This window comes from Collinsella aerofaciens (genome assembly GCF_015548375.1).
GTDB classification, from domain to species: Bacteria; Actinomycetota; Coriobacteriia; order Coriobacteriales; family Coriobacteriaceae; genus Collinsella; species Collinsella aerofaciens_AB.
Window position 1 is genome coordinate 223,951 of the sequence record NZ_JADMWW010000001.1, and the last position, 48,179, is coordinate 272,129.

Here is a 48,179-nt window from a genome sequence, read left to right on the forward strand (position 1 = left end):
GGAGCGGACAACGGGGCTCGAACCCGCGACCCCAACCTTGGCAAGGTTGTGCTCTACCAACTGAGCCATGTCCGCTTGCGGGTTATTAATTTACGCGAGTTATCCAAAAGACGCAAGTACTTTTTTCAAAAAAGTTGCCGGCCGCGTGTTCTTGGTGGCTAAACGCGCTAAAGCGATTGGCTAGGCACGCGATTCCAGTGCTCCGCTAAATAGCTTCACCATCTGCACGCGCGTGCCGGTGCCGTCTGTGCGACGAGCAACCTCCACGTTATCGACGAGCATACGCATAAGCTTGATACCACGGCCGCGTTCCTCAGATGCGACCGGTTCGCTCGCTCCATCGATAGAATAGCCGGCACCCCGATCAAGCACCTCAACCACGACGCGATCGCCATAGGCCTGAACCGTCAGGACGCACCCGATACCGCCCGCATGGTCATAGGCATTACCCAGCGCCTCCCCCGACGCCAACGCGACATCGTAGCGCTCGTCGCGGCGCAACGGAAGCGATTCAAGGAGTTCGGCGATGCGATGTCGATAGTATGGAAGATTCTCGATACCCTGTCGGACCTCGACGCTCTTGCTCCATCGTGGCAACTCTCCCACCGGAATAGCGGGAATCGACTCACGCGCCGGACCCGCAACATGAAGGATGTCGACAAGTCGGGCAATCTCCAAAAAGCGAACGACCTCATCGGAGGCGTTAACGAGCGAAAGCAGGCCCTCTCGCCTCATGAGCTCTCTGGCACGTGTAAGCAAAAACGCCAAACCCGTCGAGTCGATAAAGCCCACGGCCTGGCAATTGATGACAACGCGACGCACGCCCCGGTCGATCAGATTATCCAACCGTGGACGCAGCACGGACACCGAGGCGATGTCGACATCACCCGGTGGCGTCAAAACCGCTATGTCATTCCACTCATTCATACGACCATGGTTCCCCAAAAGAGCTCGCTCGATGCATACATATCTGCAGCTGCGCAGATTTTGCCCGTCAAGTATCGCGGTCTACGATCGACCCCGTAAAAACTCAAGGGAAACCAGCGCAATGTCATCGTCCAGCGCCGACTCGGTAAAGCGGTCAAGCTCTCCCAAGACCTTGCCGCAGATTCCCGATACGCCCTCACCCGAGACAGAGAGCAGAAGGTCACGAAGGCGCTGCTCACCAAAGAACGCTCCGGTGCGGTCGCGGGCCTCAATCGTTCCGTCCGTATACATGAAGAGCATGTCGCCGGGAGCGAACGTAAACACGCCTGTCTCGTACACCATGCTCTCAAAGGCACCGATTACGCCCGATTGGCATCCAAGCAGCTCGACCTCTCCCCCACGGGCCTCGCCGCCACCCAGCGGCATCGACTCTGGCCTAATGACCATGGTCGGAGGATGGCCCGCCGAACAATACGTTGCGCGTCCGGCTTTAAGGTCAATCTTGGCGATAAAGGCCGTCACGAACGTCTCGACCCTCGAAAAGCCCATGAGCATGCTGTTAAGGGAGCGTGCCATGCGGGCCGGGCCAGCGCCCTCCCAGGCATATGCCGTCAGGGCCGTCTTGACGAGCGCGGACATCGATGCGGCCTCAATGCCTTTGCCAGACACATCACCCAAAATCATGACGGCGCAGTCGTCGGGAAGTCGGATGAGCGTATAGAAATCGCCGCCGACCAACGCCGAGTTCGTGGCCGACAGGTACACCGAATCGGTTGCGATACCCGGAACATCCCCCAGGGAATTTCTCATGCCGATCTGGAGGGTCTGAGCGATATGGCGCTCCTCGCGCTTTTGAGATTCGCCTTCGTAGATCAGTTCAAAGTCATGCGCCAAGTGCACCAAGTAGTCATATTCAAGGTCATCAATCGGCTCTTGGCTACCATCACGAAGCAGCAGCGCGCGCGTCGTCGGGCTCTTCGCAACAGAAGCAGGAACAATCGCGTCGTTACTGTGCTTGCCATCACCCTCAGAGCGCGGGCGCCCCGCCTCGATGCCGGAGTCGACGTAGAGACCTTGACAAGGCAGACCATGCGCCCTAAGCCAGCCTCCCATAGGCATCGATTCGTCAACGCGAGTTATACGAACGTGTTTAAGGTCCTCGGCACTCGTACCGCCCAAAACAGATGCCTCAAAGCCATCAGGGCCAGCCCCCAGACGTGCCGCTGGCGCCGTCGTGGAAAAGAAAAGCTTCTCAGGGTCGTCCGGCAAGGCAACGCGACTGCCGCCTTCAAAATCTATGACGTAGGAATCCAGACTGGCGTCATACTCAACAGGGCAAAAATGGCAGTTAAGCATATTGCAGATCTCGGACGATACCGCCTGGGTAGCCGCGGCAGAATCGTCTAGAAAGGTAAACAACTCATCACGCAAGACATTGAGCGAGCGGCCAAGCTCGGCCGTACGACGAGAGCGAAGGCTCGATGCCATGCCAACCAGCTGGATAGACAGGTAATCGCAAATGACCTCGAGTACATTAACGTCATAGGCGAGCGGTGCCTGGGGGCGTTTCCAACCAACTTCAAGCACGCCAAGGATCTGCGTACCGTAAAAAACGGGAAGACAAATCTCGCTGCGGTACGGAGGCATATCCTGCACGCGCAACAGGTGCTTAGAACGATTGTCCAAGTCCATGAACATACCGGAGGCGGCCCTATCGCCCTCAAGGTCCTGTTGAATCGACAAGCGACAGGCACGCGACTCGCGAAGAACATACGTCGGAATGCCAGCGCCATACGGCAAAAACTCAGGCAGGTAGCTGTCATACAGCTCCTTGGAAACACCGCGAAGCTTAAAACCGCCGCTCTCAGAAAAATAGATAGCGGCACCCGAAGCATCGAGCGTTCCTACAAGCTGGTTCAAAACGATATCTAACAAACTGGGCAGCTCATCGGAGCCCACCGTGCTCATAATGACCGACAATGTACCCGAGAGACGCTTATTCGCCACTCTAAGCTCCGAAAGCGCACGCTTGAGCTGACGGTCGTGCGAATACTGTTCTTCGATGCTATGGAGTGCCACCAGAACGCGCGGCGCACGGCGGCCAAAGATTCGAGGCGGCGTAACCGAGCCGGCACAAACCAGGACGGGAATAAACGATCCGTCACTTAACTTGAGCATCAACTCGCTCTTTGTTCCATTGGTCTCAAAAGGAAGCCGATGCTCTGTCGCGCGTTCAAAAGCCGACGAGTACAAGAGGTCTTTAACGTCCCCGTTGATCACATCGGAACGCTCCTCGCACATCAAGTCGAGCAAGCGATTATTTACATGCAAAATGGTTCCGTCGAGCTCGCAGATAATGACAGCATCGCTCGTGATCTCGACCAATTGGGCAACGTCCGCCCACTCATTGCGCTCAAGCGTTTCCATCGTGAACCTCACCGTCTATCGGTAACAAAAAAGCCTCCGAAGAGGCTTCTCAAATGCGATGGTGTCGGAGGCGGGACTTGAACCCGCATGACCAAAAAGCGGTCACTAGCACCTCAAGCTAGCGCGTCTGCCAATTCCGCCACTCCGACATGCTATGTTGTTGATTCGCGGTTCGCTTTGTTGAACCCGCGCGTTCAACGAGGAAGATAATAACCTATGATTCGAGAACTGTGCAAGCACTTTTTTGAAAAAAGTTTACGAATTTGTAAATGCGCAGGTAAACTGACCTGTTCGGGCAGGAATGAGGTTGCTTTCCAACGCGTCCTCGGGCATGCGGCATTATTTTGATCCGCGCTTCGCGCTACAAAATAATGCCGCCCCCTGCGGAATGCGTTGGAAAGCAGCCTCATTCCTGCCCTAGGGGCACGTACTCCAGGCACGGTTCTCAAACATGTTCTGGGGACTGATATAAATTTAGTGGCTCGGCCTTGCCGAGCCCTTATATGAGGAGGCCGGAGCTAAGGCTCCGGCCTCACACAATTCCCTATCAGATTAAGCGAGCGATCAGGGAATCGCACTCCCCCTGCCGAGTTAACGTAGGGCCCGCCCTGGTGTTACTTTTCAGAACACTCCGCACTGATATTTTCTGTATTGAAGACGTCGATGATGCACCCGTATACCATTGACGTCGACACCATCAGATGCGGACCGCGCGGTGACCCCACATTCCGCTGGCGCCCACAGGGCTGCCCTCGTTTCCTGACATGTCCCGCGCGGGCCGCGGCGAGCCGAGACCGCCGCATGACCTAATAGGAGCATGGAGCGATACCGCGGACCCGAACAACCGCATTCTATCGCGCCCCGTCAGTGTGCCGTCTGCCCGGTCCAGGCGAGCACGGAAAGAACGGAGCGAGACATGAGAGCCGAATCGACGCCCGGCGCCCGCGGGCCGGTCTTCTGCGGGGTCGACACCCACGCCGACTCGCACTGGCTGTGCGTCCTGGACTGGAGGGGCCGCAAGGTCCTGTCCCGCCAGTTCCCCGCCGACGCGGCGGGCTACGAGGCGCTCGCCGGGGCGATCGCCGCGGTCGGGGAGCCGGCCTGCGTCGCGATGGAGGGGACGTCGTCCTACGGGGCGGGCCTCACCAGGCACCTCGCGTCTGTTAGCGTCAATCTATTTTTCACCAGTTTCGCTAAACAGGCGCACCGTTCGCGCAAAGGCGGTTTCACCGGTTGCGCTAACGTATTTTCACCGATTCCGGTCACGGCTTGACGGGCCCGTCCCTCGGCAGGTCCTTCAGCCTGTAGGACCTGCCGGTTATCTTGACCAGGTGGCAGTGGTGGCACACCCTGTCCGCGATCGCGCTCGCCGCCACGTCGTCCCCGAACACCCTGCCCCAGCCGCTGATCCCCACGTTGGTGGTGATGATCGTCGAGCGCTGCTCGTAGCGCGTCGATATCAGCTGGAACAGCAGGTCCGCGCCAGCGCTGCCGACGTCGAGGTAGCCGAGCTCGTCGATGATCAGCAGCCTCGAGTGGGCGTAGTACTTGAGCCTCTTCTTGAGGATGCCGCGCGACGAGGCGTCCTCCAGGTCCTCGACGAGCCGGGCGCAGTCCACGAACCTGACCTCGCGCCCCGCCCTGACCGCCTCGATGCCAAGCGCGACGGCGAGGTGCGTCTTGCCCACACCGGGGCTCCCCACGAACAGGACGTTCTCGGCCCGCTCGACGAACCTCAGGGTCGCGAGCTCCTCGATCTCGGCGCGCGGGACCGACGGCTGGAAGTCCCAGTCGAAGTCCGCCAGCCCCTTGACGTAGGGGAACCCCGACGACCGTATGCGCTGGTTGGTGATCCTGACCTCCCGGGCGGCGACCTCGACGCGCGTCATCTCCTCGAGGGCGGAGGTACGTGGCCAGGGAGGCGTACCGGGCGCTGATGCACCCGCACGAGATCAGGAGGCCGGCGGACGCGTCGGCCCTCGTGGCGGCCAGGCGCGCGGCGAGGGTCAGCCAGGTGAGGGCGGCGTCCATACTGGGCACCAGCGAGAAGTACATCTCGATGCTGGAGAGGGGCCAAAGGGAGCTCAAGCCCATAAGGAGGGCCTACGAGGCATGGGTCGAGGCCGGACTTCCGCTCGATTGGGACAGGCAGGCCTTCGAGGCCGAGCGCAAATTTGATTCTAAAAAACACCTTGCCAAATAGGAGCGTCAGGACGCAAGAAACCCCCGCCGCACGAAGTGCGCAGCGGGGGTTTCTTGCATGTCCGAGGACGTTCTGAAAAGTAACAACAGGGCGGGCCCGGACGAGAACAAACAACTACAGGTCGATGTGCGATTCCTTGATCGGGAACGGCTCCGCGAAGTGACAGGCGCAGCAGTGGCCCGGGGCAACTTCCTTAAACTCAGGAAGCTTCTCGGAACAGATGCCCTGCGCGATCGGGCAGCGCGTGTGGAAACGGCAACCGGTCGGCGGATCCAGCGGTGACGGCGGATCACCGGCAAGGATGATGCGCTTACGGGTCTTCTGGATATCCGGATCGGGAACCGGCACGGCAGACAGCAGCGACTGCGTGTACGGATGGTGAGGCTCGCTATAGAGCGTCTTCCAGTCCGAAACCTCGACCATCTTACCCAGATACATAACGGCAACGCGATCGGAGATGTGCTGTACGACGGACAGGTCGTGTGCGATAAACAGATACGCGGTACCGAACTTGTCCTGCAGTTCCTTGAGCAGGTTCAGAACCTGGGCCTGAATGGACACATCCAGAGCGGATACCGGCTCGTCACAGATAATCAGCTTGGGCTTCAGCGCAAAAGCGCGGGCAATACCGACACGCTGACGCTGGCCGCCCGAGAACTCATGCGGATAGCGGTTGATGTGCTCGGGGTTCAGTCCAACGACGTCGAGAAGCTCACGGACGCGCCCAATGCGCTCCTCCTTGGTGCCCACGCCGTGAATGGTCATGGGCTCGGAGACAATCTCACCGATGGTCATACGAGGGTTGAGCGAAGCATAAGGATCCTGGAAGATAAACTGCATCTCACGACGCATGTCCTTGATCTCATGCTTGCTCATCTCGGCAACATCTTTGCCCTGGAAGAACACCTTGCCGGCGGTCGGCTTGGTCAGACGCATGATGGTGCGGCCCGTGGTGGATTTACCGCAACCAGACTCGCCAACCAGACCAAAGGTCTCGCCAGGATAAATCTCAAAAGAGATGTCGTTTACAGCAGAGACGACGCGCTTGGAAAAACGCTTGGCGAACATGCCGGACTCTGCGGGAAACTCCTTGGAGAGGTGCTCGACCTTCAGCAGTGGAGTGCGCTCGTTATTGTCTGCCATTTACGCCTCGCCTCCCTTCTTGGAATCCTTGCGCGTACGGGACGTCTCAGGAGCGTTCTTGAGGAACTCGGGGTCACTGGAATAGTGGCACGCAGAATAGTGACCGGACTCGGTGACAACGCGCTCAGGGCGCTGCTTGCGGCACTTGTCCGTCGCGTAGGGGCAACGAGGAGAGAAGACGCAGCCCTCAGGCAGGTTCATGAGCGAAGGCGGGTTGCCGTGAATCGGCGTCAGCGGCTTCTTCTCTTCGATTGCCTGCTCCGGGATGGAGCGGATAAGACCCCAGGTGTAGGGGTGGCGGCTCTCGTAGAAGATTTCCTCAGCAGTACCGAACTCAACGGGGCGGCCGGCGTACATAACCATGATCTTATCGGCCATATCGGCGACAACACCCAGGTCATGGGTAATCATGATGATGGCGTTGCCGTTCTTCTCCTGCATCTCCTGCATGAGCTCGATAATCTGAGCCTGGATGGTAACGTCCAGGGCAGTCGTGGGCTCGTCGGCAATCAGAATATCGGGATCGCAGGCAAGGGCCATGGCAATCATGACTCGCTGACGCATACCGCCAGAGAACTGGTGCGGATACTCATTGACGCGCTTCTCGGGCTCGGGGATACCCACGAGGTCCAAAAGCTCGGTGGCACGCTTGAGCGCCTCCTGCTTGGAGTAGCCACGGTGCAGACGAAGACCCTCGCCCACCTGCCTGCCGATCTTATAGACCGGGTTCAAGGAGGTCATAGGATCCTGGAAGATCATCGCGATATCGTTGCCGCGAATGTGCTGCATCTCTTCCTCGGTCATTTCGAGGATGGAGCGGCCGCGATAGCGAACGTCACCGCCCTCGATCTTTCCCGGAGGCATCGAGATGAGGCCCATGATGGTCATGGCGGTCACGGACTTACCGGAGCCGGACTCACCGACGACGCCCAGGGTTTCGCCGCGATCGAGCGTGTAGGAGACACCGTCGACAGCGCGAACAACGCCATCCTCGGTGTGGAAATACATCTTAAGGTCATCGACCTCGAGCAGATGCTGGCCCTCAGGAACCGGCTGGTCCTTCAGGTCCACATAGTTCTTGTTCTTCTTCATCCTTATGCGTCCTTCATCTTGACGTCGAGGGCGTCGCGCAGACCGTCACCCAGCAGGGTGAAGGCGAGCACCGTCGAGAGAATTGCCAGACCGGGCATGATCATCATCCAGGGAGCGGTCAGAAGATACTGCTGACCGTCCTGAATCATGGAGCCCCACGAAGGCGTAGGCGGAATAACGCCCATGCCGAGGAAGGACAGAGCGGACTCGGTCAGAATGGCGCCACCAATGTTCATGGTAGCGTAGACCACGATGGAGGCGACGGAGTTCGGGAAGATGTGACGCACGACGATACGAGCATCAGATGCACCCATCGCGCGCGCTGCATCAACATAGTCGTTTTCCTTGACCGTCAAGATTGCAGAGCGGAAGACGCGCGCAATCGAAGGCCAGCCAAGAATGCCGATGGCGATAAAGACGTTCTGAAGACCACGGCCGATAACGGCGATCATGGCGACAACGAACAGCACGTACGGGAACGCCAGGAAGATGTCCGCACAGCGCATGATGATCGTATCCCAAATGCCGCCGTAGAAACCGGCCAGGGCGCCCATGACCAGACCGATCAATGTGGAGATGGCGGTGGCCATGATACCGACAGAAAGCGAAACGCGTGCACCGTAGATAACGCGGACGAGAATGTCGCGACCGAGGGCATCGGTGCCAAACGGGTGCTCGGCACACGGAGCCAGTAGCGATGTCTCGGCCATGGTGGTCGAATCGGAAGCCGTCGGCGAACCGAGCCAGGGCTTAGCCCACAGATCTGCGGTCAGGGCAACCACAACGACGATGATGATCCAGCAGACACCGATAACGGCGAGCTTGTTCTTACGAAGACGCTTAAAAGCGTCGCCCCACAGCGTGCGGGACTTGGCGGGAGCAGATGCGACCTTGGTGGCGGTAGCCTGCTCCTGAGACTGAGAATCAGTTTCCTGCATGAGACGTACCTCCCTTAGGCCTTATCCGACGGACCGCCAAGGCGGATGCGCGGGTCGAGGAATGCATAGCTAATGTCGACGAGCAGGTTGATCACCATGACGACGACAACGATGAGCGTAACGCCGCCCATAACGATGGGCCAGTCACGCATGCTAATGGCGCGATAGACCTCATAGCCGATACCGGGCCAGTTGAAGACCGTCTCGGTCAGGATGGCGCCCGAAAGCATGCCGCCAAAGTCGACACCAATATAGGTAACGACGGGGATGAGTGCATTCTTAAGCGCATGCTTGACGATGATCGCACGATTGGAGAGACCCTTGGCCTTTGCCGTACGGATGTAATCCTGGTTCATGACGTCAAGCAGCTGCGAGCGCATAATGCGCGCAGCATAAGCGGTCGAAACCGAAGCCAGCGTAATGGTCGGAAGCACATAGTGCATCCAATCCTGATACTGAGAGCTGGAACCGCCGGCACCCGAGATCGGCATGGAGATTGCACCGCCCGTGGCGTCCTTGAGGATGACGCCAAAGAACAGCTGCAGCAACATACCGAGCCAGAAGGCCGGGACCGCCACGAGGATCGACGTGGTGAGCGTTACCAAAATATCCCAGAAGGAATAACGCTTTACCGCCGAAATGATACCCGCACCGATACCCATAATTGCCTCGAGCACGATGGCGCACGCGGCAAGTTTGACCGTATACGGATACTTCTGGGCAAAGATTTCCGTAACCGGCAGCTTGCGCTGATACGAATTGCCCAGATCGCCATGAAGCAGGCCGTTCATGTAATACAAGTAACGGTCCACGAGCGACGTTTGAACGGGGTCGCCGTTCTCGTCAAGGATCGCGTTGCCGTCCTCGTCCGTCTGGACCAGGTGATAGCGAACGCGAAGCTGAAGCTCCACCTCGGGGGACAGAGCCTTGTCTCCACCGATCAGCTTGATCGGATCTCCCGGCACGATATTCTGGAGGGCGAACAGAATCAGCGTAACGCCCAAAAACACCGGGATGAACTGAAGCACACGTTTAACGATGTACTTACCCATACCACTCCCCTATCTAGGGATTAACCTAAATGGGATGCCGATCGCCAGACCGGCATCCCAAAATTACCATCAGCCAGTTTACCCCAGGTTAGGGAGAACTGTATGTTTCCCATGAGGTCTACGTAAATACTTGACCCTCACGGAAGCTGCAAACTCTTAGGCGAGCTCAGCGGTACCCAGATCGGCGTGCTTCTGCGGATCGACATAGAGGTGCTTGATGCGATCGGAGCCGGCGACAGTGTGCGTGTAGAACATAATCGGGATGACCGGGCAGTCGGCAGCGACCATTGCGTCGGCCTCCTGCATCTTGGCGACGCGCTCCTCATCGTCAACAATAGTACGAGCCTCGTCGACCTTGGCGTCGAACTCGGGGTTGCTGTAACCAGAGCGGTTGTCGCCACCGAGGGAGTCGGAGTGGAACAGCGGATACAGGAAGTTGTCCATGATCGGGTAGTCGGCAATCCAACCCAGACGACCGAACTGATAGTTAAAGTTCTGATACTGCTCGAGCAGGGCAGACCACTCGGGGGTATCGGAGACAGCGGTAACACCAACCTTGGCGAGGTCGCCGATGATGGACTCCATGATCTCCTTGTGACCGCCGTCCTGGTTGTAGGAAAGGGTCACGCTAATGCCACGATCGCCGTTAGCGCCAGCGGGAGCAACCTTGTCGAGGTACTCGTTAGCCTTGTCGACATCGTAGGCGCAGAACTCCCATGCGCCCTCCTTGTAGCCATCGATGCCCGGAGGAACAATGCCGTCGGCAGGGGTACGGGTACCCTTGAAGATGGTCTTGCAGATGGCCTCACGGTTGATGGCCAGGGAGATACCCCTACGCAGGTCGGCGTTGTTGAACGGCTCGGCCGTGGTGTTGCAGGTCAGATAGTACGTGGAAGGCTCGGCGCCGAGCAGCATGCGCTCGCCGTCACCCATGGTGTAGCCGTCCTTGGACACGCCGCGATCCTTCTTGGCGGCATCGATCTGAGCGACGGGAACGTCGCAGACATCGAGGTTACCGGCCTGGAACTCCTTGTAAGCGGTCTCCATGTCCTTGATGACCTGGAAGTGGATGCCATCGATCTTGGCCTTGTCGCCATAGTAATCGTCGAACTTCTTGACGTTGATCTCCTGGCCATCCTCCCACTTGCCGTCCATCATGAACGGGCCGTTACCGACCGGGGCAAGGTAGAAGCTCTTGACATCGGACTCGGCGCACTCGGGAACCGGCGCCAGAGCCGGGTGAGAGGCGACGAAGGGGAAGTCGGCGTAAGCGGAAGACAGCTTGACGACGAGGGTCTCATCGTCGGGGCACGTAACACCGCTGAGCTCGGTAGCGTTACCGGCAAGCAGGTCGTCATAGCCCTCGACCATGGAAAGGTGATAGGAGACCTCGGAAGGGCCGTACTCGGTAGCGATGGCCGACTTGGTGTTGACCAGACGCTCCCAACCGAGCTTGAAGGACTTGGAGGTAACGTCGTCACCGTTGTGGAACTTGGCCTTCTTGATCTTGAAGGTAAACTCGGTGGCGTCGTCGTTGGACTCAAAGGACTCGCAAGCCAGCGGAACGATCTCGCCCTTCTCGGCGTCGTAAGAGGTCAGAGCGTCAAAGAGCTGATACTCGACCTGAGTGCCCTGGTCCTCCTGGACGTTGTAGGGGTCGATGCAGACCGGGTTGTTGATGTAGAAGTTCAGCGTCGAACCGGACTCAGAACCGGAAGCGTCGCCGCCCTTCTTGCCGCATGCAGCAAGAAAAGCCATGGAGCTCGCAGCAAGGGTACCGCCAACGAAGGCGCGACGACCCATAACGGGCTGGTGGAACATAGAATCAGCCATGCCATCCTCCTTATGAGATAGGACAAAGAAATGTTCAGTCGGACACATGTCGAGACAATCCGATCCGAACCATCAAAACGCCGCCCGTTGCTATGGCTGGTTATGCACAACGGACCAACGTTTCGCAATATAGTAGCGCATTTTATGCACGATTTGGGGCTAATTCCGGTCAACGGTCAAGAATTTCTTTAGTTGGGCGAAGTATGTGGGGATATTTTGACTCTGTTACAAATATGTAAACAAAAAGGGTCCCGCACTTGCGGAACCCTTTTCAATTATTTTATGCGGCTCGTGTTTAGTAGCCCACGATGCCTTGCGGGAAGAAGAACATGCACAACACGACGCACACGGCAAAAACGACGGCCATAATTACCGTCAGGCGATCGAGGTTCTGCTCCATGACGCCTGTGGCAGAGCTGGAGTTATACAGCGAGCTAGCGATCATATCCGAAACGCCGGTGCCCTTACCGGAATGCATCAGGACGAGAATCGTCAACGCCACGGCAGAGACAGCCCAAACGACAAACAGCAGAATCTGGAACGGACCCATAGATAAGCTCCTTAATAGAACAATTCAAACTCCAGTACTGTACCACAATCCCCCGCTCTCCCCTACCTGCCACTCGGGGACGGGGCAGATATGGCAGAAATAGCTCTTGATTTTCATCTATTAAAGTGATTTGAGGGCATTTCGAACGACATAGCGTCCAAGCCCCGTAAGACGGCCAATCTGTCGTTCACTAAAGCCAGCCTCATACAGCCTGCGAACAGCTTCGGCACGTTCAAATGGACCGGGAAGCCCCATAACATCATGGGGATCCATGCCGTCTAGGACTCCCCTAGCCTTGTGCTCCTGCTCAAATACCGTCATCGAACGGCCAGAATTCAATACATAGGTATCCTTGCGGCCCGATTTGCTAAAGGATTCAAAATTTCCCCGTCCGCCGATTAGACTAAATAGGATGCTCCGATCCAGGTGGCCGCCTTCACCAAGGTAGGCTTGATAGCTGCTCCATTGGTAGGCCTCCGGGCGGCAACCAAGCTCAATCGGATTATCGTGAATGTAGCGAATTGCCTGCATAAAATAGTCATTAGACTCAATAGGCTTACTTTTATAGCGATCCTGAAATACGGGGCCGCAGCGTCCGGTCACCCTGTTGAAAAACTGACCATAGAGGGTTCCTATGTAATGGACGACCTCCCACATATGGTCCTCGCGATCAGAAAGCAGCATATGCACATGGTTGTCCATGAGGCACCAGGCGCATAACGAAGCCTTGTACTGCGTGCATGCTTCACCCGCTACGGACATGAAAAACCTGCGTTGATAATCCTCTTCGAATAGGTACTGCTTGCCACAGCCTCTCATCATCACATGGTAATAGCCGTAGGGGGACTTTACTCTGGCCTGCCTTGTCATTGCTGGACCTCACAATCCGCATGCATGTTTGCATCAAACTCTACCCAGATAGGCATTAATACAAGGTTGGCAACGAAAGAAAACTAGTCAGCGGCAAACCATCACAGGCAAACGGGAAGTCAAGCTTTAGAGGAAAAATATTTCTACCATTTCTACCCCGTCCCCAAATGGCAGAAAAAAGGGGTTGCCCGAATATGGACAACCCCCTTACTAGAAAACGGTATTTGTTTTCTCTTAGGCCTCGGTGGCGAGCACGCGACCCGTCATCTCGGCGGAAGGCTCAATACCAGCCATGGTGAGCATGGTCGGAGCGATATCGGAGAGACGACCGTCCTCGATACCGGTGAGCTGTGCCTTCTCATCAACGATGATAAACGGCACGCGGTTAGTGGTGTGAGCCGTAAACGGATGCTTGGAACCGTCGGAAGCAACGTCAAACATGTGATCGGCGTTGCCGTGGTCGGCGGTGATCAGCGCAAAGCCGCCCTTGGCGAGAATCGCCGGGACGACCTTGGACAGGGCATCGTCAACAGCCTCGACGGCCTTAACGGCGGCGTCGAAGACACCGGTGTGACCAACCATGTCGCAGTTCGCGAAGTTCACAATGTAGAAATCAGCGCGATCCTCGTTGATGGCGGCAACAAGCTTCTCGGTAACCTCGGGAGCGCTCATCTCGGGCTGCAGATCGTAGGTAGCGACCTTGGGGGAAGCGACGAGCACGCGCTCCTCGCCCTCCTTGGGCTCCTCGATGCCGCCGTTGAGGAAGAACGTCACGTGGGCGTACTTCTCGGTCTCGGCGGTGTGCAGCTGCTTCAGGCCATTGGCGGCGATAACGTCGGCCAGGACGTTCTCGGGGAACGTCTTGGGGAAGGCGACCTCGACGTCAAACGTCGGATCGTACTCGGTCATCGTCACAAAGTGAGAAAGCTTAATCTGCTCGCGCTCAAAGCCGTCGAACTCCTTGTCCGTGAACACGCGGGTCATCTGACGGGCGCGGTCGGGACGGAAGTTGAAGAAGATGGCCGCATCGCCCTCGTGGATGCCCTCGTTGTGGGCAGCGAAGGGCTCGACGAACTCGTCGCCGCGCGGATCCTTCTCGTAGTAGGCCTTGATACCGGCAACGGGGTCGACATCGGCATCGGACGCATTGACCATGACGTCGTAGGCGCGCTGGATGCGCTCCCAACGGTTATCGCGGTCCATGGCCCAATAACGGCCCGACACGGTGGCAACGCGAGCGTCGCAACCGGTCTCCTCGGAGATCTTCGCCAGGAAGGCGCAGAACTCGCTCATGTAGCCGGCACCGGACTGCGGGTCAACGTCGCGGCCGTCCATAAAGGCGTGGACGCGAACGGTCTTGACACCGTGCTCGGCAGCCATCTTGACCAGAGCCTCGACGTGGTTCATGTGAGAATGAACACCGCCAGGACTCATAAGGCCCATGAGATGGAGAGTCTTGCCGTCAGCCTTAACGTCGTCCATAGCCTTGACGAAGACCTCGTTCTTGGCGATGGAGCCGTCCTTGATGGCGTTGTTGATGCGCGAAAGCTCCTGGAACACGATGCGGCCGGCACCGATGTTGAGGTGGCCCACCTCGGAGTTGCCCATCTGACCGTCGGGAAGGCCCACGTCCTCGCCCGAAGCACCGAGCGTGGTGTGAGGATACTTCTCGTACAGGCTATCAAGGAAGGGCGTCTTGGCAGCGGCGACGGCGTTCTCGCCATCGGCCGGAGCAAGGCCGCAGCCATCCATGATGATCAGGAGTGCAGGAAGATGACGCTGTGCCATATGTCCTACTCGCCTGCCTTGACGACCATAGAGGCAAAGTCGGCAGCCTTAAGCGAAGCGCCACCCACGAGGGCGCCGTCAACGTCGGGCTTGGCGACGAGCTCGGCAATGTTGCCGGGCTTAGCGGAACCACCGTACAGGACGCGGATGCCGTTAGCGAGCTCCTCGCCGAACATCTCCTTGAGGGTCTCACGGATAGCGCCGCAGACCTCCTGAGCATCCTCGGCGGTAGCGGTCTTGCCGGTGCCGATGGCCCAGATGGGCTCATAGGCGACGACGACCTGCTTGGGGCAGGTGATCTCAAGACCAGCAAGGCCAGCCTTGACCTGGTTCACGACGTGCTCGACATAGGTGCCGGCCTCGCGGACCTCGAGGGACTCGCCGCAGCAGAAGACGGGAACAAGGCCGGCGGCAACGAGAGCCTTGGCCTTCTTGTTCTGGTCCTCGTCGGTCTCGTGGAAGTAGTCACGACGCTCGGAGTGGCCGATGATGCAGTAGGTGCAGCCAGCGGACTTGAGCATGTCGCAAGAGGACTCACCGGTAAAGGCACCCTTGGCCTCCCAGTACACGTTCTGTGCACCGAGGGCGATGGGAGCAGCCTGAATACGGTCATGAACCGTGGTGATGTCGATGGTCGGAGGGCAGACGAGCACCTCGACGCCGGCCGGAACCTCGGGCAGAGCCTGAGCCAGCTCGTCGGCGAGCTTGGCGGCCTCGGCGACGTCGTTGTTCATCTTCCAGTTACCAGCGATAAGAAGGGTGCGATTAGGCATCGAGAAGCGCCTCCACTCCGGGCAGGGCCTTACCCTCGACGAGCTCCATGGAAGCGCCACCACCGGTGGAGATCCAGCTCATCTTGTCGGCCAGGTTGAACTTGTTGACAGCTGCGACAGAGTCGCCACCGCCGATGATCGAGGTGCAGTCGGCCTCGGCGACAGCCTCGGCGATAGCCTGGGTGCCGTGAGCGAAGTTGTCGAACTCGAAGACGCCCATGGGACCATTCCAGAACACAGTCTTGGCGCCCTTGACGGCCTCGGCGTAAAGCTCCTCGGTCTTGGGGCCGATGTCCATACCCTCACGATCGTCGGGGATAGCGTCGGAAGCGACAACCTCGGGGACAGCGTCCTCGCCAAAGTGATCGGCAACGCGGTTGTCGATGGGGAGCAGAATCTTGACGCCCTTCTCCTCGGCCTTCTTGAGCATCTCGCCGGCGCGCTCGACCCAGTCCTCTTCCTTGAGGGACTGACCGACGGACAGGCCCTGAGCCAGGAAGAAGGTGTAGGCCATACCGCCACCGATGATCAGGGTGTCAGCAGAGTCGATGAGGTGATCGAGAACGCCGATCTTGGAGGAAACCTTGGAACCGCCGACGATGGCAACGAAGGGGCGCTCGGGCTCGGCGAAGATGCCGGTCAGCGTGTCGACCTCCTTCTCGAGCAGGAAGCCGGCGACGGCAGGCAGGTAAGCGGCGGGGCCCACGACGGAACCCTGGGCGCGGTGAGCGGTGCCGAAGGCATCGAGAACGAAGACGTCACCATAGGAAGCGAGCTTCTTGGCGATCTCGGGATCGTTCTTCTTCTCACGCTTATCGAAGCGGACGTTCTCGAGAACGAGAACCTTGCCCGGCTCGACGGCAGCGACAGCCTCGGCAGCCTTCTCGCCGTAAGTGTCGGCGACAAAGGCGACGTCGAGACCAGAGAGCTCGGCGAGCTTCTTGGCGACGGGCTCGAGGGACAGCTCGGGCTGGAAGCCGGTGCCATCGGGACGGCCGAGGTGGCTCATGAGGATGACGCGAGCATTGTGCTCAACGAGATAGTTGATGGTGGGCAGGGCAGCCTTGATACGGGTGGTGTCGCCAACGACGCCATCCTTGATAGGCACGTTAAAGTCAACGCGGACGAGAACGCGCTTGCCGTCGACATCGATGTCGCGGACGGTCTTCTTGGTAAAGGCCATGTTTGCTTCTACCTTTCGTACGTGTCTGCCTCCCATTACGGCAGACGATTTCTTATAAAAAGGGCGCGACCCTAGGGTGTAAGCCCTATAAGGCCGCGCCCTTCTTTAGACGCTCAACGAGCTATTCGCTAAAAGCTAAATTAAGCAACGAACTTCTCGAAGTACTTGATGGTGCGGACCATCTGAGAGGTGTAGGAGTTCTCGTTGTCGTACCAAGAGGTGACCTGAACGAGGGTCTGGCCGTTGCCGAGGTCAGAGCACATGGTCTGAGTGGCGTCGAAGATGGAGCCGTGGGTCTCGCCGATGATGTCGGTGGAGACGATGTCGTCCTCGTTGTAACCGAAGGTCTCGGAGATGGTGGCAGCGTAGGCCTTCATAGCAGCGTTGACCTCGTCGACGGTGACCTTCTTGTCAACGACAGCGTAGAGGTTGGTGATGGAGCCGGTCGGCGTCGGGACGCGCTGGGCGGCACCGATGAGTTTACCGTTGAGCTCGGGGAGAACCAGGCCGATAGCCTTGGCAGCACCGGTGGTGTTGGGGACGATGTTGACGGCGCAGGCGCGGCTACGACGCTTGTTGCCCTTGCGCTGCGGGCCGTCGAGCGGCATCTGGTCGCCAGTCCAGGCGTGAATGGTGGTCATGATGCCGGACACGATGGGAGCGAAGTCGTTCAGACCCTTGGCCATCGGGGCGAGGCAGTTGGTGGTGCATGAAGCAGCGGAGATGATGTTGTCCTCAGCGGTCAGCGTCTCATGGTTGACGTTGTACACGATGGTGGGCAGATCGCTGCCGGCCGGAGCGGAGATGACGACCTTCTTGGCGCCAGCGTTGATGTGGGCCTGAGCCTTAGCCTTGCTGGTGTAGAAGCCGGTGCACTCGAGAACGACGTCGACGTCGAGGTCGCCCCAAGGCAGGTTGTTGGCGTCGGCCTCCTTGTAGATCTTGATCTCCTTGCCGTCAACGGTGATGGAATCCTCGCCAGCAACGACCTCGTGATCGCGAGCGTAGTTGCCCTGCGTGGAGTCGTACTTCAGCAGGTAAGCGAGCATATCGGGAGAGGTGAGGTCGTTGATAGCGACGATCTCGGAGCCCTCATGACCGAACATCTGACGGAAGGCCAGACGACCGATGCGACCGAAGCCGTTAATAGCAACCTTTACTGCCATTGTGTCTCCTTTCGTAAGGCCCCCGCAAGCTACAGCGCCTGCCGTTGAGGCCCACAAACTAACCACTCGCCTAATATACCTTTTTTTTGACTTGAATTTCACGAGAATGCTCGAAATTGAAAATCAAATTTGCGTTAAAACGCTTTAAAGAATAAAATAGCAGCTAAATCCGTATATAAGTCGATACTTTAACCTACCTGTTTGCTTCAATGAGCTTTTCAAGCCGTAAAACACGATGGTAGAGGGCCGACTTCGACAAGGGAGGGTCAGCCATCTCCCCTAAATCACGCAGCGAAAGATCGGGATAGCGCTCGCGCAGGTCGCAAAAGACCGCCAAGGCATCCGGAAGCGCATCGCGAAGGCCTCGCTGCTCGAGCTCATCGATAAGCGCAAGCTGATGCTGGGCGGCACCCGCACTTCTGGTCTGGTTGGCGAGCTCGGCGTTCACGCGACGGTTCACATCGTTCTTAACCAACTTGACCGCGCGCGCCTCCTCAATCTCGGCAACGCTGCGCTTGGCGCCAATCAGCTTTAATAGATGCTCGATTTCCTCGGCGCTCTTAATGTACACGGCATATGACCCCCGCCGTGCATTAACACGAGCATGGACCCCAATCTGCTCCAACAGATCGCAAAGCCCCTTGGCATATTGCTCGCCCTGCACAGCGATCTCCAAATGAAAATCGCCGCGTGGATCGGCCACGAAGCCGCCCGCGATGAGCGCGCCGCGGATATAGGCAAGTCTACAGCAAGGACGGGCAACGATATGTCGGGGTACGCCGGCGACAAGTCCTCCCCTACGGTCGAGGATACCCAGCAGAACCAAGGCCTTATCCAGGTCTGGCTGATCAGGCAAGGTGATGAGGTAGTTTCGAACCTTATGCAAGACAGATTTACGGACGGTGAACTCCGTTTTGAGCTTAAGGATACGATGCGTCAGCGTGATCATCGTGCGCGCGACGGCTCCCGTCTCAGTCGCAACCGTCAAACGATACCGCCCAGAGCCGGTAAGCGAGAGCGTACCGCTCACGCGCGTGAGGGCGGCAAGCGTCGACAAGTCGCAGTATTCACATTCGGGTTCGCAGCGCGCGAGCTCGTCACGCACCTCGGCGGTAAACGACATGCAGGCCTATGCCTTCGTGTTAGCGCGCGACAGGTCGCGGTGGGAGATGCTCACATGATACTGAGCGCCTTCCAGGTAACGGGCCGTGGCCTCGGCAATGGCAACGCTGCGGTGCTGGCCGCCCGTGCAGCCGATGGCGATAGAAAGCTGTGGCTTGCCCTCCGCGATATAGCCCGGCATCACCGTATCGAGCAGCTGTGTCCAAGCCTTCCAAAACTCCTGCGTCTTGGGATGGTCCAGAACAAAATCGGAGACCTTTTTATCGAGACCGGTCATCGTGCGCATCTCGGGATCGTAGAACGGATTAGGCAGGAAGCGGACGTCGATCATAATGTCCGCCTCGACGGGCATGCCGTGCTTAAAGCCAAACGAGAACACGTGGACGTCCATGAGCTGCTGGTCGGACAGCTCGGAAAATGCCATACGTAGCTTGTTGCGCAGCGCAGAGGTGCGCAGACGGCTCGTGTCGATAATCATATCGGCTCGGTCGCGCACGCCCTGAAGCTGAAGGCGCTCGCGCTGAATGGCATCGGCCGTAGTCTCCCCCGGCTTGGCAATGGGATGACGGCGGCGATTTTCGCTGTAGCGACGAATCAGCACCTCGTCAGAAGCCTCCAGGAACACGATGTCGCAGCTCATCTCGCGCTCTTCGAGCGCGGCGACCGCATCGAGCAACTCGTCAAACAGTCCCTGGCTACGCAAATCGCAGGTGACAGCGAGATGCCTGCCCACGCCCGTATTGATGCCGACGAGCTCGGCAAGCTGGGCGATGAGACGCGGAGGCAGGTTATCGATGCAAAAATAGCCCATGTCCTCGAACACGTGCATGGCCTGTGTGCGGCCCGATCCGGACATTCCGGTGATGATGACGATATCGGGGATGCGCTCCGAGCGCTCCGCCGCATCCATGGCATCTCCCTTTTGCATGTGCTGCCTCCCGAAAACAAGCGCGGGACCCAGCAACCCGGATCCCGCGCGGTCAATTGCCTAAATTGAGTATACCGCCCCGAGCGGATACGAGGCCTGTCTTACGCCTCAAGCGCAGCCTTGAACCAACTTGTAATACTCGTGGGGTGCGTGATGGCGGTGCCGACGACAACGGCCCAGGCGCCCGCATCAATCGCGGCGCGGGCCTCCTCGGGCGTGTGCACGCGGCCCTCGCAGATGATGGGAAGACCGGGGAATTCCTCGGTCGCCTGACGCAGAAGCGGCAGATCGGGGCCATCGGCCATGGTGCAGTCGATAGCGGCAACACCATGAGAAAGCGTGGTGGACACCAGGTCGAAGCCCATGTCGACAGCACGACGAACATCCTCGATGGTGGCACAGTCGGCCATCAGGAGCACGCCCTCCTCGTGCAGCGGACGGAAGGTGTCCTCGACCGACTTGCCATCGGGACGCGGGCGATCGGTGGCGTCAATCGCCACGATATCGGCACCCGCGGCAACGCAGGCGCGAGCGTGGCGCAGCGTCGGCGTGATGTAGACGCCCTCGTGCCCATCCTTCCACAGGCCGATAACAGGAACCTCACAGCGGCCCTTAATGGCGGCGATGTCGGCAAGGCCCTGGCAGCGAATGGCGGCGGCGCCGCCGAGCTCGCAAGCGCGAGACATTTGAGCCATGGTCTCGGGCGTACGAAGCGGCTCGCCCATATACGCCTGAACGCTCACGACGAGCTTGCCCTTCAGGGATTGAATCAAAGGATCAACGGTCATGTTCGACTCAACCTTTCTCAAAACAGCCTTCTGAGACACCGCACCTTGACGTTAAAACCGTCGCTCGCGTACCGAAGTACGCTTCGCTCCTCTTTCACGTCAATCTGCGGCACCTCAGAAGGCGCACTTGGTAGTTATGTTTACTTCAACGATGCAAGAAGGTGTTCGGCGGCACCGATGAGCGGAGCATCGCCCTCCAGAGAACCGATGAGGATCGGCGTGTCCTGAAGCGGATCGAGCGCCTGGCTGGCATAGCCCTCGTGCACCGAATCCTTCCACGTCTGCGAACGCCAATCGGGACCTTGGTGAATCACGCCGCCCGAAAGCACGATGACCTCAGGGTCCAGGATGTTAGCGAGCGAGCCCAAGCTGGCCCCCAGCGCAAAGCCGGCGTCATGGATGACCTCGGTCGCCTTTGCGTCGCCCGCACGGCACAGATCGTTCACATCGCGACCGACCGAAGGACGGCTGGGGTCGACGCGGCCAAAACGCTCATCGTACATTCGACCAATGGAAGTGCCCGAAGCAACCGACTCCAGATGGCCGGAACGCCCGCAGGCGCAGGGAATGCCGGCGGCAGCCGAACACTCAATGTGGCCCATATGACCGGCAGCACCATGGAAGCCCTGCATCACGCGGCCGCTCTCGACATATGCGCCGCCGATGCCCGTGCCGATGCCAAGACACAAGACGGAGAACTTGCCCTTGCCGACGCCCCAGTGGGCCTCGCCCAGAGCATGAGCCTGCACGTCGCCCACAACGGCAACGGGAAGACCGAGGTCCTCGCGCAGACGCGGCCCCAACTGAACGCCGGACCAGCCGGGCATGATCTCATTGGCATACGCGATGGCGCCCGTCTTGGGATCGACGACGCCGGCGGCGCCGATACCGACGCCAAGGACCTCGACATCGGGATTCGCCTCGAGAGCGGCCTTGATGGACGCCTCGATACGCTGGAAGACGGCCTCGCCGCCCTCTTGGGCCTCGGTGGGAACCTCGGCCTCAAAGACGGGACGGGGCACACTACCGTCAGCCGGGTACTCCATGATGGCAGTCGCGATCTTAGTTCCGCCGATATCGACAGAGCAGACGTACTTGTTCTCCATGTCGCTCTCCTTAGGAGATAAAAACAACTACAGGAAATGAAGGCTGCGTTATCGCCGCAGCTTGGTAAAGGTTTCCCGGGTGTCCGAGGTTGGGGTGAAAGCGGTCGGGCGTTGACCTAATGGGTCACGCTCGACCGCTTGAGCCCCAAGATCGGGTGCCCGGGGAAGCTTTACAGGAGACCGTTGTCCTGGAGGACCTTCTTAATAGCCTCGACGTTCTCGCCGGTCATGGCCTTCACCGGGCGCGGCATGGTCGGGCTGTCGAAGATACCCATGAGGTTCATAGCGGTCTTGAAGGCGCCGACGCCACCGGCATAGCCCTGGACGCCCGAGGTGACATCCCAGATATGCGAAATCTCATTGAGGCGATCCTGCTCGGCCTTGACGGTAGCCCAGTCACCAGCCTGAGCGGCCTTCCACTGACGCACGTAGCCCTCGGGCTCAACGTTGGCGAGACCCGGGACGGAACCGTCGGCGCCACCGAGGTAAGCGCCGTCGACAACAACCTCGTGACCGGTGAGGATGCTCATCGGATGGCCGTTCTTCTCGTTCTCCTGAACGAGGTAGCGGAACGAGATGTCATCACCCGAGGAATCCTTGACGCCGGCCAGAACGCCCTCGGCACCGAGCTTGGCAAGGAGCTTCCAGGGGAGCTTGGTGTGGACACACACGGGGATGTCGTAGGCGAAGATGGGCAGGTCGAGTTCCTCATGCAGGATGCGGAAGTGCTCCTCGACCTCGGTCATGCCCTGCAGGGCATAGAACGGGCAGGTGGCGACGAGAGCATCGGCGCCCAGCTCCTGAGCGACCTTACCGTGCTCGATCATGCGCTCGGTCTCGGTGTCGATGATGCCGACCAGAACGGGAACGCGGTGGTCGACGATACGGACGGCCTCGGCGATGATCTGACGGCGACGCTCGTCGGTGGAGAAGACGACCTCGCCCGAGGAGCCCAGGAAGAACAAGCCATCGACGCCGGCATCGATCATGCGGTTGATGCTGCGCTCAAAGGAGGCAACGTCGAGCTGGTGATCTTCGGTATCGGGAACAACGACGGGAGGGATAACGCCGGTGAATTTCTGAGTTGCCACAAGAATCTCCTTAGTTGTCTGGCGGGCAGCCCTATGCCGCCCACTCTTGTTGGCAGTGTCCAGGCCGCCTAGGCCAAAGAACACGGGTAGAACGTTTGGTTAAAGAAGTCGACGACTTCGTTTTCGAACGCATTGATGCGCTCGTGAGCGTATTTGGCATAGACGATATGCCTCCGGTCACACTCAAGACCGTTGAATACGGCAAACTGGCCCTTGGGGTCGCTCGCGGCATCCATGAGCGATGTGCCCATGAGCACCGATCCGCGCACCCGAGACGACAGCGCCTCAAGGCCACCGGGAATTGGATTGGCAACCGCCGTGCAGGCGAGGCCCCGCTCGTCCAGAGCAGAAACCGCCAGCGCGACTCCGCCGCCAAGGCCCTCGCCCCATGCAAAGATGCGGTCGGGGTCCATGCCATCAAGATTGCGCGCCACCTTCGCCAACGCGCAACCCCAACGGACGCGCTCGACAAAAGCGGACGAAGAAATCCCCCGCTGCAGGTCGTCCGCACCAGCAACATCGTCATCCAGCGCGAGGACGGCATACCCCATGGCGGCAAATCTCGTCATGTGATGCCAGCCGCGCACAGGCCGATCGATGTCGTGGAACATCAGGCACAGCGGCACGCGCTCAGATACTCGGGCACGACCGACAGGCTCGATCAAACGAGCGTGAATCGCATCGTCACCGAGCTCAAAGGAGACCTCCGAGTAACGGGCGCAGGGGTTAACAAAGTCAATCGCCGTAATGGCCAGGCCTTGAATCTCAAGATTCGAAGCGCATGTCTCTAAATCAGAAACATCTGCTTGGACATCACCGCGCCAGTCCCGATATTCTGCGAGCCTTGACGAAACCGTTCCAGGAATTCCCACGAGCCCGGGGACAATCAGCTCGTCAACATTGCTCTCGCACTTAGACATGAGCCTCCCCTCCCTTGCAGAAAAACGGAATGATCAAATCGTCAAAATCCTGAATCTCCTCGTGGCCAAAGCCTTCAAAGAGCTCATGACGCTTTTCGCAGGTCAGGTTGTTATAGACCGCAAACTGCGTCGCTGGCGGACAGACGATATCGGCTGTGCCAGTGCCAAACAGCACGGGGCATTTGACCATAGGGGCAAAGTTCTTGGAATCGAAGTACGCCAGCTTGGCATAGGCTTCGTCAATACGAGTCGAGTCCTCATCAAACCAGCGAGACCAATAGCGCAGGCCTTCGTAGGCAATGTCGTCGGCATCCAAATCCCAGACCAGGCGGAAATCCGACAGGAAGGGATAGAGGATGGCGGCACGATTGATAAGCTCGCTATTAAGCGCACAGGTCGCAATACCCAAACCGCCGCCCTGCGACGCGCCGTTCACAAACACACGGGCAAGATCGATGCCCTCGAGCTCACGAACAATACGGCACAGGATTCGAATATCTTGGTGTAAGCGGACATAGTAGAGGTTGGCCGGGTCGCCGTCGATGCCGGCGACGATATGCCCGGCAACCGTTGTGCCCTCAAATCCACCAATGTCCTCGGAGGGACCTCCTTGGCCGGGGCAGTCGAGGGCGATGAGTGCCATGCCCATGCCCGCAAACGACGCCTGCTCAAACCAGCTGCGGCTTGCACCCGGATACCCATGAAACTGAAGCACCAATGGCACGGGCTCGTCCGAGACGGGTTTAAGGTACTTGGCATGCAGGCGAGCGCCACACATGCCGGTATACCAGAGGTCGAAAAGCTGGCAGGTCGCGGCATCGGTGACCGATGCCGTCTCGATCGCATAGTCAAGCCCGACGGCGTCGGCCTCGGCCATGCGATCCTTCCAAAAGAGATCGAAATCTGATGGACGGGGCATGGCGCCTCGATATTCACCAAATTGATGTTGTAGCTCCTGAGCACTTGGCATGGCTCGTGAACCCAACCTTTCGAAATCGCAACGGAGGTGCGCCCGGCAAGGGAACCGGGCGCACGGGAGGGAAAGCGAGGTTACTCGCCGAGCTTGGGATGCAGCAGCGACGGCGCAGCGCCGAGCAGCATCTTGGTGTAGGGGTCCTGGGGGTGCTGGAAGACCTGCTTGGCCTCGCCCTGCTCGACGATCTTGCCGCCATTCATAACGATGATGTCGTCAGAGATATAGCGGACCGTCTGGATGTCATGGCTGATGAACACCATGGCCAGGCCGAGCTCCTTCTTAAGGTCGGTGAGCAGGTTCAGAATCTGCGCGCGGACCGAAACGTCCAGAGCCGAGGTGGGCTCGTCGGCGATGATGGCATCGGGGTTCAGCGACAGGGCACGGGCAATTGCGACGCGCTGACGCTGGCCGCCCGAAAGCTGGCCGGGAAGAACCTCGGCAGCGGAGCTGGGCAGACCGGTGAGCTCCAAGAGTTCCTTGACGCGCTTCTCCTGCTCGGCCTCGGTACCCAGGTTGTGGACGCGCATGGGGTCGAGCAGCTGCTCGCGAACGACCATGCGGGGGTTGAGCGCCGTGGCCGGGTTCTGGAACACGACCGAGATGACGCGACCCATGTGGCGACGGTCCTCGGCGGTACGTTTGGTAACGTCCTTGCCCTTAAAGTAGACCTTGCCGCTCGTGGGGGCCTGCAGGCCGCACATGACGTTAGCGGTGGTGGACTTACCGCAACCGGACTCGCCGACGATGCCGATCGTCTGACCGGGCATGAGCTTAATCGTTACACCCTGGACGGCGTGAACCAGGTTGGGGTGCAGAATCGAGCCGGTACGGGTCCTAAAGGTGACGTGGACGTCATCAAGGAAGATGATCGGCTCGACGCCGTTGACTGCGGTATCGCTCATCTACATCACCTCCGCGTGAGGGGTCAAACCATTTGCCTTGAGCACCTCGTCGGGGAGCTCGGAATAGAAGTGCTCGGTGCCGGGCACGCGCTTGAAGACCGGACGGGTATCCAGGCCAATACGCGGATGGCTCGAGCGGGGTGCGAAGCGATCGCCCTTGGGGAAATCGCGCGGGCTGGGAACGGCGCCGGGGACCTGGTGCAGACGGCCCGAGCCGCTCTCGATGGACAGAACGGAGCCCAGAAGACCGCGGGTGTACTCGTGGATCGGGTTGGTGAGCAGCTCCTTGGTGGGTGCCTGCTCGATAACCTGGCCAGCGTACATAACCGTGATGTTATGGGCAACCTCGGCGACCAGAGCCAGGTCATGCGAAACAAAGATCATGGCAAAGCCGAGCTTGGCCTGAAGATCGTTGAGCAGCTTGATGACCTGCTTCTGGACGGTAACGTCCAGAGCGGTCGTGGGCTCGTCGCAGATGACCAGCTTGGGGTCGCGGGTAAGGGCCATAGCGATCAGGACACGCTGACGCTGGCCGCCGGAAAGCTCGTGCGGATAGCTCTCGAGCGTGCGCTTGGGATCGAGGCCGACGAGCTCCAGGAGCTCCTCGGCGCTGCGGGTTCCGCCGCGCTTGGTGAGCTGCTTCATCTGGGCAGAGATGAGCATGGAGGGGTTGAGCGAGGACAGGGCGTCCTGATAGACCATAGCGATATCGGTACCGCGCAGGCCGAACCATTCCTTCTTGCTCATCTTGAGCAGGTCACGGCCCTCCCAGAGAACCTCGCCGGAAAGATGCTCGTCATCGTCGGTCAGGCCCATGATGGCCAGCGTGGTGATGGACTTACCGCAACCGGACTCGCCCACCAGGCCCATGGTCTGACCAGGACGGACGTCAAAGTTGACATGGTCGACAACGTTGATATCACCGTGATGCTCAAACTGAATGCAGAAGTCACGGACCGAGAGAATCGGCTCAACGGACTCGTCGGGCACGTGGCGATCGTCACGCTTGAGCTCGACATCGCGCAGGGCGCCAAGGCGAGCGGAGAGGGACTGGGCCTGCTCCTTGTAGGCGCGAACGGGGTCGGAGACCAGCAGATCGGCCTCGCGACGCTTGGAGGAATCGGTAGGATCCAGGGCGGCGGAGGGAGCAGCGGCCATGGCGTCGGTAATGCCCTCGGAAAGGATGTTGAGCGCCAGGCAGGTGATCATGATGGCCAGGCCCGGGAACAGCGCCTGCCACCAACGACCGGCGAGCACGCCGCCGCGGGCGTCGGCGAGGATGTTGCCCCAGGTAGCGGTGGGCTCCTGGATACCAGCGCCGATGAAGGTCAGCGAGGCCTCGAAGATGATGGCGTCGGCGACCAGGGTAACGGTGAAGACCATGATCGGGGCGATGCAGTTACGCAGAACATGCTTGATCAAAATCCACGGAGCCTTGGCGCCGGAAACGATGACCGCGCGGACATAGTCCTCGCCGTACTCGGACACGATATTGGCGCGCACGATACGGGCAATCTGCGGAGTGTACATAAAGCCGATGGCGAAGATGATCGACGGCACGGAGTTGCCCAGGATGGAGACGAAGACGGCCGCGAGGGCGATGCCCGGGATGGACATGATGATGTCCAAGATACGCATGATCGTCTCGGAGACGGCCTTGCGCGAAACCGCTGCAAGGGCGCCCACGACCGAGCCGCAGACCAGAGCCATGGCAGTGGCGCCAAAGCCGATAATCAGCGAGTAACGACCACCGTAGAGCATACGCGACAGAATGTCGCGACCCTTATCGTCGGTACCGAAGATAAATCCGTTGCCGGGAGCCTGGCGAGCCGTAAAGATCTCGACCGGGCTATAGGGGGCAAGAAGGGGCGCCAGAATCGCAGTCAGGGCGACCAGCACCAGCACGACGGCTGCAATCTTAGAAGACAGCGTCATCTTCTTCCAGCCACCGAGCTTGAGCCCCTTGGAGGCAGCCTTCTCGAGCTGCTCGGTTTGCTTCTCTCGAATCTTTACCATAATCTACACCGTCCTGATGCGCGGGTTGATGAGCAGGTAGAGCATGTCAACCACGATGTTGATGATGATGAAGGCAAGAGCAACGACGATGACGACGCCCTGAACCAGGTTCGCCTCGTTGCCCTGAACGCCCTGCAGAATCGCGGTGCCCATGCCGGGGAGGTTGAAGATAACCTCGATGACGACGGCGCCGCCCATGAGGTAACCGATCTTAAGACCGAGGGTGGTGACCGGGGTGATCAGCGCATTGCGAAGAACGTTGATGCCGACGACGACCTTCTCGGGAACGCCGGCGCCGCGAGCCATACGGACATAATCCTTGTCGAGCTCCTCGACCATGGCGGTACGCACGATACGAGTCATCTGGCCCGTCAGCGGAAATGCCAAGGCGATAGCGGGCATGATCATACGTCCCAGATAGCCAACCGGATTCGTGGTGAAGTGAGGCAGAGCACCCGATGCCGGGAGCACCTTAAGGTAGGAAGAGAACAGCAGGATCAACAGAACGGCAAGCCAGAACGACGGGGTTGCCAAGCCGGCGATGGAAAAGACGCGGATCACTTGGTCCGGCCATTTGTCGCGATACAGTGCCGCGATGACGCCGAGCAAAAACGAAACGACCGCACCGATAGCAAGACCGATAAAGGTCAGCTGCATCGTGACGGGCAGGGCCGTGGAGATGCGCTTGGCAACGGAGTTGCGAGCAGCACCATAGGTGCCCATGTCGCCATGGATCAGATCGCCCATATAGCGCACGTAGCGCACGGGCCAGGGGTCGTCCAGACCATACTTCTCATGGTACTCGGCAACCGCCTCGGGCGAGGCACCGTCACCCAACGCCGTGTAGGCGGGGTCGGTCTTGGAGAACGACATAAGGAAGAACACCAGGACGGTGACGCCCAATGCCATGATCGGCAGCGCCACAAGACGCCTTCCAATCAAACGTAGCAAGTTGTTCACGTTCTCTCCCCTTTCTTTTGTCGGTAGGACCAACTGGTATATGAGTACGGATACTCATTACAAGACCCGAGCGACATCGTTGCCGCCCGGGTCTTTGTTTCAACTATGAGGATACGGTCCCAACGACCGACATCCTGCATACAGACTCAAGCGAGTCTTACGCCTTGACGGTCGCAACGCCCCTGAAGGACATGCTCGTCGTGCCGATGCCCTTGAAGCCATCGAGGGCCTCGCCGTTGGGTGCAGTGGACGGATCGTCCCAGGAAGCGGAGACGGTCTTGACGTGGACAACGGGGTACAGAACGGCGTTGTCGGCAATGATGTCGAAGCACTCGTTCCACTTCTTCTGCTGCTCGTCGCCCTCGGCGGCAAGAGCCTCGTCCATGAGGCCGTGGAGCTTCTGCCACTCAGCGGACTCCTTCCACGGGCAACGGGTCTGCATCCAGACGTTGTCGCCGTACCACCAGTTGAGCAGCAGGTCGGGGTCGGCGCCGAAGCAGGAAGGATCGCCAGGGGCAAGGAGGATATCGTAGGCCTCGCCGCCGTCGATGGCAGCGTAAGTGGCCGGCGAGGTATCGGTCTGGATGGTCACATCGAAGCCGAGAGCGTCGAGGTCGTTCTTGACCTGGGCGGCCATGCCCTTAATCTGCTCGTTGTCGGTGGTGCGCAGGGTGATGGCACCCGGGGTGATGCCAGACTCCTCGATGAGCTTCTTAGCCTTCTTGGCGTCGGTCTTGTACACCGTGGAAGCCTCATGATAGTTGGTGAAGCTCTTGGGCAGGTAGCAGCTGGCAGCGGTGGCAAGGCCGGCGAAGGTGTTGCTGACCATCTTCTCGGTGTCGAGCGCATACATGACAGCCTGACGGACCTTGACGTTGTTCCAAGGCTCCTTGGCGACGTTGAACATGATGAAGCGGGTGCCGAAACCCTGAACGTTGTCAATCTTGCAGCCGGCGCTCTCGAGCTGGTCGACGGCGTCAGCGGTAACGAGCTCCATAACGAGCGTGGAGCCCTCCTGCTGAGCGGTAACGCGAGCAGTGGGGTCGGTCAGGATGCTGTACTGGATCTTCTTATCCTCGGCAGCATACTCACCGTTGTACTCGGGGTTGGGAACCAGGGTGATCTCGGTATCGGAGATAGAGTCGTACATCCAGGGGCCGGAGCCGATCGGCTGCTTGGCGCGATCCTCCTCGGTCTGGGTGGCCGGGGTAACGCGGACGATGGCCAGACGATCCTTGAGCAGGGAGAAGTTGGGGACCTTGGTCTTGACCGTCACGGTGCTGGCGTCCTTGGCCTCGATGGACTCGAAGGGCTGGAAGAACGGAGCATAGGTAGCGGAAGCGGCGCAAGCGGTGTAGGAGGCAACGACATCGTCAGCGGTGACCTCGGTGCCATCGGAGAACTTGGCGCCCTTGCGGATGGTGACCTCGAAAGTGGTGTCGTCCACAGACTTGGGATCGTCGGTGGCGAGCTCGTTGAAGGTGCTGTAGTCGTGGTAATCGATGCCGTAGAGGCCCTCGACGACGTGCCAGTTAGCACCCAGGCCCACAGCGGAGCCAGTGCTGGCGGGATCGAAGCTGGACGGAGCGTAAGCGGAACCAGCGGTGATCACGCCGCCGCCACGGTTGGCGGAATCGGTGGAGCCGGAAGCGGAACCCTCGTCGCTAGAGCTGCCACCGCAGCCAGTGAGACCAAGGCCGGCGACAGCAGCGACGCTGCCGGTGAGGCCGAGGAACGAACGCCTGGACATACCCTTGTTGATGATGGCCATGTCTTCTCCTATCAATAGAGAATCTTACTCGGGAGCACCTAGACTTGCCCCCGCGCAACTTGCGGACGATATATACCTTACCTACCGACGAACCCAACTGAGGTGCCGCGCTCGGCGACCGATACATACATACGCTTGAACGGTATTTACTACCGTTCACCGAATTCATTGACAAATGATTCGCCAGACAGTATGTATCGACGAGGTGAGATATCAGTCTTCGTCAACCCGCAGGATAGCAGGGTTGTTCACCATGACTAGTCAAACGTTTTAGCGTTAATAAAACCCGAAACCAGCATGCAATCATGGCGAAATAAATGGTTGAAAATCACGCAATCATGTATATCAGTAGTTTAGGCTCGTGTTTAGCTATCGGAATGGCCAGCCGCCGCCTCGGCGCGCTCGGCATTCCACGCAACGAGCGCCTCGTGGACCGCCTTGGCAACATCGGCAGGTATGCCGCGAACTTCCGCGATCTCTTGCTCGCTCGCCGCGCGCAAACGCTTCATCGAACCAAAATGGCGCATAAGGGCACGTTTTCTGGTGGGTCCCACGCCTGGAACGTCATCGAGTACCGAAACTGTCATGGCTTTATCGCGCAACTCACGATGGAATGTGATTGCAAAACGGTGCGATTCATCGCGCACCTGTTTAATTAGATAGAGCGAAGCAGACCCGGTCGGCAGCACGACGGGAGTCTCGTCCCAAGGCACAAAAACTTCCTCATCGGCCTTTGCCAAGCCACAAACTGGTATATCGAGCCCAAGAGCCTCAAGTTGCTTGATCGCAGCGGTCAATTGCGGCTTACCGCCATCGACAACGAGCAAATCGGGGCGCGAGCCAAAACGCTCGTCGGCCATGCGCTCGGGAGCATAGCGTCGTCCCAAAACCTCGGACATCGACACGAAGTCGTTTGCCTCGTCCAATTCGGCCTGAATTTTAAAACGACGGTACTGGCTCTTGTCGGCGCGTCCGTTGGTAAACACCACCATCGAGGCGACCGTAAAGGTGCCATGCAGTGTAGAGATATCGAAGCACTCGATACGCAACGGCGGCGATGGCAGCGCCAACGCACTTTCGAGCTCCAGGAGCGCTTGATTGGTGCGGTCGTCAGCGTACCCCGTTCGCATCATGTAGCGCATGAGGGCATGGCGCGCATTTTTGGATGCCATATCGAGCAGACGGTACTTTTCGCCACGCTGCGGCCTATGGAGATGGCAGGAACGCTCACGCTTGCCCGCAAGCCACTCCCCCAGCGCCTCCGCATCCTCAAGCTCGACGGAAAGGTTGACCTCAGCTGGAATATCAGCCGTCTCGTCGTAATAGCGCTTAAGAAAGCCCGACTGGAGCTCTTCCTCGTCAACATCAAGACCCTTGTCGAGAATGAACTCGCAGGTGCGAACTGTTCGGCCCTCGCGAACGACGAAGACGCAAGCGGCGGAGATGGTCTCCTCGCGATAGAACCCGATGACATCGATATCGACACTGGAGGGAAAAACGACTTGCTGACGATCGTCCAGACCCCTGATGACCTCCAAACGACGTTTGACGCGTGCCGCGCGCTCAAAGTCGAGCGCCTCGGCGGCATCCGTCATCTCGGAGGTCAGCTCATCGACGACATCCTTGCGATGGCCCGACAAAAAGCGCTCGACACGCTTGACGTTCTTGGCATAGTCTGCCGGGGAAATCGCGCCGACACACGCACCCGGGCCGCGCCCGACATGGTAGTCAAAGCAGGGACGCCCGTTTTGTGCGCAAATCATATTGACGATGTCTTCCTCGCCCTTGTGGGACTCGATGGTACGGCGACAACGACGCCACTCCGCACAGGATGCAGAGCAGATGGGGATAACCTTGCGCAGCGTATCTATCGTCTCACGTGCCGCACGGCTATCGGTATAGGGTCCAAAATAGCGCGTTCCCGGCTTATGACGCTCACGCGTGTATTTGATCGCGGGATACAGGTCGCCCTTTGTAATGGCGATAAAGGGGTAGCTCTTGTCATCCTTGAGGTCGACGTTAAAGTACGGATGGTACTGGCCGATCAGGTTGCGCTCGAGTACAAGCGCCTCATGCTCGGTTTCGACAACGATGTAGTCAAAGCTCGCCACCAGCTGCATCATCAGCGGGATCTTTTGACGCTCATCCTGCAGTGTCACGTATTGACGCATGCGGGCGCGCAGGTTTTTCGCCTTGCCCACGTAGATGACATCGCCCTTGGCATCCTTCCAAAGGTAGCATCCGGGCTGTGTGGGAACGCGCGAAACCTGCTCGGCAAGCGTTGGTATGTTGTCGTGACCGGCCACGCGCACCTACTTGCGACGAAGCAGCGCCGAGACCTCGGGCATCTTAAGGACGACGGCAAGGCCAAAGGTAACAACAAGCGAGGCGACACCCGCAACGCAAACGTAGCCAAGAGTAATCAGAATCGAGCCGCCAAGTGCCCCGACAAAGTGTTCAAGCGCCCACATGACGCCGGCGCCTGCGGCAGCACCTAGGCCACCGAGCAAAAGGCCAAAGAAACCGCCATGTAGGATAGATTTGACCTGAAGGCCACGCAGGCGACGACGCAGCCACCACAGCGAACAGCCGACCAAGATCACGTAGTCGACGACATACGAAAGCGCGATTGCCGGCATACCGAAGCCCAGCACAACGCCAAACAGCAGAACCGAGCCGGCCTGGCCGATGGCGGAATACAGGCAATAGCGGCTATAGGGCTTCATGTCGAGCAAGGCAGAGAAGCTCTTCTGCATCAACACGACCACGCCGTAGAGCGGCAGCGAGAGCGCCAGGTAGACAAGGTACTCGGACACCAGCGCCACGCCGGATTCATCGAACTTGCCAGCACAGTAGATCATATTGAGCGGACGTGCGAAGACAATCAGGTACAGTGCGAACGGAATCAGGAAGAACAGCATCTGGGCGACGCCACGCGAAATGCCCGTGCGAACGCTGTCGTAATCCTTCTCCTGTGCGTCATGAGAGAGCTCGGTATAGAGCGCCGTCGAAAGCGAGGCGGCAATCAGCGCGTAGGGCAGCGTGTACCACAGGCGCGCATAGGCGATGACGGAAGGACCCGTCTCGGGCTGGACCACCAGCGCGGCAGCGTTGGTGATAGAAGTCGAGACAAACATGCACACCGTGGCGAGCAGCGTCGGGATACCGAGCGCAATCGTCTGGCGCAGCGCGGGGTCCTTAAAGTCGATATGGATATGGGGATGCACGCCGTGCTTGCCAAGCGCGGGAATCTGACATGCCATCTGAACAAAGACACCGAGGGTCGTACCGGCCGCAATCAAGATGATGCCGGCACGTTCGCCAAACTGTGCGGACACGGGCGCAAAACCCATAAAGCTCGCAATGACGATCACATTGTTGAGGACCGGGGCAAACGTCGACCAGAAGTAGTCGCGGTGTGCGTTGAGAACGCCCGAGAACACCGAGCCCAAACCATAAAACAGAATCTGGATGGCAAAGAAACGGAACATGAACGCAGCGGTATCCATGCTGCCACCGTCACCCGAAAGGAACGATTGCGTCCAGATAAAGCCCGGGGCGAACACGGTCCCCAGCAACGAAATGCCACCCAGCACTAAAAGCAGAATGCCGAGCAGGTTGCCCACGTACTCGTTCGAGGCCTCGCGACCCTGCTCACGCCTCACGCCCATGTACACGGGCAAAAACGCCGTCACGAGCATGCCACCCATCACGAGTTCGTAGAGCATATTGGGCAGGTTGTTGGCGACCTGATAGGAGGACGAGAGTAGCGACATGCCGACAGCGGCCGCCATTGCCCACGTGCGGATAAAACCGGTGACGCGAGACACGATAGTCAGGATGGTCATAAGCCCGGCGGAACGACCAACCGTGGAGTAGTCCGACGAGCCCATGTCGTCAGTGTCATCTCGCGACGAAGAAGCTTCGGATGAGGGTGTCTGAGGCGCAGATTCTTTTGCAAAATGAGCTCCGCGCTTCAATTCTTCCTGCGGCATCGCTCAGTCCTCTCTCGTAATCGCGGCAACCGTCGCCCCGCAAAATGCAATTAAATCATCGGGTGCAAGCTCGAGCTGATAACCACGCTTGCCTCCCGAAATAAAAATGGTATCCCAAAGGACACACGTCTCATCAATGAGCGTCCGGTAGCGTTTTTTCATACCGACCGGGCTGCAGCCGCCGCGAACGTAGCCAGTCGCCGCAAGCAAATCCTTCACATGCATCATAACCAAGGACTTCTCCCCCGCGGCACGCGCGGCGGACTTTAGATCGAGCTCATCGGCAACAGGGATGCAGCACACGACATGGTCGTTGGACGGCGTCACGCAGACCAAGGTCTTAAATCCTTGACCGGGCTCCTCGCCAAGCTGCTCCGAAATCGCGACCCCCAGGCCCACCGACTCATCACCATCGTCTTCGTACGTATGTAGAACATAGGAAATGCCGGCGCTTTCCAGCTCGCGCATCGCATTGGTTTTTGGCGTCTTTACAGCCTTTGCCATGACATATCCTTTCCCTCGCATTCGGACGCAAAGATTAAGTATATGTCCAATTCGGCTGCATACGTCACTTCGGCACAGCAAGCGCCATCGAATCACAAGGAGTCGATGGCGCCCATAAACTGAATCGCCTATTTATTGAGCATCAAGTTGAGCCTGACGCTCCCGGTCACGCCTGAGCAAAGGCGCCAAAAACTTGCCCGTATAACTCTGCGGACAGTCCGCAACCTGCTCCGGTGTGCCCGAAACCACGACGGTTCCGCCGCCGTTACCGCCCTCGGGACCCATATCGATCAGGCGGTCGGCAACCTTGATGACATCAAGGTTGTGCTCAATCACCAGCACCGTGTTGCCCGCATCGACCAAGCGCTGCAGCACATCGAGCAGCTGGCGGACGTCCTCAAAATGAAGACCGGTCGTCGGCTCGTCCAAAATATAGAACGTCTTGCCCGTCTGGCGTCGATGAAGCTCCTTGGCGAGCTTCACACGCTGCGCCTCGCCGCCCGAGAGCGTCGTGGCGGGCTGGCCCAGGCTCACGTAGCCCAAGCCTACATCGTACAGCGTCTGGAGCTTTCGCTTGATCTGCGGGATATTCCCAAAGAAGGCCAGCGCCTCGGTGACGCTCATGTCGAGCACGTCCGAGATGGTCTTGCCACGGTAGGTGACCTCGAGTGTCTCGCGGTTGTAGCGTTTACCGCCGCAAACTTCGCAGGGAACGTAGATATCGGGAAGGAAGTGCATCTCGATCTTAATCTGCCCATCGCCCTTGCACGCCTCACAGCGCCCGCCACTCACATTAAAGGAGAAACGACCCGGCGAGTAGCCGCGCGCCTTCGACTCCGGCGTACTCGCAAACAGCGCGCGAAGATCATCCCACAGGCCGATATAGGTAGCAGGGTTGGAGCGCGGCGTGCGGCCAATCGGCGACTGGTCGATATCGATAACCTTATCGATGCACTCGATGCCCTCGATTTTTTTATACGGACCCACAGGGCGCGTCGAGCGGTGAATGGCATTCGTAAGGGCAGGCGCAATGGTGTCGGTAACCAGGGAGCTCTTGCCCGATCCCGACACGCCGGTAACAACCGTAAGCGTACCAAACTCGATTTTGGCAGTAACGTTTTTGAGGTTGTTGGCTCGAGCGCCCGTAATTTTAAGGCAGCCGCGACCGGGCTTGCGCCGTTCATCAGGCACCCGGATCATTCGTTTACCGGTCAGATAAGCGCCCGTCATCGACTCGGGACACGCCATGATATCGGCAGGCGTTCCTGCCGCAACCACGTGTCCGCCGTTCACGCCCGCACCGGGACCCATATCGATCACGTAGTCGGCAGCGCGAATCGTATCTTCGTCGTGCTCGACGACGATGACGGTATTGCCGATATCGCGCAGGCGCTCGAGCGTCTTGATCAGGCGTTCGTTGTCGCGCTGATGAAGACCGATCGAAGGCTCATCCAGAATATAGAGCACGCCCATGAGGCCCGCACCGATTTGCGTTGCCAAGCGAATGCGCTGCGCCTCGCCACCGGAAAGCGTCGCCGAGGCGCGATCGAGCGTCAGATAGTCGAGGCCGACGTCGACCAGAAAACGCAGACGCTCCAAGATTTCCTTGACGATGCGGCCGCCGATAAACTGCTGGCGCTCGGTGAGCTCCAAGCTCTCAAAAAACTCGAGCGACTCACGGCACGACAGGCAACAAACCTCATAAATCGACTTACCGCCCACGGTGACAGCAAGCATCTCGGGACGCAGACGGGCGCCATGACAGCTCGAGCACGGCTCCTCGCGAATGTACTTCTCCAGACGGGCCTTGGTGTTCTCATTCGTCGTCTCGGTATAGCGCTCGTACAGGATATTGCGCACGCCCGAGAACTTGGTGTCCCACTGGCTGCGGCGCCCATCGAGCTTTTGATAGTCGACCGAAATCTTCTGGTCGCCCATGCCGTCTAAAAACGCGCGACGCACCCGCGGAGGCAGATCCTCCCACGGCGTATCGACGCTCACCTTGAAGTGCTTACAAACCGCAGCGAAAATCTGCGGATAGTAGTTAGAGTTGCCAAACAGGCTGCCAAAGACCCCGTCGGCGATCGACTTCGAGGGGTCTTCGATTAGGGCCTCGGCATCGACCGTCTTCTTAAAACCCAGGCCATCGCACTCGGGACATGCGCCATAGGGCGCGTTGAACGAGAAATCGCGCGGCTGCAAATCGTCGATGGAGTGCCCGTGCTCCGGGCACGCCAGCGCCAGCGAATACTCAAGCAGCTCGCCCTCGGTTCCCTCGGGAGCATCGCGGTCGGGCAGCATGTACACGTTTACATTGCCGTGCGCCAGCGCCGTCGCCTGCTCAACCGACTCTGCGATGCGGCCTAGGGAGTTCTCTCGAATTACGATACGGTCGACCACGACCTCGATATCGTGCTTGAACTTCTTGTCCAAATCGATCGAGTCGTCGAGGGAGCGCACCTCGCCGTCGACGCGCACGCGGCTAAAGCCTTCCGCGCGCAGATCCTCGAACAATTTGGCATACTCACCCTTGCGTCCACGAACCACCGGCGCCAGCACAAACGCGCGACGGCCTTCCCCCGCCGCCAGCACCTTATCGGCAACCTGATCGGTCGTCTGACGCTCGATGACACGCCCGCACTCGGGACAGTGCGGCGTACCGACGCGAGCGAACAGCAGGCGCAGGTAGTCATAAATCTCGGTTACGGTACCAACCGTCGAGCGAGGGTTTTTAGACGTCGTCTTCTGATCGATCGACACGGCCGGCGACAGGCCGTCAATCGAATCCAGATCGGGCTTATCCATCTGGCCCAAAAACTGGCGCGCATAGCTGGAAAGGCTCTCGACATAGCGGCGCTGGCCCTCGGCATAGATGGTATCGAACGCCAGCGAACTCTTGCCCGAACCGGAAAGACCGGTAATGACCACGAGTTGGTCGCGCGGAATAGAAACATCAATATTGCGCAGGTTGTGCTCACGCGCACCGCGAATAACGATAGAAGTATCAGACATGGAAGCTCCTTGCCTCCTATACATCGAATCACACTGTCAGTGAGTTTAGCGCACTCAACGCGCACAGGTGTTCGTAATACAAGAATCGCAGACCTTTGGCTTTGTGTGTCGAGCGCTTTGTTTCTCGAAATGCCCTAGAAAGGTTACAGTAGTCTAATAATTAACTTACATTTGCTGAACCAGAGGAACGTCCATGACCGAAGATATCCCCCTTGAAATCACTTCGAGCGACATGGCCAATCTGCCCATATTCATTGCCGTCCTTATCGTAGCCGCCGTCGTCGTGCGCGTATATTTTTCAATCAAGCGAAATGAAAAGCCGCCCATTGCCCGCGCCTTTTGGTGCGCGACGCTCCTCATTCCGCTCGGTGTGGTAGCTGCCTGGATTACGAATCAATTGCTTGTAAACGAAGACAGCTCCCTATGGATTCTTTCCTATTCGGCACTCGGTGTCGCTGCCGTCGTGCTTCTTGTCGAGCCCTTGATTTCGAGATTCATCGACCAATCCGATTTCGCAACGGGAACGATTGCTTGCACCTGTCGCGACGTTCTCGTCATCGCCGCGGTTTCGGTGCTCTCGTTCGTTTCGCTCGAAATCACCTGCAACGACACGTTCTATCGCATTCCCGCCAATTCATTTGGTTTTTCCGTCGGACTGCTCGCGACGATCCTGCTCTCTCTTTATTTGCTAGGACAACGGCACGGGGGGATCATGGCCCTTGTGCCCATCGCCTGCTGCATCCTTGGCATTGCCGAGCACTTCGTCGTGACATTTAAAGGCGAAGCCATCCTGCCGAGCGATATTTTGGCCCTGGGCACCGCAGCGGAGGTAAGCGAAGGATACGAGTTCGCCTTTACCGCCGGTATCGTCACATCACTCGCGCTGCTCGAAATCTCCTTTGGGCTTCTTTCGCTCATCCGGCCGCGAAAACTCCGTACGCCCTCTCGCGTCTTCCCCGTCATTGCCGGCAATCTCTGTGCCTTCCTGTTGGTGGCTGCCATAGGTCTCTCTGGCTTTTCCAGCATCGACTTGGAACAGGCGCTCGACTTTGGATTTGACCGCTGGCAGCCCATTACGACGTATGTGTCTCAGGGCTTTCTCACCTCGTTCACCGAAATGGTCAACGAGCTGCCCATAGAAAAGCCCGAGGGCTATACGTCCGATGAGGCCCAGGACATCGAGCGGGAGCTCGCCGCCGCCTATGACAGCACATATGGCTCGAGCGAGCAGCGCGCCGCCGCCGTTGCTCAATTCAATGAAATCAAGCCGACGATCGTCGCCGTCATGAACGAAAGTTTTAGCGACCTTTCGTGCTTTGAGCAGCTCCAGGCGGCCGGGTATACCGGCCCCGCATTCTATAACTCACTTCCCGACACGCTCGTGCGCGGCACTATGCTCGCCTCGGTCGCAGGTGGCGGAACAGCGAACTCCGAATTTGAGTTTTTGACCGGAGCTACGACCGCCTTTGTCGGAGTGGGCAAGATTCCCTATCAGCTATATCAGATGAATGATGTCAACAGCTTGGCAAAGGACCTTAAAGAACTTGGATACACCGCCACTGCCATGCACCCGCAAAACCCCGTTAACTACCATCGAGATAAAATCTATCAGCAGCTGGGCTTTGGAGATTTCCTATCTATCGCCGATTTCGAAGGTGCACCCTATTACCATGCCGGCGTATGCGACTACGCCACCTATGACAAGATACTCGACCTGCTGAGGACCGACGACGCCCCGCAGTTTATCTTCGATGTCACGATGCAAAACCATGGCGGATACGATGTCGGCACCGTTCCCGCCGAAGAGCTGACGAATTATTGGGTCGAGGGGGCCAGCGAGGGCACCAATACCGCACTCAACACCTACCTCACCTGCATCAACGCATCCGACCGAGACCTTGAGTACTTTATCAACGAGCTCCGCAATATCGGTCGACCGGTCGTGCTCGTCTTCTTTGGCGATCATCAGCCGAGCGCCGCAACGGCTCTCAACGATGAGCTGTACCCGCAGGAAGACACGGCAAGCCACGCTTTCCGCATTTATCAGTCGACCTATTTTGTCTGGGCGAACTATGAAATCGCCGGCAATACCGAGCTCAACGTCTACGACACCGTCGGTGCAAACGAGATTGCAGCCATAACCCTTAATAAGATCGGCGCTCCGCTCACCGATTACCAAAAGGCCTTGCTTGCAACAAGGTCCGATGTGCCGACCATCAATGTCGCCGGCTATCTCGGAGCCGACGGGCTGCGCTATGACTTGGAATCGAAAGACAGCCCCTATGTCTCGACGATCGACAAGCTGCAGCGCATTCAATACCTTGAGTTCGCCAGCAAGGTTCAGTAAGCTCGCCCGTGCGCTGGAGTGACATAACATTGCAACGCACGCTCCCGGACAGACACATCACGAATGACTCCCGCTCGCAAACGAGGGTACAATGACGCTCGTGTCACACCGCGGGGCTTCGTCCCCAACATATACAAAGGAGTCATACATGGGTTGCGAGCATGCACAGGCCGCCGGCGGACAAACCGCGCCACAGGAATTTGAAGAAAACACGTTGTCCGAAGTCAAGCGCGTCATCGCCGTGCTTTCCGGCAAGGGCGGCGTCGGCAAGTCATTCGTCACCGGCGCCATCGCCACCGAGCTCGCCCGTCACGGTCACAAGGTCGGCGTCCTCGATGCCGACATTACCGGCCCCTCTATCCCCAAGATGTTCGGTATGAGCGGACGCCACGTCCATGCCCTCGGCAACCTTATGCTGCCCGAAATCTCCGAGCACGGCGTCAAGGTTATGAGCTCCAACCTGCTGCTCCAAAACGAAACCGACCCTGTCCTCTGGCGCGGTCCGGTTATCGCGGGTGCCATCAGGCAGTTCTGGAGCGAGACCTCCTGGGGTCCCATCGACTACCTGCTGGTCGACATGCCTCCGGGAACGGGCGACGTCGCCCTCACCGTCTTCCAGTCGCTGCCCGTCGATGGCATCGTCATCGTCACGAGCCCGCAGGATCTGGTCTCAATGATCGTCGCCAAGGCGGTCAATATGGCCGAGAAGATGAACGTCCCCATTCTGGGTATCGTCGAGAACATGAGCTATATCGAGTGCCCCGATTGCGGCAAGAAGATTGAAGTCTTTGGCAAGAGCAAGCTCCCCGAGGTTGCCGAGCGCTACAACCTCGAGATCCTGGGCCAACTTCCCATCAATCCGGCACTCGCCGAGGCCTGCGATAAGGGCGAAGTTGAGACCGCACTGCCCGACGGCATGCTGCCCCAGGCCGTCTCTGCCGTCGAGGCCATTGCCCCGCACGAGACCGACGAGGCCTAAGTGAACGCAAACGCCTTCTATGACGTCTTGGTAATCGGCGGCGGGGCCTCGGGTCTCGCCGCCGCCATTACGGCCGCACGCGCCGGCAAAAGCGTCTGCATCGTTGAGCGCGATGTTGCCTGCGGCCTTAAGATACTTGCGACCGGAAACGGCCGCTGCAACCTTTCCAACGAATCAATCGATTTCCAGCGGTATAACCACCCCGCATTCATCGAATCCGTCATGGGACCTCAGCCCGAAGAAGAGCTAGGGAACTTCTTCTCCTCGCTGGGCATCATGACGACCTCCGAGGAAGGCCGCCTGTATCCGCGTTCCCTTCGCGCCGAATCGGTGCGCGATGCGCTTCTCAACGCTTGCGATCGCTTGGGCATCGCCTTGATCTGCGGGGCAAACGTTGTCTCGGCATCCAAAGCTCCCGAGGGCTGGGCACTTCAAATAGACCGTCCCGCGCGGACACTCAAGGCAAAAAAGCACGACGACCGAAAAACGGAGGTCCGCTCGCTTCGGAAGGCGCTTGCCGACGCACCTCGCAAGAACGAGACGCTGCAGGCAAAGGCTGTGGTTATCGCCACGGGCGGCGGCCCTGCCGACATCGCGAGGACGTTCGGTCTTTCCCTCGCGCCGCAGCACCCCGTCCTCTGCCCCGTGTCGGCATCGGTCGCTGGCGATCAGACGGCCCTCAAGACCTTGGATGGCCTGCGCGTGCGCGCCCGTCTGGCGCTCACCCGCAATCACGATGAGCTCTGGCGCGAAGACGGCGAAGTGCTCTTCCGGACCTTTGGCATCTCGGGCGTTGCTGCCTTCAACCTCTCCCGCCGTGTCCAGCACGGCGACACGATTCTGCTCGACGTTTTCCCCGACCTCTCCAAAGGCGAGTTGCTCGATATGCTCAACCAGCGAGTTGAGCTGCTCGGAGACTTTTCACCCCACGATCCCCGCTGGCTCGACGGCATGACTGCCCCGCAGCTCTCTCACGTCGTCTGCACCGCATTCGAACAGTGCCATCCCGGGTCGCACGATGTCATCCATTTGATCTCGATCCTCAAGCACTTTAAGCTGCTCGTCGAGGGAACGGCGGAGGAGCGTTCGGCCCAGGTCACGCGCGGCGGCGTGCCCATCGAGAGCGTCTCAGCTCCCAGCCTCTGCGTGAGCAACGCGACAGGCGCCCCGCTTTACATCTGTGGCGAGGCGCTCGATATCGATGCCGATTGTGGCGGCTTTAACCTTGCTTGGGCCTGGATCTCGGGCATTCGCGCTGTAAGCAGTCTATAGCCGCGCAGTCTATAATCAAAACGCATTCGGGCCGTCTGGGACACCGGGCGGCCTCTTTCTTGCATCTAAGGAGACCTTGATGATCGAAATCACCCAAGTCCACGCGTCCCTCGACGAGGCCGGCGACGAAACTGCTTGCCTTGCTATTGGCATACGTGCCGCCAAGCGAGCCCTGCGATGCAAGGATTCCCAGATTAAAGCCATCGAGATCCATCGCAAGTCTATCGACGCCCGTAAAAAGCGGGACGTCCATTTTATTTTGAGTTTTCGAGTTGAGCTGACAAGCCTCCGCCTTGAGCAGGAAGCAGTCGATAGCGTTGCCGAGCGCGACCGCTCGCGCATCCGCATGGTCGATGGCGCGGCGCCCTCATTCCCCTCCCCTGTCCCCAACGCACCCAAGGAGCGTCCCGTCGTTGTCGGTGCCGGTTGCGCCGGCCTCTTTGCCGCCCTCACCCTTGCCGAAGCGGGCCTTAAGCCTCTGCTTATCGAGCGTGGCGACCCGGCGCTTCGACGCTCGCAGACGATCGATCTCTTTCTTAAGGAGCGCATCCTCGACCCCGAGAGCAATATCCAATTTGGCCTGGGCGGCGCGGGAACGTTCTCGGACGGCAAGCTCAACACGGGAACCAAGAATCCTGCCCATCGCCTGATTCTCGAGACCTTCGTCGAAGCGGGCGCCCCCCGCGATATCCTATGGGACGCCAAGCCGCACATCGGCTCCGACATCCTTCCCACCGTCGTCACCAACATTTCCCAGCACATCGAACAGCTCGGCGGAACCGTTCTCTATCGCACAAAGCTCATCGATATTCGCACCGATGCATCCAGCGCCATCGCCGGCATCGATGTTCAATCGCCCCAAGGCACCGCAGGCGAGGCAATCGCCACGAAGCACCTCATTCTCGCCTGCGGCCATTCCGCTCGCGACGTATTCGAGCTTCTGAAGAAACATAACGTAGCCCTCGCGCAAAAGACCTTTGCCATGGGCGTACGAATCGAGCATCCGCAGCACGACATCGACCGTGCGCAATATGGCCCTTCGGCGGGGCATCCGGCGCTCGGGGCGGCCCCCTACAAATTTGTCGCCCATCTCCCCAACGGCCGCAGCGTGTTCTCATTTTGCATGTGCCCTGGCGGACAGGTTGTCGCGGCTTCTTCCGAGCAGGGCCATCTGTGTGTCAACGGCGCCAGTCTCAATGCCCGCGACGGACGCAACGCAAATGCCGCCCTGCTCGTTAACGTCACACCCGAGGACCTTCCCAACGATGACCCGCTCGCCGGCATCGAGCTCCAGCGTGCCTGCGAGGCGGCCGCCTATCGCCTGGGCGGCTCCAACTGGAGCGCGCCGGCACAGCTCGTCGGAGATTTCCTTGCGGGACGCACCAGCACGGCGCCCGGAAAGGTGAAGCCCACCTATCCACTTGGCGTGACCTGGACGGCAATCGACGAAGCCCTTCCGCAGCATATCGTCGAATCGCTTCGTTTGGGAATCCCCTTGCTCGGCAAAAAGCTGCGCGGCTACGACCGCCCCGACGCCGTCCTCACCGGCGTGGAGACACGTTCGAGCTCGCCTGTCACCGTCACCCGTGACCGAACATGCCGCGCCGTATCGACCCCGGGCCTCTACCCTTGCGGCGAGGGGGCTGGATATGCCGGCGGCATCATGAGCGCGGCCACCGACGGCATCCGTTGTGCTGAAGCCCTGATCGCAGACCTCTAACGCACAAATTCCAGCGCGCAAAAGACATAGGCCCCGAGCTCCACAGGGAACTCGGGGCCTGTTCGCGGCTATTTCTTAAACCGTGCACCCTGGCGTTTTCTGCCCGATGCGAACGTGGAACCCTTGCGGGCCTGCGAGCGTAAGCGCTCGATCGTCTCGTCCTCAGACGCACCCTCGAGCATCGCCCGAATCTGGACGACCGCATCGCGCAGACGTGCCGCCTCCTCAAAGTCCATGGCGGCGGAAGCGTTACGCATGTCCTCCTCCATGGTCTCGACGATCCGCACGAGTTCATCATGCGGTAGTCCTTCCAGCTGCTCGGCAAGCGTCTGTTCGGGCGCCGCCGTCTCCGGCACGGCACCCTCACCATTTTCATCGGGCGTATAGAACGCGCCGTGACCCAACGAATCGCCTTTCGAGCGCCCCTTGGAGCCCACGGTCTTTTCGGCCTCGGCAATAAAACTTGAGATGTCGTTGATGGCCTTGCGCACCGTCTTGGGCACAATGCCATGTTCTTCGTTATATGCCATCTGAATCTCGCGACGGCGCTGCGTCTCCTCGATGGCCTCTTTCATCGAATCGGTCACAACGTCTGCATACATGATGACATCGCCATCGGCGTTACGGGCCGCGCGGCCAATCGTCTGAATCAGCGAACGGCGGTTGCGCAAGAAGCCTTCCTTATCGGCATCGAGAATTGCCACCAGTGAGACCTCGGGAAGGTCTAGGCCCTCGCGAAGCAGGTTGATGCCAACGAGAACATCGATCTTGCCCTCGCGCAGCGTTCGCAGGATCTCGACACGGTCCATCGTCGCTGTATCGGAGTGCATGTAATTGACCTTAATGCCGGCATCAAGCAGATGGTCGGTCAGGTCCTCGGCCATGCGCTTGGTGAGCGTGGTCACCAGCACGCGCTCCTTGCGGGCAACGCGCTCGCGAATCTCGTCCTCAAGATCGTCAATCTGCCCACGAACCGGACGCACATCGATCTTGGGGTCGAGCAGACCGGTCGGACGAATAATCTGCTCCACGTCGTTTTGGCTCACCCGCAGCTCGTAGTCGCCCGGCGTGGCCGAAACATAGATAAACTGGGGTATCCTTGCCTCAAACTCATCGAAACGAAGCGGGCGATTATCGAGTGCCGAGGGCAGGCGAAAACCGTGTTCCACCAGCGTCACCTTACGCGAGCGGTCACCTTCGTGCATGCCGCGAATCTGCGGCACCGTCACATGGCTCTCATCGATGATGCAGAGCATATCCTTGGGAAAGTAATCGATTAGGGTAAACGGCGGCTCACCCGGCTTGCGACCGTCCAGATGACGCGAGTAGTTCTCGATGCCGTTGCAAAAGCCCATCGTCTCGAGCATCTCAAGATCATAATCGGTGCGCTGCTGCAGACGCTGCGCCTCGAGCAACTTGTCGGTCGCCTTGAGCTCCGCCACGCGCCTCTCGCACTCTTCGCTGATCGATTTCAGAGCCGCCTTGACCTTCGGCTTCTCGGTCACGTAGTGCGATGCCGGCCATACGGGGATGGCCTCGTACTCACGAAGCATCTCACCGGTGACCTCATCGATCTCGGCAATCAGCTCGACCTCGTCGCCAAAGAACTCAAACCGCAACGGATGCTCGGCATAAGGCGGATACACGTCGACAACATCGCCGCGCACGCGGAACGTGCCGCGTGCCAGGTCATAGTCATTGCGATCATATTGAATGTCGATAAGTGCATGGATAAAGTCATCGCGCTCGAGCGGCACCTTCTTGTCGACGTTTGGAGCCAGACCCGCATAGTCCTCAGGAGAGCCAATGCCATAGATACACGAGACCGATGCGACAACGATCACATCGCGTCGAGAGAGCAGCGATGCGGTCGCCTGATGTCGCAGCATCTCAACCTCTTCGTTAATCGAGGAGTCTTTCTCGATATATGTATCGCTTTGCGGCACATACGCCTCGGGCTGATAGTAGTCGTAATACGAGACAAAGTAGACCACAGCGTTATTGGGAAAGAACTCTTTGAGCTCGCTCGCAAGCTGAGCAGCGAGCGTTTTATTCGGAGCCATGACCAGCGTCGGCTTTCCCAGGGCCTCAATAGTCTTTGCCATCGTGAAGGTCTTGCCCGAACCAGTCACGCCCAGCAAAACCTGATAGCGGTCTCCGTCCCTCACGCCCTGCACAAGCGACTCAATGGCTTTAGGCTGGGAACCGGCAGGCTCATAGGGAGAAACGACCTTAAACGGCACGTCAGAGCCTTCAACGCCAAAGCGCTTAAGTTCACCACCAACGCGTTCTACTTCAAATTCCGCCATGGATACTCCTAACTCATATATCTGCAGTATACGCAGGCGGCAGGCATAGTCCTATACGAACCGATCGGGATAGAGGGTCTTGTAGCGAGCCCAGGCATTATTGACACGAATCAGATACGCCTGCGTCTCGGGAAAGGTAATTGCATTATGAAGCGACGTACCCTGCTGCGCCCATCCGTCGACATTGCCCATGCCGGCGTTATAGGCGGCGATGGCACTATCCGTCGACCCGTTGAAATAGGCGAGAAGATACGAGAGGTATGCGCAGCCAAACTCGATATTCGTAGCCGGATCGTTAAGATTGTCGGCCGAATACTCCCCTCCGTCGACAAGGCCCTTGGCAATCATATCCTGGGCAGTCTCGGGCATCAGATGCATCAATCCCTGAGCACCCTGATTCGACTCGGCCTCGGGATCCCAATTCGATTCCGACTTAATGACAGCGCACACCAGATACGGATCCAGATTATGCGAAATACTGGATTGCTTTACATACGCCTCGTAGTCAATCGGATACAGCGGCTTAAAGAAAGCGGCAGGGGCACACGAGTAGACGAGCGAAATAAGGCCGAAGACGAACACAACGGCAAGTGGCGCCACGCGATACCACGTAAAGAAACGTGCCTTAGGCATCGGCCTCCTCCTTATCCGGAGTATCTATAAACCCGTGGCATGCAAGCCATGAGTCAAGCTGCTCAAAGAGCGAATTATCGCCTGCGGCATTATCAATCACCGTTGTAGCGAGATTGCACAGCGCAGACTCATCGGGCTGGCAAGCAGAACGAGCATCGAAATCGGATGGCTCCATGCCACGTTGAATAGCGCGCTCGCGACGAACTGACAAAGGGGCGCTGATGACCAAAATTTCATCAGCCAAGCCAAATGCATCCTCAAAACCAGTCGGAGCAGAAACCTCGACCACCGCAAAAGGATAACGGGGAGATGAAACCGTACAACAAACCGGATCGAGAATCCTAAGCGAAAGCTGTTCAATCAGAATGGGATGCACGATGTCATTGAGCCGTGCGACCGAATCAGGAGAAGCGAAAGCTCGAGAAGCGAGGATGCCGCGGCGAATGCCGCCTTCCTCATCCAAAATGTCCCAACCGAATTCATCCGCGAGTGTATTGACGATATCAGAGCCCGGCACATACAGCGATTTTGCAAGCTCATCCAGATCGATAAGCATAGCGCCACGAGATTCGAAATAGCGGCAGGCAGTTGACTTACCCGAAGCAATATTGCCCAAGACAAATACGGTAAACATCAAGCCCTCCCTAACGCCAATGCGAGTAATTATCGCTCAAATACACTAGATGGACTCAAAATACAGCCAAACAGTAAGAGCACATACGGGGGAGCTAGGTCCCAAAGTACAACGTATATACAACGCAAAAAAAGGGGAGGCCGCGAGGCCTCCCCCTTCTAAGTTCAAGCGCACGGCTCGGTGCCGTCCACCGGTCAGCGGCGCCCTGGCCTCCCACGGGCTGACCCCGCAGTACTCTCGGCGCGATGG

The 48,179-nt window shown here is 58.7% G+C and carries 38 protein-coding genes and 2 tRNA genes; 6 read left to right on the forward strand and 34 right to left on the reverse strand.

All coding sequences use genetic code 11. The features are described from left to right. Window positions 1-2 precede the first annotated feature (2 nt). The 4 genes from I1969_RS01045 to I1969_RS01060 all read right to left on the reverse strand — a co-directional run bounded on the left by I1969_RS01045 (window position 3) and on the right by I1969_RS01060 (window position 3,503). Window positions 3-75: transfer RNA gene (locus I1969_RS01045), tRNA-Gly, on the reverse strand. Between the two features lie 105 nt (window positions 76-180). After that, entirely contained in the window at window positions 181-927 is a 747-nt protein-coding gene (locus I1969_RS01050; RefSeq protein ID WP_195232130.1) for an anti-sigma factor antagonist, read from the reverse strand. A gap of 81 nt (window positions 928-1,008) precedes the next feature. Continuing rightward, complete coding sequence (locus I1969_RS01055; protein WP_195232131.1) at window positions 1,009-3,354, reverse strand: SpoIIE family protein phosphatase; 2,346 nt, start codon at window positions 3,352-3,354, stop codon at window positions 1,009-1,011. A 59-nt stretch (window positions 3,355-3,413) separates the two neighbouring features. Beyond that, window positions 3,414-3,503: transfer RNA gene (locus I1969_RS01060), tRNA-Leu, on the reverse strand. Window positions 3,504-4,270: 767 nt separating this feature from the next. On the opposite strand from I1969_RS01060, the gene I1969_RS01065 reads away from it, so the two are divergent. After that, window positions 4,271-4,627 (forward strand): IS110 family transposase, encoded by a 357-nt coding sequence (locus I1969_RS01065; RefSeq protein WP_195232132.1) that lies wholly within the window; start codon window positions 4,271-4,273, stop codon window positions 4,625-4,627. Here I1969_RS01065 and istB read toward each other — a convergent pair. Then, window positions 4,617-5,243, reverse strand: coding sequence for an IS21-like element helper ATPase IstB (istB, locus tag I1969_RS01070; RefSeq protein WP_195232133.1), 627 nt, complete (start codon window positions 5,241-5,243; stop codon window positions 4,617-4,619). The genes I1969_RS01065 and istB overlap by 11 nt on opposite strands. A 20-nt stretch (window positions 5,244-5,263) precedes the next feature. Between istB and I1969_RS01075 the strand changes: the two genes are divergently transcribed. Continuing rightward, window positions 5,264-5,557 carry a hypothetical protein gene (locus I1969_RS01075; protein WP_195232134.1) on the forward strand — a complete coding sequence of 98 codons (294 nt, stop codon included), beginning with the start codon at window positions 5,264-5,266 and terminating at the stop codon, window positions 5,555-5,557. 114 nt (window positions 5,558-5,671) lie between these two features. Here the strand turns inward: I1969_RS01075 and I1969_RS01080 are convergent, their stop codons facing one another. From I1969_RS01080 to uvrA, 26 genes are all read right to left on the reverse strand, one after another. After that, on the reverse strand, window positions 5,672-6,700 hold the full coding sequence (locus tag I1969_RS01080) for an ABC transporter ATP-binding protein (protein WP_195232135.1): 1,029 nt from the start codon (window positions 6,698-6,700) through the stop codon (window positions 5,672-5,674). Further along, window positions 6,701-7,792, reverse strand: a complete 1,092-nt coding sequence (locus tag I1969_RS01085) for an ABC transporter ATP-binding protein (RefSeq protein WP_006236140.1) — start codon at window positions 7,790-7,792, stop codon at window positions 6,701-6,703. Window positions 7,793-7,794: 2 nt separating this feature from the next. Beyond that, complete coding sequence (locus I1969_RS01090) at window positions 7,795-8,730, reverse strand: ABC transporter permease (protein WP_006236141.1); 936 nt, start codon at window positions 8,728-8,730, stop codon at window positions 7,795-7,797. Between the two features lie 14 nt (window positions 8,731-8,744). Beyond that, complete coding sequence (locus tag I1969_RS01095) at window positions 8,745-9,782, reverse strand: ABC transporter permease (protein WP_117746680.1); 1,038 nt, start codon at window positions 9,780-9,782, stop codon at window positions 8,745-8,747. A gap of 156 nt (window positions 9,783-9,938) precedes the next feature. Continuing rightward, complete coding sequence (locus tag I1969_RS01100; RefSeq protein WP_229028179.1) at window positions 9,939-11,615, reverse strand: peptide ABC transporter substrate-binding protein; 1,677 nt, start codon at window positions 11,613-11,615, stop codon at window positions 9,939-9,941. A 295-nt stretch (window positions 11,616-11,910) separates the two neighbouring features. Beyond that, complete coding sequence (gene secG, locus I1969_RS01105) at window positions 11,911-12,165, reverse strand: preprotein translocase subunit SecG (RefSeq protein ID WP_006236144.1); 255 nt, start codon at window positions 12,163-12,165, stop codon at window positions 11,911-11,913. A gap of 120 nt (window positions 12,166-12,285) precedes the next feature. Next, on the reverse strand, window positions 12,286-13,035 hold the full coding sequence (locus I1969_RS01110) for a transposase (protein WP_195232144.1): 750 nt from the start codon (window positions 13,033-13,035) through the stop codon (window positions 12,286-12,288). Between the two features lie 234 nt (window positions 13,036-13,269). Then, window positions 13,270-14,823 (reverse strand): 2,3-bisphosphoglycerate-independent phosphoglycerate mutase, encoded by a 1,554-nt coding sequence (gene gpmI / locus I1969_RS01115; RefSeq protein WP_148332797.1) that lies wholly within the window; start codon window positions 14,821-14,823, stop codon window positions 13,270-13,272. Window positions 14,824-14,828: 5 nt separating this feature from the next. Beyond that, window positions 14,829-15,596: a triose-phosphate isomerase gene (tpiA, locus tag I1969_RS01120; protein ID WP_022094882.1), complete on the reverse strand. Its 768-nt coding sequence runs from the start codon at window positions 15,594-15,596 to the stop codon at window positions 14,829-14,831. Further along, window positions 15,589-16,779, reverse strand: coding sequence for a phosphoglycerate kinase (locus I1969_RS01125; protein ID WP_022094881.1), 1,191 nt, complete (start codon window positions 16,777-16,779; stop codon window positions 15,589-15,591). Before I1969_RS01125 ends, tpiA begins: the two co-directional genes overlap by 8 nt. 140 nt (window positions 16,780-16,919) lie before the next feature. After that, window positions 16,920-17,945 (reverse strand): type I glyceraldehyde-3-phosphate dehydrogenase, encoded by a 1,026-nt coding sequence (gene gap, locus I1969_RS01130; RefSeq protein ID WP_022094880.1) that lies wholly within the window; start codon window positions 17,943-17,945, stop codon window positions 16,920-16,922. Window positions 17,946-18,138: 193 nt separating this feature from the next. Further along, entirely contained in the window at window positions 18,139-19,068 is a 930-nt protein-coding gene (gene whiA / locus I1969_RS01135) for a DNA-binding protein WhiA (protein WP_117800625.1), read from the reverse strand. Window positions 19,069-19,074: 6 nt separating this feature from the next. After that, window positions 19,075-19,995, reverse strand: coding sequence for an RNase adapter RapZ (rapZ, locus tag I1969_RS01140; protein ID WP_022094878.1), 921 nt, complete (start codon window positions 19,993-19,995; stop codon window positions 19,075-19,077). 101 nt (window positions 19,996-20,096) lie between these two features. Continuing rightward, a complete protein-coding gene (locus I1969_RS01145) occupies window positions 20,097-20,783 on the reverse strand; it encodes an N-acetylmannosamine-6-phosphate 2-epimerase (RefSeq protein ID WP_195232146.1) in 687 nt (228 codons plus the stop codon). Window positions 20,784-20,923: 140 nt separating this feature from the next. After that, window positions 20,924-21,889 carry an ROK family protein gene (locus I1969_RS01150; protein WP_138112031.1) on the reverse strand — a complete coding sequence of 322 codons (966 nt, stop codon included), beginning with the start codon at window positions 21,887-21,889 and terminating at the stop codon, window positions 20,924-20,926. A 170-nt stretch (window positions 21,890-22,059) separates the two neighbouring features. After that, window positions 22,060-22,980, reverse strand: coding sequence for a dihydrodipicolinate synthase family protein (locus tag I1969_RS01155; protein WP_035138887.1), 921 nt, complete (start codon window positions 22,978-22,980; stop codon window positions 22,060-22,062). Window positions 22,981-23,048: 68 nt separating this feature from the next. Continuing rightward, window positions 23,049-23,900, reverse strand: a complete 852-nt coding sequence (locus I1969_RS01160; RefSeq protein WP_195232148.1) for an acetylxylan esterase — start codon at window positions 23,898-23,900, stop codon at window positions 23,049-23,051. Further along, window positions 23,893-24,870: an acetylxylan esterase gene (locus tag I1969_RS01165; protein WP_195232150.1), complete on the reverse strand. Its 978-nt coding sequence runs from the start codon at window positions 24,868-24,870 to the stop codon at window positions 23,893-23,895. The genes I1969_RS01160 and I1969_RS01165 overlap by 8 nt, the downstream gene beginning before the upstream one ends. Before the next feature lie 80 nt (window positions 24,871-24,950). Next, complete coding sequence (locus I1969_RS01170) at window positions 24,951-25,778, reverse strand: ABC transporter ATP-binding protein (protein WP_138112022.1); 828 nt, start codon at window positions 25,776-25,778, stop codon at window positions 24,951-24,953. Continuing rightward, window positions 25,779-27,794 carry a dipeptide/oligopeptide/nickel ABC transporter permease/ATP-binding protein gene (locus I1969_RS01175; RefSeq protein ID WP_035138893.1) on the reverse strand — a complete coding sequence of 672 codons (2,016 nt, stop codon included), beginning with the start codon at window positions 27,792-27,794 and terminating at the stop codon, window positions 25,779-25,781. A 3-nt stretch (window positions 27,795-27,797) separates the two neighbouring features. Next, window positions 27,798-28,754, reverse strand: a complete 957-nt coding sequence (locus tag I1969_RS01180; RefSeq protein WP_035138896.1) for an ABC transporter permease — start codon at window positions 28,752-28,754, stop codon at window positions 27,798-27,800. Between the two features lie 157 nt (window positions 28,755-28,911). Beyond that, on the reverse strand, window positions 28,912-30,525 hold the full coding sequence (locus I1969_RS01185) for an ABC transporter substrate-binding protein (RefSeq protein ID WP_035138897.1): 1,614 nt from the start codon (window positions 30,523-30,525) through the stop codon (window positions 28,912-28,914). Window positions 30,526-30,890: 365 nt separating this feature from the next. Further along, entirely contained in the window at window positions 30,891-32,831 is a 1,941-nt protein-coding gene (gene uvrC, locus I1969_RS01190) for an excinuclease ABC subunit UvrC (RefSeq protein ID WP_324248643.1), read from the reverse strand. 6 nt (window positions 32,832-32,837) lie between these two features. Beyond that, window positions 32,838-34,418, reverse strand: a complete 1,581-nt coding sequence (murJ, locus tag I1969_RS01195) for a murein biosynthesis integral membrane protein MurJ (protein ID WP_195232154.1) — start codon at window positions 34,416-34,418, stop codon at window positions 32,838-32,840. A gap of 105 nt (window positions 34,419-34,523) precedes the next feature. After that, window positions 34,524-35,024 (reverse strand): Cys-tRNA(Pro) deacylase, encoded by a 501-nt coding sequence (ybaK, locus tag I1969_RS01200; RefSeq protein WP_117848725.1) that lies wholly within the window; start codon window positions 35,022-35,024, stop codon window positions 34,524-34,526. Window positions 35,025-35,156: 132 nt separating this feature from the next. After that, window positions 35,157-38,036, reverse strand: coding sequence for an excinuclease ABC subunit UvrA (gene uvrA, locus I1969_RS01205; protein WP_195232162.1), 2,880 nt, complete (start codon window positions 38,034-38,036; stop codon window positions 35,157-35,159). A 193-nt stretch (window positions 38,037-38,229) separates the two neighbouring features. Between uvrA and I1969_RS01210 the strand changes: the two genes are divergently transcribed. The 4 genes from I1969_RS01210 (at window position 38,230) to I1969_RS01225 (ending at window position 44,354) form a co-directional block, all read left to right on the forward strand. Continuing rightward, on the forward strand, window positions 38,230-40,383 hold the full coding sequence (locus tag I1969_RS01210; protein ID WP_195232164.1) for an LTA synthase family protein: 2,154 nt from the start codon (window positions 38,230-38,232) through the stop codon (window positions 40,381-40,383). Window positions 40,384-40,531: 148 nt separating this feature from the next. Beyond that, complete coding sequence (locus I1969_RS01215) at window positions 40,532-41,362, forward strand: Mrp/NBP35 family ATP-binding protein (RefSeq protein WP_195232166.1); 831 nt, start codon at window positions 40,532-40,534, stop codon at window positions 41,360-41,362. Next, window positions 41,363-42,634 (forward strand): NAD(P)/FAD-dependent oxidoreductase, encoded by a 1,272-nt coding sequence (locus I1969_RS01220; protein WP_195232168.1) that lies wholly within the window; start codon window positions 41,363-41,365, stop codon window positions 42,632-42,634. A gap of 79 nt (window positions 42,635-42,713) precedes the next feature. Then, complete coding sequence (locus I1969_RS01225) at window positions 42,714-44,354, forward strand: NAD(P)/FAD-dependent oxidoreductase (protein ID WP_195232170.1); 1,641 nt, start codon at window positions 42,714-42,716, stop codon at window positions 44,352-44,354. A gap of 68 nt (window positions 44,355-44,422) precedes the next feature. Here the strand turns inward: I1969_RS01225 and uvrB are convergent, their stop codons facing one another. Genes uvrB through coaE form a run of 3 tightly spaced genes read right to left on the reverse strand, consistent with a single transcriptional unit; the run spans window position 44,423 to window position 47,930 of the window. After that, window positions 44,423-46,663: an excinuclease ABC subunit UvrB gene (gene uvrB / locus I1969_RS01230; protein WP_195232172.1), complete on the reverse strand. Its 2,241-nt coding sequence runs from the start codon at window positions 46,661-46,663 to the stop codon at window positions 44,423-44,425. Between the two features lie 51 nt (window positions 46,664-46,714). Further along, the gene (locus I1969_RS01235; protein ID WP_195232174.1) at window positions 46,715-47,296 is read right to left on the reverse strand and encodes a lytic transglycosylase domain-containing protein; all 582 of its coding nucleotides are present in this window, start codon (window positions 47,294-47,296) and stop codon (window positions 46,715-46,717) included. Continuing rightward, on the reverse strand, window positions 47,289-47,930 hold the full coding sequence (gene coaE / locus I1969_RS01240; RefSeq protein ID WP_195232175.1) for a dephospho-CoA kinase: 642 nt from the start codon (window positions 47,928-47,930) through the stop codon (window positions 47,289-47,291). Before coaE ends, I1969_RS01235 begins: the two co-directional genes overlap by 8 nt. Window positions 47,931-48,179: the final 249 nt, after the last annotated feature.

Excerpts from the sequence above, each read along its gene's own strand:
- gpmI (WP_148332797.1), bottom strand. The coding sequence starts at position 14,823 with ATGGCACAGCGTCATCTTCCTGCACTCCTGATCATCATGGATGGCTGC.
- I1969_RS01185 (WP_035138897.1), bottom strand. The coding sequence starts at position 30,525 with ATGGCCATCATCAACAAGGGTATGTCCAGGCGTTCGTTCCTCGGCCTC.
- I1969_RS01235 (WP_195232174.1), bottom strand. The coding sequence starts at position 47,296 with ATGCCTAAGGCACGTTTCTTTACGTGGTATCGCGTGGCGCCACTTGCC.
- I1969_RS01170 (WP_138112022.1), bottom strand. The coding sequence starts at position 25,778 with ATGAGCGATACCGCAGTCAACGGCGTCGAGCCGATCATCTTCCTTGAT.
- I1969_RS01050 (WP_195232130.1), bottom strand. The coding sequence starts at position 927 with ATGAATGAGTGGAATGACATAGCGGTTTTGACGCCACCGGGTGATGTC.
- I1969_RS01175 (WP_035138893.1), bottom strand. The coding sequence starts at position 27,794 with ATGGTAAAGATTCGAGAGAAGCAAACCGAGCAGCTCGAGAAGGCTGCC.
- I1969_RS01215 (WP_195232166.1), top strand. The coding sequence starts at position 40,532 with ATGGGTTGCGAGCATGCACAGGCCGCCGGCGGACAAACCGCGCCACAG.
- I1969_RS01065 (WP_195232132.1), top strand. The coding sequence starts at position 4,271 with ATGAGAGCCGAATCGACGCCCGGCGCCCGCGGGCCGGTCTTCTGCGGG.
- I1969_RS01055 (WP_195232131.1), bottom strand. The coding sequence starts at position 3,354 with ATGGAAACGCTTGAGCGCAATGAGTGGGCGGACGTTGCCCAATTGGTC.
- I1969_RS01210 (WP_195232164.1), top strand. The coding sequence starts at position 38,230 with ATGACCGAAGATATCCCCCTTGAAATCACTTCGAGCGACATGGCCAAT.
- I1969_RS01160 (WP_195232148.1), bottom strand. The coding sequence starts at position 23,900 with ATGTCTAAGTGCGAGAGCAATGTTGACGAGCTGATTGTCCCCGGGCTC.
- I1969_RS01095 (WP_117746680.1), bottom strand. The coding sequence starts at position 9,782 with ATGGGTAAGTACATCGTTAAACGTGTGCTTCAGTTCATCCCGGTGTTT.
- I1969_RS01225 (WP_195232170.1), top strand. The coding sequence starts at position 42,714 with ATGATCGAAATCACCCAAGTCCACGCGTCCCTCGACGAGGCCGGCGAC.
- whiA (WP_117800625.1), bottom strand. The coding sequence starts at position 19,068 with ATGTCGTTTACCGCCGAGGTGCGTGACGAGCTCGCGCGCTGCGAACCC.
- I1969_RS01110 (WP_195232144.1), bottom strand. The coding sequence starts at position 13,035 with ATGACAAGGCAGGCCAGAGTAAAGTCCCCCTACGGCTATTACCATGTG.
- I1969_RS01080 (WP_195232135.1), bottom strand. The coding sequence starts at position 6,700 with ATGGCAGACAATAACGAGCGCACTCCACTGCTGAAGGTCGAGCACCTC.
- murJ (WP_195232154.1), bottom strand. The coding sequence starts at position 34,418 with ATGGGCTCGTCGGACTACTCCACGGTTGGTCGTTCCGCCGGGCTTATG.
- uvrA (WP_195232162.1), bottom strand. The coding sequence starts at position 38,036 with ATGTCTGATACTTCTATCGTTATTCGCGGTGCGCGTGAGCACAACCTG.
- gap (WP_022094880.1), bottom strand. The coding sequence starts at position 17,945 with ATGGCAGTAAAGGTTGCTATTAACGGCTTCGGTCGCATCGGTCGTCTG.
- uvrB (WP_195232172.1), bottom strand. The coding sequence starts at position 46,663 with ATGGCGGAATTTGAAGTAGAACGCGTTGGTGGTGAACTTAAGCGCTTT.
- secG (WP_006236144.1), bottom strand. The coding sequence starts at position 12,165 with ATGGGTCCGTTCCAGATTCTGCTGTTTGTCGTTTGGGCTGTCTCTGCC.
- I1969_RS01125 (WP_022094881.1), bottom strand. The coding sequence starts at position 16,779 with ATGGCCTTTACCAAGAAGACCGTCCGCGACATCGATGTCGACGGCAAG.
- I1969_RS01100 (WP_229028179.1), bottom strand. The coding sequence starts at position 11,615 with ATGGCTGATTCTATGTTCCACCAGCCCGTTATGGGTCGTCGCGCCTTC.
- I1969_RS01145 (WP_195232146.1), bottom strand. The coding sequence starts at position 20,783 with ATGACCGTTGATCCTTTGATTCAATCCCTGAAGGGCAAGCTCGTCGTG.
- rapZ (WP_022094878.1), bottom strand. The coding sequence starts at position 19,995 with ATGCAAAAGGGAGATGCCATGGATGCGGCGGAGCGCTCGGAGCGCATC.
- I1969_RS01090 (WP_006236141.1), bottom strand. The coding sequence starts at position 8,730 with ATGCAGGAAACTGATTCTCAGTCTCAGGAGCAGGCTACCGCCACCAAG.
- istB (WP_195232133.1), bottom strand. The coding sequence starts at position 5,243 with ATGACGCGCGTCGAGGTCGCCGCCCGGGAGGTCAGGATCACCAACCAG.
- I1969_RS01150 (WP_138112031.1), bottom strand. The coding sequence starts at position 21,889 with ATGGAGAACAAGTACGTCTGCTCTGTCGATATCGGCGGAACTAAGATC.
- I1969_RS01165 (WP_195232150.1), bottom strand. The coding sequence starts at position 24,870 with ATGCCAAGTGCTCAGGAGCTACAACATCAATTTGGTGAATATCGAGGC.
- tpiA (WP_022094882.1), bottom strand. The coding sequence starts at position 15,596 with ATGCCTAATCGCACCCTTCTTATCGCTGGTAACTGGAAGATGAACAAC.
- I1969_RS01085 (WP_006236140.1), bottom strand. The coding sequence starts at position 7,792 with ATGAAGAAGAACAAGAACTATGTGGACCTGAAGGACCAGCCGGTTCCT.
- ybaK (WP_117848725.1), bottom strand. The coding sequence starts at position 35,024 with ATGGCAAAGGCTGTAAAGACGCCAAAAACCAATGCGATGCGCGAGCTG.
- coaE (WP_195232175.1), bottom strand. The coding sequence starts at position 47,930 with ATGTTTACCGTATTTGTCTTGGGCAATATTGCTTCGGGTAAGTCAACT.